Source organism: Devosia sp. ZW T5_3 (genome assembly GCF_044987315.1).
Taxonomy (GTDB): Bacteria; Pseudomonadota; Alphaproteobacteria; order Rhizobiales; family Devosiaceae; genus Devosia.
Window position 1 is genome coordinate 110309 of record NZ_JBJDRE010000003.1, and the last position, 57671, is coordinate 167979.

51 protein-coding genes and 1 tRNA gene (2 of these 52 running past the window's edge) are annotated in these 57671 nt (G+C 62.8%); 16 read left to right on the top strand and 36 right to left on the bottom strand.

Features of this window, described 5'->3' with window-relative positions; translation table 11 throughout:
• The 5 genes from ACI3KW_RS04725 to ACI3KW_RS04745 all read right to left on the bottom strand — a co-directional run.
• A protein-coding gene (locus ACI3KW_RS04725; protein ID WP_404847133.1) for a DUF2849 domain-containing protein crosses the window boundary here: on the bottom strand, positions 1–286 show its 5' portion. 38 nt of this gene lie to the left of the window's left edge; only the first 286 of its 324 coding nucleotides appear in the window; the start codon lies at positions 284–286; its stop codon lies beyond the left edge, outside the window.
• Positions 287–290: 4 nt separating this feature from the next.
• Positions 291–1685, bottom strand: a complete 1395-nt coding sequence (gene cysG, locus ACI3KW_RS04730) for a siroheme synthase CysG (RefSeq protein WP_404847134.1) — start codon at positions 1683–1685, stop codon at positions 291–293.
• 337 nt (positions 1686–2022) lie between these two features.
• Complete coding sequence (locus ACI3KW_RS04735) at positions 2023–2343, bottom strand: 2Fe-2S iron-sulfur cluster-binding protein (protein WP_113123788.1); 321 nt, start codon at positions 2341–2343, stop codon at positions 2023–2025.
• 88 nt (positions 2344–2431) lie between these two features.
• On the bottom strand, positions 2432–3604 hold the full coding sequence (locus ACI3KW_RS04740; RefSeq protein WP_404847135.1) for a class I SAM-dependent methyltransferase: 1173 nt from the start codon (positions 3602–3604) through the stop codon (positions 2432–2434).
• Entirely contained in the window at positions 3601–5202 is a 1602-nt protein-coding gene (locus ACI3KW_RS04745) for a peptide chain release factor 3 (protein WP_404847136.1), read from the bottom strand. Before ACI3KW_RS04745 ends, ACI3KW_RS04740 begins: the two co-directional genes overlap by 4 nt.
• Before the next feature lie 170 nt (positions 5203–5372).
• On the opposite strand from ACI3KW_RS04745, the gene ACI3KW_RS04750 reads away from it, so the two are divergent.
• Complete coding sequence (locus tag ACI3KW_RS04750) at positions 5373–6071, top strand: methyltransferase family protein (RefSeq protein WP_404847137.1); 699 nt, start codon at positions 5373–5375, stop codon at positions 6069–6071.
• Positions 6072–6074: 3 nt separating this feature from the next.
• Here ACI3KW_RS04750 and ACI3KW_RS04755 read toward each other — a convergent pair whose 3' ends face one another.
• Complete coding sequence (locus ACI3KW_RS04755; protein ID WP_404847138.1) at positions 6075–6470, bottom strand: Hpt domain-containing protein; 396 nt, start codon at positions 6468–6470, stop codon at positions 6075–6077.
• Positions 6471–6829: 359 nt separating this feature from the next.
• Here ACI3KW_RS04755 and ACI3KW_RS04760 point away from each other — a divergent pair, with 359 nt between their 5' ends.
• Entirely contained in the window at positions 6830–12214 is a 5385-nt protein-coding gene (locus tag ACI3KW_RS04760) for a hypothetical protein (RefSeq protein WP_404847139.1), read from the top strand.
• Between the two features lie 193 nt (positions 12215–12407).
• Here ACI3KW_RS04760 and ACI3KW_RS04765 read toward each other — a convergent pair whose 3' ends face one another.
• From ACI3KW_RS04765 to acs, 6 genes are all read right to left on the bottom strand, one after another.
• Positions 12408–13589, bottom strand: a complete 1182-nt coding sequence (locus tag ACI3KW_RS04765; protein ID WP_262166907.1) for an MFS transporter — start codon at positions 13587–13589, stop codon at positions 12408–12410.
• A 151-nt stretch (positions 13590–13740) separates the two neighbouring features.
• Positions 13741–14949: an MFS transporter gene (locus ACI3KW_RS04770; RefSeq protein ID WP_404847140.1), complete on the bottom strand. Its 1209-nt coding sequence runs from the start codon at positions 14947–14949 to the stop codon at positions 13741–13743.
• Positions 14950–15040: 91 nt separating this feature from the next.
• Positions 15041–16018, bottom strand: coding sequence for a glycosyltransferase family 4 protein (locus tag ACI3KW_RS04775; protein ID WP_404847141.1), 978 nt, complete (start codon positions 16016–16018; stop codon positions 15041–15043).
• 38 nt (positions 16019–16056) lie between these two features.
• The gene (locus ACI3KW_RS04780; protein ID WP_404847142.1) at positions 16057–16866 is read right to left on the bottom strand and encodes a UDP-2,3-diacylglucosamine diphosphatase; all 810 of its coding nucleotides are present in this window, start codon (positions 16864–16866) and stop codon (positions 16057–16059) included.
• A gap of 137 nt (positions 16867–17003) precedes the next feature.
• On the bottom strand, positions 17004–18089 hold the full coding sequence (locus ACI3KW_RS04785; protein WP_404847143.1) for a glycoside hydrolase family 3 N-terminal domain-containing protein: 1086 nt from the start codon (positions 18087–18089) through the stop codon (positions 17004–17006).
• Between the two features lie 249 nt (positions 18090–18338).
• Positions 18339–20282 (bottom strand): acetate--CoA ligase, encoded by a 1944-nt coding sequence (acs, locus tag ACI3KW_RS04790; RefSeq protein WP_404847144.1) that lies wholly within the window; start codon positions 20280–20282, stop codon positions 18339–18341.
• 178 nt (positions 20283–20460) lie between these two features.
• Here acs and ACI3KW_RS04795 point away from each other — a divergent pair, with 178 nt between their 5' ends.
• Positions 20461–21027: a hypothetical protein gene (locus ACI3KW_RS04795; protein WP_113123800.1), complete on the top strand. Its 567-nt coding sequence runs from the start codon at positions 20461–20463 to the stop codon at positions 21025–21027.
• Here ACI3KW_RS04795 and ACI3KW_RS04800 read toward each other — a convergent pair.
• The 5 genes from ACI3KW_RS04800 to ACI3KW_RS04820 all read right to left on the bottom strand — a co-directional run bounded on the left by ACI3KW_RS04800 (position 21024) and on the right by ACI3KW_RS04820 (position 25137).
• A complete protein-coding gene (locus ACI3KW_RS04800) occupies positions 21024–22352 on the bottom strand; it encodes a lipopolysaccharide biosynthesis protein (protein WP_404847145.1) in 1329 nt (442 codons plus the stop codon). The genes ACI3KW_RS04795 and ACI3KW_RS04800 overlap by 4 nt on opposite strands.
• Positions 22349–23533, bottom strand: coding sequence for a lipid II:glycine glycyltransferase FemX (locus tag ACI3KW_RS04805; protein WP_404847146.1), 1185 nt, complete (start codon positions 23531–23533; stop codon positions 22349–22351). The genes ACI3KW_RS04800 and ACI3KW_RS04805 overlap by 4 nt, the downstream gene beginning before the upstream one ends.
• A gap of 135 nt (positions 23534–23668) precedes the next feature.
• The gene (locus ACI3KW_RS04810) at positions 23669–24358 is read right to left on the bottom strand and encodes a TerC family protein (RefSeq protein WP_262166893.1); all 690 of its coding nucleotides are present in this window, start codon (positions 24356–24358) and stop codon (positions 23669–23671) included.
• 260 nt (positions 24359–24618) lie between these two features.
• Positions 24619–24834: a cold-shock protein gene (locus ACI3KW_RS04815; protein ID WP_404847147.1), complete on the bottom strand. Its 216-nt coding sequence runs from the start codon at positions 24832–24834 to the stop codon at positions 24619–24621.
• 227 nt (positions 24835–25061) lie between these two features.
• A tRNA-Lys gene (locus ACI3KW_RS04820) sits at positions 25062–25137 on the bottom strand.
• 138 nt (positions 25138–25275) lie between these two features.
• Between ACI3KW_RS04820 and ACI3KW_RS04825 the strand changes: the two genes are divergently transcribed.
• Entirely contained in the window at positions 25276–26127 is an 852-nt protein-coding gene (locus tag ACI3KW_RS04825; RefSeq protein ID WP_404847148.1) for a mechanosensitive ion channel family protein, read from the top strand.
• A gap of 43 nt (positions 26128–26170) precedes the next feature.
• Here the strand turns inward: ACI3KW_RS04825 and ACI3KW_RS04830 are convergent, their stop codons facing one another.
• Positions 26171–26377 (bottom strand): hypothetical protein, encoded by a 207-nt coding sequence (locus ACI3KW_RS04830; RefSeq protein ID WP_262166887.1) that lies wholly within the window; start codon positions 26375–26377, stop codon positions 26171–26173.
• Between the two features lie 279 nt (positions 26378–26656).
• Here ACI3KW_RS04830 and ACI3KW_RS04835 point away from each other — a divergent pair, with 279 nt between their 5' ends.
• Complete coding sequence (locus ACI3KW_RS04835) at positions 26657–27760, top strand: pyridoxal phosphate-dependent aminotransferase (RefSeq protein WP_404847149.1); 1104 nt, start codon at positions 26657–26659, stop codon at positions 27758–27760.
• 183 nt (positions 27761–27943) lie between these two features.
• Here the strand turns inward: ACI3KW_RS04835 and ACI3KW_RS04840 are convergent, their stop codons facing one another.
• The 16 genes from ACI3KW_RS04840 to ACI3KW_RS04915 form a co-directional block, all read right to left on the bottom strand.
• On the bottom strand, positions 27944–28393 hold the full coding sequence (locus ACI3KW_RS04840) for a GNAT family N-acetyltransferase (RefSeq protein WP_404847150.1): 450 nt from the start codon (positions 28391–28393) through the stop codon (positions 27944–27946).
• 51 nt (positions 28394–28444) lie between these two features.
• Positions 28445–30007, bottom strand: coding sequence for a 2-isopropylmalate synthase (locus ACI3KW_RS04845; protein ID WP_404847151.1), 1563 nt, complete (start codon positions 30005–30007; stop codon positions 28445–28447).
• 111 nt (positions 30008–30118) lie between these two features.
• The gene (locus ACI3KW_RS04850; RefSeq protein WP_404847152.1) at positions 30119–30244 is read right to left on the bottom strand and encodes a hypothetical protein; all 126 of its coding nucleotides are present in this window, start codon (positions 30242–30244) and stop codon (positions 30119–30121) included.
• Between the two features lie 107 nt (positions 30245–30351).
• On the bottom strand, positions 30352–31239 hold the full coding sequence (locus tag ACI3KW_RS04855) for a PhzF family phenazine biosynthesis protein (RefSeq protein ID WP_404847153.1): 888 nt from the start codon (positions 31237–31239) through the stop codon (positions 30352–30354).
• A 77-nt stretch (positions 31240–31316) separates the two neighbouring features.
• Entirely contained in the window at positions 31317–31808 is a 492-nt protein-coding gene (locus ACI3KW_RS04860; RefSeq protein ID WP_404847154.1) for a heme-degrading domain-containing protein, read from the bottom strand.
• 1 nt (position 31809) lies between these two features.
• Positions 31810–32283, bottom strand: coding sequence for a GFA family protein (locus ACI3KW_RS04865; RefSeq protein ID WP_404847155.1), 474 nt, complete (start codon positions 32281–32283; stop codon positions 31810–31812).
• 83 nt (positions 32284–32366) lie between these two features.
• A complete protein-coding gene (locus ACI3KW_RS04870) occupies positions 32367–33086 on the bottom strand; it encodes an NUDIX hydrolase (RefSeq protein ID WP_404847156.1) in 720 nt (239 codons plus the stop codon).
• A 44-nt stretch (positions 33087–33130) separates the two neighbouring features.
• Complete coding sequence (gene ilvC / locus ACI3KW_RS04875; protein WP_113123813.1) at positions 33131–34150, bottom strand: ketol-acid reductoisomerase; 1020 nt, start codon at positions 34148–34150, stop codon at positions 33131–33133.
• 4 nt (positions 34151–34154) lie between these two features.
• Complete coding sequence (locus ACI3KW_RS04880) at positions 34155–34811, bottom strand: TetR/AcrR family transcriptional regulator (protein ID WP_113123814.1); 657 nt, start codon at positions 34809–34811, stop codon at positions 34155–34157.
• A 31-nt stretch (positions 34812–34842) separates the two neighbouring features.
• On the bottom strand, positions 34843–36747 hold the full coding sequence (gene atzF / locus ACI3KW_RS04885) for an allophanate hydrolase (RefSeq protein WP_404847157.1): 1905 nt from the start codon (positions 36745–36747) through the stop codon (positions 34843–34845).
• Positions 36740–37303 carry a cysteine hydrolase family protein gene (locus ACI3KW_RS04890; protein ID WP_404847158.1) on the bottom strand — a complete coding sequence of 188 codons (564 nt, stop codon included), beginning with the start codon at positions 37301–37303 and terminating at the stop codon, positions 36740–36742. Before ACI3KW_RS04890 ends, atzF begins: the two co-directional genes overlap by 8 nt.
• Entirely contained in the window at positions 37296–37967 is a 672-nt protein-coding gene (locus tag ACI3KW_RS04895) for a cysteine hydrolase family protein (protein ID WP_404847159.1), read from the bottom strand. The genes ACI3KW_RS04890 and ACI3KW_RS04895 overlap by 8 nt, the downstream gene beginning before the upstream one ends.
• 1 nt (position 37968) lies before the next feature.
• Complete coding sequence (locus tag ACI3KW_RS04900) at positions 37969–39105, bottom strand: ABC transporter ATP-binding protein (RefSeq protein ID WP_404847160.1); 1137 nt, start codon at positions 39103–39105, stop codon at positions 37969–37971.
• A 24-nt stretch (positions 39106–39129) separates the two neighbouring features.
• A complete protein-coding gene (locus ACI3KW_RS04905; protein ID WP_113123857.1) occupies positions 39130–39951 on the bottom strand; it encodes a carbohydrate ABC transporter permease in 822 nt (273 codons plus the stop codon).
• Positions 39952–39955: 4 nt separating this feature from the next.
• Positions 39956–40930 carry a carbohydrate ABC transporter permease gene (locus ACI3KW_RS04910; protein WP_404847161.1) on the bottom strand — a complete coding sequence of 325 codons (975 nt, stop codon included), beginning with the start codon at positions 40928–40930 and terminating at the stop codon, positions 39956–39958.
• 89 nt (positions 40931–41019) lie between these two features.
• Positions 41020–42315, bottom strand: coding sequence for an ABC transporter substrate-binding protein (locus ACI3KW_RS04915; protein WP_404847162.1), 1296 nt, complete (start codon positions 42313–42315; stop codon positions 41020–41022).
• A gap of 440 nt (positions 42316–42755) precedes the next feature.
• Here ACI3KW_RS04915 and ACI3KW_RS04920 point away from each other — a divergent pair, with 440 nt between their 5' ends.
• The 5 genes from ACI3KW_RS04920 to ACI3KW_RS04940 are packed head-to-tail and all read left to right on the top strand — an operon-like array spanning position 42756 to position 49704.
• Positions 42756–44192: an NAD(P)-binding domain-containing protein gene (locus tag ACI3KW_RS04920; protein ID WP_404847163.1), complete on the top strand. Its 1437-nt coding sequence runs from the start codon at positions 42756–42758 to the stop codon at positions 44190–44192.
• On the top strand, positions 44189–45376 hold the full coding sequence (locus ACI3KW_RS04925; RefSeq protein WP_404847164.1) for an amidohydrolase family protein: 1188 nt from the start codon (positions 44189–44191) through the stop codon (positions 45374–45376). Before ACI3KW_RS04920 ends, ACI3KW_RS04925 begins: the two co-directional genes overlap by 4 nt.
• A gap of 26 nt (positions 45377–45402) precedes the next feature.
• Positions 45403–46950, top strand: coding sequence for a gamma-glutamyltransferase family protein (locus ACI3KW_RS04930; protein ID WP_404847300.1), 1548 nt, complete (start codon positions 45403–45405; stop codon positions 46948–46950).
• A gap of 37 nt (positions 46951–46987) precedes the next feature.
• Complete coding sequence (locus ACI3KW_RS04935) at positions 46988–48487, top strand: FGGY-family carbohydrate kinase (protein ID WP_404847165.1); 1500 nt, start codon at positions 46988–46990, stop codon at positions 48485–48487.
• Positions 48484–49704, top strand: coding sequence for an amidohydrolase family protein (locus ACI3KW_RS04940; RefSeq protein ID WP_404847166.1), 1221 nt, complete (start codon positions 48484–48486; stop codon positions 49702–49704). The genes ACI3KW_RS04935 and ACI3KW_RS04940 overlap by 4 nt, the downstream gene beginning before the upstream one ends.
• Here the strand turns inward: ACI3KW_RS04940 and ACI3KW_RS04945 are convergent.
• Together ACI3KW_RS04945 and ACI3KW_RS04950 are read right to left on the bottom strand one after the other, a co-directional pair.
• Positions 49701–50765 carry a questin oxidase family protein gene (locus ACI3KW_RS04945; RefSeq protein ID WP_404847167.1) on the bottom strand — a complete coding sequence of 355 codons (1065 nt, stop codon included), beginning with the start codon at positions 50763–50765 and terminating at the stop codon, positions 49701–49703. The genes ACI3KW_RS04940 and ACI3KW_RS04945 overlap by 4 nt on opposite strands.
• Positions 50766–50769: 4 nt before the next feature.
• Positions 50770–51543 (bottom strand): SDR family NAD(P)-dependent oxidoreductase, encoded by a 774-nt coding sequence (locus tag ACI3KW_RS04950; RefSeq protein WP_404847168.1) that lies wholly within the window; start codon positions 51541–51543, stop codon positions 50770–50772.
• 161 nt (positions 51544–51704) lie between these two features.
• Between ACI3KW_RS04950 and ACI3KW_RS04955 the strand changes: the two genes are divergently transcribed.
• The 6 genes from ACI3KW_RS04955 to ACI3KW_RS04980 form a co-directional block, all read left to right on the top strand.
• Complete coding sequence (locus tag ACI3KW_RS04955; protein ID WP_113123825.1) at positions 51705–52550, top strand: DeoR/GlpR family DNA-binding transcription regulator; 846 nt, start codon at positions 51705–51707, stop codon at positions 52548–52550.
• A 56-nt stretch (positions 52551–52606) separates the two neighbouring features.
• Entirely contained in the window at positions 52607–53410 is an 804-nt protein-coding gene (locus tag ACI3KW_RS04960; RefSeq protein WP_113123826.1) for a BtpA/SgcQ family protein, read from the top strand.
• A gap of 380 nt (positions 53411–53790) precedes the next feature.
• Positions 53791–54606, top strand: coding sequence for a creatininase family protein (locus ACI3KW_RS04965; protein ID WP_404847169.1), 816 nt, complete (start codon positions 53791–53793; stop codon positions 54604–54606).
• Between the two features lie 28 nt (positions 54607–54634).
• Positions 54635–55657 carry an ABC transporter ATP-binding protein gene (locus tag ACI3KW_RS04970; protein ID WP_404847170.1) on the top strand — a complete coding sequence of 341 codons (1023 nt, stop codon included), beginning with the start codon at positions 54635–54637 and terminating at the stop codon, positions 55655–55657.
• A 21-nt stretch (positions 55658–55678) separates the two neighbouring features.
• Positions 55679–56716 carry a PotD/PotF family extracellular solute-binding protein gene (locus ACI3KW_RS04975; protein ID WP_404847171.1) on the top strand — a complete coding sequence of 346 codons (1038 nt, stop codon included), beginning with the start codon at positions 55679–55681 and terminating at the stop codon, positions 56714–56716.
• Positions 56716–57671 carry the 5' portion of an ABC transporter permease gene (locus ACI3KW_RS04980; RefSeq protein WP_404847172.1) on the top strand. The gene runs 739 nt beyond the window's last position, so only the first 956 of its 1695 coding nucleotides appear in the window; the start codon lies at positions 56716–56718; its stop codon lies off the right edge, out of view. The genes ACI3KW_RS04975 and ACI3KW_RS04980 overlap by 1 nt, the downstream gene beginning before the upstream one ends.

Consider the following 57671-nt stretch of genomic DNA (forward strand, 5'->3'; position numbering starts at 1 on the left):
GGTCGTAGATCTCGCCGTTCAATGTCAGGGGCGCGGTAGGACCCGCTGCCCTTATGCGTTCACGCAAGCGCTTGGGGACGACAACGCCGTCCACCTGGCTCACTTCCTCGATCTCAAGACTGATGACGCGGCCGCCGGCCTTGGTCGCGACCAGGGCTGCATCGCGCTCGGCCGTCTCCTCCTTGCCGAAGAGCCGGGCGGCTTGCAGGTCCTCCACCCAATTGTTGTGGGCGTCGAGGTAAACCGTCGCCCCCGATATCAGCTCATTGCCGGTCAGAATTTCCATGCTGCTATGCTACCTTGAAGCTCATGCCGGCGAGCTGGGCCGCATCTGCCCAATCACCGGCCTCAACGGCTTCGCCTACGAAAATGATTGCCGGACCTTCGGCAAACGCCACGGCATTGGCCGCCAGCGTCCCCAAAGTTCCGGAATAGGTGGATTTGTCGGCCCGGCCCGCATTGACCACGATGCCGATGGGCAGCGCGGGGCTGGCGCCCTGCTCGATCAGGCGGGCGGCAACGTCTGGGGCGATGGACTTGCCCATATAGAGCGCCAGCGTCAGGCCGGATTGAGCCAGGGCCGCCCAATGGGTCAGGTCGCTATCGTCGGCGCCATGGGCGGTAGCCATGACGAAGCCGCTCGAGACTTTGCGCAGGGTGACCGGGGTGGCGGTGTCCGCGGCAGCGGCAAGCGCTGCACTGACGCCGGGCACGATCTGATAGGGCACGCCGGCCTTGCGCAGCGCGGCGATTTCTTCGCCCGCGCGGCCGAAAATCATCGGATCGCCGGATTTGAGGCGGGCGACCTTCTTGCCCTCCTTGGCGAGGCGAACGATCAGCGTGTTGATCTGGGCCTGCGAAAAGCTGTGGTGGCCCTTGGCCTTGCCGACGGAGATCTGCTCGGCGTCGCGGCGGCCCATCTGCACCACGGTATCGGGCACGAGCTGATCATGCACGATGACATCGGCTTCCTGCAGCAGCCGCTGGGCGCGCAGGGTGAGCAGGTCTTCCGAACCCGGACCGGCGCCGATCAGCCAGACGACGCCATTGACCTGGGCATTATCGGCGTGCTGAGCCAGCAGGGTTTCGGCGGCAGCAGCGCCCTGCCCTGCGGCTTCGGCGGCCTCAATGGCGGGCGAGGTCACCAGCGCCTCGTAAAAACGACGGCGGGCGGCGCCATCGTGAATCAGGCTCTCAACCTTGTGGCGCAATCCACCGGCAAGCCTGGCGATTTTGCCGATGCGAGGCGACAACATCGCCTCGATGCGGGCGCGAACCAGACGGGCCAGAACCGGCGCATCGCCTTCGGTTGAAATGGCGACGGTGAGGGGCGCACGGTCAACGATGGAGGGCGTGTAGAAATCGCATTCGGCGGGGACATCGACCACGTTGAGCGGGATGCCACGGGCGCGGGCTTCAACCTTGGCGCGGTCGGCCGCGGCGCTCTCTTCGGCGACGAAAACCAGAGCCGTATTGTCGAGATCGGCGGCGATGAAATCGCGCTCCATCAGGGTGACGGAGAGGCCGGAAAAGTCGGCTTCGATCTGAGGGGAGATAATCACGACCTGAGCGGTCGTCTTAGTCACCAGCCGGGCTTTGTTGAGGGCTTCTTCACCACCGCCGACGATGACGATGCGCAGACCCTGTACCTTGTAGCTCAACGGAAATGTGTTGAGATAACCCATTGGAACCCTGTTGTGAGTGGCGGGCAAAATAATCCACTCCGGCCCGAATACACAAGGCGTTGAAATTCAATAGCTTTTATATTTCCCTAGCGGGGCATGGCGTGGAACGCCGACAATGGGAATACCACAAACCCGCTAAATGAATCTTTCCGCCGGGGAAGCGGAGAAAATTTTACTCTCGGGATATGGCAGGGACGTTCTCACAAACACGGTGTCATTCCGGCGCAGGCCGGAATCCATGCTGTGTTCCCTCCCACTCATCCAATGCATGGATGGCCTTCAGCATGGATCCCGGCCTGCGCGGGGATGACATCGTGGGTGGGGCGAGTGTGGAGCCTTAGCCCTGACGGCTCGGCACATGCACGACGAGGCCATCCAGCTCGTCCTTGACCTTGATCTGGCACGACAAGCGGCTGCTGGCTTTCACGTCGAAGGCGAAATCGAGCATGTCTTCTTCCATGTTCGAGGGGCCGCCGACCGTTTCGGTCCAGGCGTCATCGACATAGACATGGCAGGTGGCGCAAGTGCAGGCACCGCCGCATTCGGCCACGATGCCCGGTATGCCGTTCATGATGGCGGTTTCCATCACGGTGGCGCCGTTCTGGCCTTCAGTCTCGATGCGTTCGCCGTCCTGCTGGACGAAAGTGATCTTGGTCATTGGTCTCTAAGGGCTTGCTGTTCACCAAGGATATAGAGGCTGGGAGACGGTTTAGGAACCCTGTGCACGGCATTGCGGGTTTGCGCCCTCAGAGCCCCAGCAGACCCTCAAGATAATGCCGATCGATGCCAAACATGGCCTTGGTGTCCGCAATCTGCTTGAGGATCGCGTCGCGGTCGCGGCCGACGCGGCCGTCTTTTTCGGCGACGATCAGATTGTTCTTGGGCGTGTGAGCGTCGGAGACGAACTCGAACACCTTGGTGCGGTAGCCGTTCAGCTCAAGATAGAGTGCGCGCAGGGCATCGGTGACCATTTCGGCCTGGCGTTCCATGAAGATGCCGTGGCGGAGCAGGTTCGATAGCGTGTCTTTGGGCTTGCCGGCTTCCATCTGGCGACGGATTTGCTTGTGGCAGCAGGGGGCGACGGCGATGAGCGAAGCGCCGGCAGCGATGCCCTTGAAAATGGCGTCGTCGGTGGCCGTGTCGCAGGCATGCAGCGCAATGACGGCATCGGCGCCTGTCGCGTCGTGATCGAGAATGGTGCCGGGCTGGAAGCTCAGGCCGTCGAAACCGGACTGGGCGGCGGTGGCATTACCATCCTCAACCAGCTTGTCGCGCATTTCGACGCCGACGATTTCAGCGGGGCGTTTGGCGACATTGGCGAGGTAATCGTAGAGCGCGAAATCGAGGTAGCCTTTGCCCGCGCCCATATCGACGATACGGGGTTTTTCGGCCTTGATCGCCTGAATCAAGGGGGCAAAGATTTCGACCATCTTGTTGATCTGGCGGAACTTATCCTGCGCGTCGTTGCGCACCACTCCATCCTTGCCGGTAATGCCAAGGGCATGCAGATACGGCTTATTGGTCTCGGTCAGGGGGCGGTTCTTGGCGCGGTTGTGGTCGGTCGAGGGGGCTTCGCGGCCAGCGACTTCACTGCGCTTGAGGCGGACTTTGTCGCCATTGCGCTCGAAGCTCATATCAAACTCGGTGGTCGCGAGCTGGGCGCTGCGGAACTCGTCCTTGAGCGCGACGCGCAGATTGCCCAGGGCCTCGGGCTGGATCTGGTTTTTGATGATGTCGCGCGTCTTGTAGTGGAAGGTGAAGCTGAACTTCTCCACCCCCTTGGCGACGATCTTCTTGACGTCGATGGATTTAAGATCGGCTTCGCCGCCGTGATAGCCAGCCAGCTTGAGCTTGACCAGCGTGTTGCCGGCAAAGGCCGATTTCACCGCGCTCAGGAACTCTTCGATACGGTCAGTCAATGCCGTTCCTTCGTGGTGAGGAAGCGGATTTTCGGGAAATCCTGCTTGGCGCGGTCGGCCCACCAGGCGTTTTGCGCGAGGAAGACCGGGGAGCCGGTGCGATCCTCGGCAATATTCATCTTCTGGGCGGCGATGAAGCGGTCCAATTCCTTGGGATCATCGCTCTCGATCCAGCGGGCCACCTCGTAATTGAGGCTCTCAAAGGTGATCGGCACGCCATATTCCTTGGCGACGCGCGAAGAGAGCACTTCGAGCTGCAACTGGCCGACGACGCCCACGATCCAATCCGCACCGACGACGCGACGGAACACCTGAGTGACGCCCTCTTCGGACAGGTCCGAGAGGGCCTTGGCCATCTGCTTGGTCTTCATATGGTCGGTGAGGCGCACGCGGCGGATGATTTCCGGGGCGAAGTTCGGAATGCCCGTCACATTGATCGTCGCGCCCTCGGTGAGGGTATCGCCCACCGACAGCGTGCCGTGATTGGGGATGCCGACAATGTCGCCGGCAACGGCCTGCTCGGCCAGTTCGCGGTCATTGCCGAAGAAGAACATCGGGTTGGAAACGGCCATGTCCTTGCCGGAACGGACATTCTTGAGACGCATGCCGCGTGTGAAGGTGCCCGAGCAAAGGCGGACAAAGGCGATACGGTCGCGGTGATTGGCGTCCATATTGGCCTGTACCTTGAACACGAACCCGGTGACCTTTTTGTCGGCGGGCTCGATGGGCGATGGGATAGCGGGCTGCGGGCGGGGCTCGGGGCCCCATTCGCCCAGCGTGCGCAGCAGTTCGGCCACGCCAATGCCCTTGAGGGCCGAACCGAACAGCACGGGGCTCAAATGTCCGGCATGGAAGGTTTCGAGATCGAACGGCGGCAGCATGGCCGTGGCTATTTCGAGGGTTTCGAGCGCTGTCATGAAGACCGGGTCTTCGATGAGCGTATCGTTATCGAGCAGGTCTTCGATGGCATTATATTCGGCTATCGGCTTGCCCTGGGGGCTCAGCACGCGCTTTTCCAGTAGGTCCAGATAACCGTGGAAATCGACGCCCTGCCCGATCGGCCACAGCACGGGGGTGAGGTCGAGCGCCAGCTTGCCCTGGATTTCGTCGATCAGCTCGAGCGGAGAAAGGCCCTCGCGGTCCACCTTATTGATGAAGGTGATGATCGGGATGTCGCGCAGGCGACAGACTTCGAACAGCTTCAGGGTCTGGGCTTCGATACCCTTGGCGGCGTCGATCACCATGATGGCCGCGTCGACGGCGGTCAGCGTGCGATAGGTATCCTCGGAAAAGTCCGAGTGGCCTGGCGTGTCGAGCAGGTTGAGCGTCAGCCCGTCATAGTCGAAGGTCATCACCGAGGAGGTGATGGAAATGCCGCGCTGCTGCTCCATTTCCATCCAGTCCGAACGGGTCGAGCGGGTGCCGGCCTTGCCGCGCACCGCGCCGGCAGACTGGATCGCGCCGGCAGCAGCCAGCAGCCGCTCGGTCAGCGTGGTCTTGCCCGCGTCCGGGTGCGAGATGATCGCGAAGGTCCGGCGGGTGCGATAGGGCTCAGTGATGGCGCGAGACGGCGTCTCGGCGGCGAGGGACATGCTCATGGAAACTTGCCTTTGGGCGCCCGGCATTGCGGGCTGCGAAGCGCAACAAATATTGGGCGCTCTATAGGGGAAGGCAAGGGTAGTGGTCAAATGCCGCAACCGGATGGCATGGTTGAAGCCAGTAAGGATCAGGCATAGCCTTGCCACTCACCCGTAAATGGGAGCGCAGTATGGTCGAGGCAAACGAGGCCCAGCAGCAGGCCCTGCAAAAATCCATGATTTCGCTGGTCGTCACCGTCGTCATCGTGGCGGCGCTGTTGTTCGGCACGGCCGGCACGTTCAACTGGTTACGTGGCTGGTGGTTCATGGCCGCCTTCATCGTGGCCATGCTGGTCTCGGTCGGCATCCTGTGGCGTACCAATCCGGAGATCTTCGTCGCCCGCTCGCGCGTGCAGGCCGGCACCAAGTGGTGGGACTATATCTTCCTGGTCCTCATCATCGGCGGGCTGGCCGCGCTACTGCCGGTGGCTGGGCTCGACTATCGCTTCGCCTGGCTGCAGGCCCCCGATTGGCTGGTCGTCGTCGGCTATCTGCTGTTTGTGCTGAGCTTTGCCGGGCAAATCTGGCCACAGGCCACGAACCGGCATTTCGAGCCGGGGGTCCGCATCCAGACTGACCGGCAGCATAGTGTGGTAGATACCGGCCCCTACTCACTGGTGCGGCACCCCGGCTATGTCAGTGGCGCACTCTTGGCGATCAGCGTGGCGCTGGTTCTCGGCTCGCTCGTGGCGCTGCTGCCCGCGGCCATTGTGATCGCGGCTTTGGCGACGCGGACAATTATTGAGGATCGCACGCTGCAACAGGAACTGCCCGGCTACGCCGATTATGCGCTACGGGTTCGGTATCGCTGGGTGCCGGGGGTTTGGTAAGCCCTACTCCCGCATATCCTTGCTCAGCACGCCCTCAACGAACACACTAACCTCTTCCACGGCGATCTTGAGGTCGTCGATCTGCTCCGGATTGATGCTCATCCCGGCCCTGACGTCCGCTTCCATGGCTTTAGCGAGATCGGCTATGGCAAATCCGCCTACGCCGGCGGCGGCGCCTTTGATCGTATGCAGGGTAAAAAGCACCTGATCGGGAGCCTCGGCGGCGAGGAGCCGCGTCAGGTAAGTTTGGATCGTGGTGTCGAACAGGCGCAGCATTTCGTGTTCCAGCGCAGCATCGCCCAGGCATTGCTTGGCCAAATACACCAGATCGATGGGGCGTGCCCGGCGCGGGGCAAGGACAGGACTGGCTCTGTCGAGCACGGGCAACCGCTGGGCCATCCGTCGAACTCCTTAACAAAAGCGGCGACGCAGCCCACAGGGACAAAACCGCTGAACAAGCTTAGAAGCCCCGGATGAACAGGCGATTAAGCCACATCTTCGCCGTTCTTTGCCGTTTTTGATGGCCCTCGTTCTCCCCAAAAAATTAACCTTTGGGTAAGAAAGCGTTCGGTTTGAGTAAAATTGAATGTATGTATGGATTTTGAACCAGCGCGCGGCGGCGGTGGTGCGGAAATAATGCGCGGCATTTGCATCGAATTGTTTCCATTTGACCATCGGCCCGGAAACGGGTTGGGGGTTAACACACCGCCAGTTTGCCGCCCGATCGCTGTGAAGTCGACGCGAGAGTAGTAAAGAGTATGGCGCAGAATTCGACACCCCCAAACGATCCCGCCGCCCTGGCTTTTTCTGCCGTTGAAGACGCCCTCAAGGACTCGGTCTTCAATCTCGACAGCACGCCGGAAAAGGCCCCGGAAAAGCGCGCGGCCAATCCTGCGCGGTCCGAGCGCCTGCGCGCCGCCGACAAGATCGCCCAGCAGGCCGGCGCCGTGGCCAATGACGATCGCTTCCCCACCTCCAAGCTGCTGTATACCCTGCAGAGCCGTTCATCCTCGGCTCCCACCTGGGTAGCGCTGGCACTCTCGATCATCTGGCTGGTGGCTACGGGCGCCGCCGGCTATCTGCGCTACGGCAGCCAGCTCAGCAATTTCGGGCAGTTTGCCAGCAGCATTGATTTCATTGCGCTCGCCGCCATCATGATCCTGCCCGTGCTGGGCTTTTTCGGCGTCGCCACCCTGTTCCGCCGTGCCCAGGACCTGCGCAACGCAGCGTCCTCGATCACCCAGGCCGCCATTCGCCTCGCCGAACCCGAAGTCACCGCCGCCGACAAGGTCGCTTCGGTGGGGCAGGCCGTGCGCCGCGAAGTCAATGCGCTGGGCGACGGGCTGGAACGCGCTTTGTCGCGCGCCGGCGAGCTCGAAGTGATGATCCACAACGAGGTCACCGCGCTCGAACGCACCTATTCGGACAATGAATCGCGCATGCGTGCGCTGATCGCCGAATTGGCCAGCCAGCGCGAAAGCGTGCTCACCAATACCGAGCGCGTGCGCGAAGCCATCACCGAGAGCCACACGGGCCTGGTGTTCGACCTCGACATGATCAGCCAGCGCATCTCCGGCACGATCGTGGAAAGCGGCGGCAACCTGACGCGCGCGCTCGAAACCGCCGGCAATACGCTAACCAACGCCTTTGGCGAGCGGACCGAGAATTTCGTCTCGCTGGTCGATAATCGCACCACCGATTTCATCTCGGCGCTCGACGATAGCGCGGGCCGTCTGTCGCTGACCTTTGACGACAAGACCGCCGCCATGACCGGCGCCCTCGACGAGCGTGCCGGCACGCTCAATGCGGGCGTTGAAGGCCGCATTGCCGCGCTGACCGATGCCCTTGATGGCCATGCCTCGACCATTGCCGCCGCCATGGACGAGCGCACCCGCCTGATCGAGGAACGCACTGGCGCCATCGCCGGCAGCTTCGAAGACCGCACGGCGAACCTGGCCGGCCTGCTCGAAGGCACCAGCGGCCGCATCGCCGAGGCGATGGACAGCCGCACCGGCAACCTGGCGTCGGCCTTCGACGCTCGCGCCGAAAAGCTCGCCAACCTGCTCGACGGCACGACCGGCCGCCTGTCCGAAACGCTGGACGAAACCACCGGTCGTCTCGCCACCGCGCTCGACGAACGCACCACCACCATTTCGGGCCTGCTCAGCGATGGCAGCACCTCCCTGCTCGGCCAATTGCGCGACCGCGGCCATGAAGTGACCGGCGCGCTGGACCTGATCGGCCAGAAGATCGCCGACGACATTACTGGCCGCTCGCGCGAAGCCGAGGTGCTGCTCAATGCCCTCACCCGCCAGCTCGACGAATCGGTCTCCATCCAGCTCAACGCCATGGATAGCCGCCTGCAATCGGCGCTGATCGAAATCAACGGCGCGCTGGACGATACCTCCGATCGCGCCCGCATCACCCTCTCCTCCGCCGGCCAGGATTCGCTCAGCCAGTTCGATGCCCGGCTGACCGAAATCGCCGCCATTCTCGATACCCGCCTGGGCACGCTCGATGGCGTTATCGGCGACAAGGGCGACAGCCTGATCGCGCGCCTTGAAGCGCAGGGCACCAGCTTTGCCGCCCGCGCCAATGTGCTGGAAATGGCGCTCAACGAAGAATCCGGCCGCTTTGACAGCGCCATCAGCGAAAAGACCCGCGAACTGGGCGAAGTGCTGGGCGCCAAGGCCCGCGCCATTTCCGAAGACATTGGCAGCCGCAGCCAGGCCCTCGCGGCTTCGCTCGAAGGCCATGTCAGCCAGCTCGCCGAAACCCTCGATGGCCGCACCCAGAAGCTCGACGGCATTCTGAGCAGCCGCGCCGGCGAAATCACCAGCGCCATCGAAACCCGTGTGCTCGAACTGGACGAAACGCTCAGCACCCGCGCCACCGATATGAGCGAAGCCATCCGCGTGCGCAGCCAGGAACTGGGCGACGCCCTTTCGGCCGGCACCTCCGAATTCGACCAGGCGATCTCTGGCCGCACGACGCGGCTGGCCGATACGCTGTCGGAACGCACCTCTGCGCTGGCGCTGGAAATCGAATCCCGCACCGGGAACCTTGCCAGCCAGCTCGATGAACGCACCGAATTGCTGGCCACTCAGCTGAGCGAGCGCACCGAAACGCTGACCAGCCAGTTGGCCGATCACACCACCACGCTGACTGGCGCGCTGGACGAACGCTCGGCACAACTGCGCACCACGCTCGACAGCGGCACCCAGCAGCTGGCGCAGGCCGTGGGCACCCGCACCCTGGCGCTCAGCGAAGCCCTCAATCAGCGCACCCAGGCGCTCAGCGACACGCTGGAAACGCACACTGCCTCGATGGGCGAAACCATCGGCCTGCGCACCAGCGAGCTGGCCGACGCCATCGCGTTGCAGGGCGAGGAAGCCCGCACCAAGATCGAAACCTCGCTGCACAATGTCACCGAGACGATGAACGAGCGCGTCACCACCATGTCGGACATGATCGCCGAGAAGGTGGCCGAGGTGAACACGCATCTGGGCACGGGCCTCGACAGCGCCATCTCGCGCATTTCGGACGCCGAGCATGGCGTTTCCGCCCGCATCGACGCAGCCAGCGCCACTGTGGGCGAAAGCGCCCGCAAGGCCGCCGACCTCATCGAGAGCGGCGTCAATTCGGCGCGCCGCGCCATTACCGACATGGTCGACCAGCGCCTGGGCACCCTGCCCGAGGCTATCACCGCCCGTGCCGACATCACGGCCGAACGGCTGGCCGCGCTCAACGCCTCCATCAATACCTCGATCACCCAGTCCATGGCGGATCTCGAAGCCGGCGCCGACCGGATCGAGGAAACCATCGCCACCCGCATCACGGCAGCGACGGAAAATATCGCCACCGACGTCACCGCCACCGCCGACCGCATGGACGGCGCGGTGCGCAACGTGCTCGACCTGATCCGCGCTGCTGCGGGCAATATCGACCAATTGCTAACGGTCAAGGCGCCCGACGCCGTGGGGTCCATCGAAACCCGCCTCACCGACATCAACCGCTCGGTCGAAGAGCATACCAATGCCTTCGCGGCTCTGGTCAGCGATCGCTCCGACCAGTTGCAGAACGCCCTGCTCAGCCATGGCAACCTGCTGCGCGACGCCCTGGGCGAGAATGCCAAGGAAGCCGAGGCCATCATGGCCGTCTCGACCTCACGCATCCTCACCGATGTCACCGCCGCGCTCGGCAAGCTCAATGACTCGAACCTGCTGCTGCAGCGGGTGCTCGATGCCTCGACGGCCAACCTGGCCAATCTCGAGACATCAGTCGCCCAGCAGACCTCGACCTATTCCAACACCATTCGCGATGCCATCGGGCAGACCGAACAGGCCGGCGTCATGGTCAGCCAGCATGTTGGCGCGCTGCAATCCACCATCCGCTCCATGGTCGACGAATTCTCGACCGTGCTCGGCCGGCTCGATGCGGAAGCAGCCAATATGCAGCAGGTGTCGCACGAGCTCAGCTCGACCAGCGAAACCGCGCTCATTACGCTCGAGGATCGCCGCGGCGCCATGGATGCCCTGGCGCAGAGCTTTGCCAGCCGCGCCGACGATATCGATGGCCGCATGCGCATGTTCGCGCAGTCGATCGCCGATACGGTCAATGACACGGAACGCCGCCTGATCGGCGCCCGCCGCGCCATGGACGAGGCCCTGCAGGCCACCACCGGCTCGGTTGCCGAAACGCTGGAAGCTACCACCGCAACCATTACCGAGGCCATCCAGTCTTCGACGGCCGATGTCAACGACGCGCTGTACCAGACCAACCAGCGGTTCACCTCGACCCTGTCGAGCAATGCCGCCCAGGTGGATGGCGCCGTGCAGCGCGCTGCCGAAGCGGCCGCCAATGCTCTCAACCAGACCGCCTCCTCGGTGCGCCTGGCGCTCAGCGATCAGACCAGCCAGGTCAACAACGCACTGGAAGAAAATGCCAACCGCGTCAGCGATGTGCTGGCCTCCACGGCCGGCAATGTCACCGACGTGCTGACCACGACGACCAGCACGCTGGCCGACACCATTGCGGATTCGACCGCTTCGGTTCGTGGGGCGATTGCCTCCAATACCGGCCAACTGCGCAACGCCATCGACCAGACCACCGGCACCTTCCGCCAGGCGCTGGACGAAACTTCGGGCGAAGTCAGCTCCCGTCTCGGCAATTTCCGCGACAGTGCCGACGCCGAAGGCCGCCGCGCCAATGCGGCCCTGCAGCAGGCCCAACAGCAGATGATCGCCGAAATGCAGAAGGCGATGGAAGAAGCCACCCAGCGCTTCAACGACACTGCCCGCGCCATGCGCCAGACGGCCAAGGAAGTCGGCAGCGAGCTTGAAGCCACCCGCGCCGAACTGGCCCGCGGCGTCAACGAGCTGCCCGAGGAAACGCGCGCCAGCGCCGCTGCCATGCGCCGTGTCGTGGCCGAGCAGATCGAGGCGCTGAGCGAACTCAATGCCATCGTGCGCAGCCAGCCGGCAACGCTCGATCTCAACGACCGCCGCCCGCCGCAGCGCCCTGCCCCGCGCACCGAACCGCGCCAGGAGACACCAGCCTACCAAGCCCCGCGCGAAACCTATCGCGAACCGCCACGCCAGACGCTGGTCGACCCGATCCGCACCACCGAGCCCGTGCGCCAGCCTGAACCCGTGCGTCAGCCCGAACCTGCCCGTGCCGCAGCGCCGCAGCGCGATGTGGACGCCCAGGCAGCGGTGGAAGCCGATGCCGCCCCGCAGGGCGAAGGCGGCTGGCTCCGCGACGTGTTGCGCAATGCCACGGCCAAGCAGGCCAGCACCCAGCCGCAGGCCGGTCTGTCCGGCCTGACCGACGAGATCGCCCGGGCCATCGACGACGCCGCGCTGGCCGAAGCCTGGGCCCGCTACCAGGCCGGGGAATCCAACGTGTTCTCGCGCCGCATCTATACGCTGACCGGCCAGGGCACCTATGACGACGTGCGCAAGAAGCTGCAGCGCGAACCCGACTTCGCCCGCACCGCGCAGGCCTATATGAGCGAGTTCGAGCAGCTGCTGAAACGCGCCGCCGCCGGCCCCCGCCCCGCCGCCGAAACGCGCGAATATCTGCTGAGCGATCGCGGCAAGGTCTACACGACCCTGGCCCATGCGAGCGGCCGCTTGAGCTAAGGCTTAGGTGGATAGAACTAAAAATGCCCCGGGAAACCGGGGCCTTTTTGTTTGTGCGGCTGTGAGGAAGAAGGAAACAGAGGTTCAATGCCACGACCTCGTCCTTCGACAAGCTCAGGATGAGGTCTACGGGTTAGCTGGCGATCTCAAAGTAGACCTCATGGTGAGCCTGTCGAACCACGAGGCCGTGCCCTCACGCATCCTTGGGTGGTTTGAGCTTCAGCGACCACAACACACACCCCATGCCCAGCAGCGCAAACAGCGCGGACGCAAAGAATGCGCCAGCGCCGAGATGGCTGACCAGAACACCGAACAGCATCAGCGACACGAAGGCGGCGCCCTGTTGCAGCATGGTGGCAAAGCCCTGCGCCTCGGCGGCAATGTCCTCGCTGGTCCAATTGGCGATGAAATGCACCACGCCGAAATAACCCATGCCAAAGCTGAAGGCATGCAGCGTCTGGGTGACGAACAGCACGGCGACGGGCGGATTGAACGCCATGATGAAGAAGCGCAGCAAGGAGGCCGCGCAGGCCACCAGGATCATGTTGCGCGCACTGACGCGCCCGCCAAAGCGCCGCCACATGACCATCAGAATGGCTTCGGCAGCGGCAGCAGTGGCAAGCAAGGGGCCGATGAAATAATCGGGAATGCCATTGTCGTGCCAGATCAGCGCGCCGAAGCCACCCACCACCGCATTATTGGAATTGACCAGCGCGAAGCCTAGAATGGGCAATACGAACCAGAGCTTGAGGGCGGAAGACAGACGCGGCTTTTCCGGATTGGCATCGGCCAGGGTCGCGACCGGCGCAGGCGCCCGGAAGCGCGGCAGGGTGAAGCCGATGATCGCCCGGCCCACCGAAACGGCGAAGAACAGCGGCACGAAAGCGGCCGTGCCATAGGCGGTGACGGCGAGACCCACCAAGGCCGTGCCGATCACATAGCCGATGGTGCCCCAGGCGCGCATGCTGCCGAAATCGGTGCCGGTGCGCTGCGCCAGGCGCAACGTCGCCGCGTCGGTCAGCGGCGGCACCAGCCCGCCAGGGATGGTGCAGAGCAGCCAGACCAGCACGATGCCCCAGAATTCATGGACGAAGAACAGCCCGATCGGTGCCGCGCCGCTGAGTAGGGAAACGATCAGGATGGTCGAACGCCAGTCGCTGGCCCGATCGGCTAGCCGCCCGACCAGCATGTTGATGCCCAGCAGCAGCAGGACCGGCAGGGCATTGATGACACCGATCTGCTCGGCGGGAATGCCATGCTCGGCCAGCCAGATCGCCAGATAAACACTGCTGACGGCACCAGGCAGATAGACGGTGAAATGAAAAATCGAAGCGCGCAGCTCGGGCGAGGCCCAGCGCGACAGAACGGATGCCATGAAAAGTGAACCCCGGGCAAATCAGCGCCCGGCACCTTTGTTCGCTTGGCTTTGTGGCGAAGGCAAGGGGATTTGTGACGTTGCAATCGTTACAATTGCCGGTGCGACATTCCGGTGACGGGATGCGTGGCGAAGGGATTGGAGTACCCCCTCAAATCACCACCTGCGCATTCTCGCGCTTCGGATTCATCAACACCAGCGACACCACCACCATGACCGCACCGATGGCACTCAGGACGGCTGCGACGTAAAACGCCCCCGCCCCCATCGTACCGGCGAGGATGCCGAAGCCCAGCAGGGCCACCACGGTCACCACCTGGCGGATCATCACGAAAAAGCTCTGCGCTTCGGCAGCGATATCCTCGCTGGTCCAATTGGCGATGAAATTGGTGATGCCGAGGAAGGTAAGGCCCACCGTGGCCAGATGCAGCGTCTGCAACAGCACCAGCACCCAGATATCGGGCTCGAGCGCAAAGCCCCACCAGCGTAACGCGCCGCAAATGCAGCCTAGCAGGATCAGATGGCGGGCGGCGAAGCGCTTGGTGATGCGCTCGAAATAGACCATGGCGAGGATTTCGGCGGTAGGTGCCACCGCCCACAATATGCCGATGACCCAGCCGGGTATCCCCTCCTCGGCCCAGATCAGTGCGCCAAAGCCCATCTGCATCATGTGGCTGCCATGCAGCAGCGCCGCGCCGATCAGCGTCATCAGGAACCATGGCCGCCAGAGCTGGCCCAGGCGAATGGCGATCAGCGGGTTGATCGGCGCATCGATGGGATGCATGGGGCGCGAATATTCGTCGGGCGAGCGGAACAGCGGCAGGCCGAGCGACACCAGCGCGCGGATGAGGCTGACCGCGATGAGCAGCGGCACGAAGGCTCCTGCGCCCATGCGGTCGAGCACCACGCCGGCCACCAGCGTCACCGCAACGAAGCCGATTGTGCCCCAGACGCGGATGGCGCCGAAATCCATGCCAGTGCGGCGCGTCATGCGATAGGCGGCGGCATCGACCACCGGGGCGATGGCCTGGAACGGCACGATCAGCAGCGTCCAGATGATCAGGATGGAGACATAATCATCCTTGAACAGCAGGAAGATCGGCGGGATGGCGGCGATGATGGAGCCGATGACGATGACAGTGCGCCAGTCGCTGGCCCGGTCGGCGAGGCGCCCCACAATCATGTTGATGACGATCATCGCAAAGATCGGCGCGGCATTGATGACGCCGATTTCGCCGGTGCCGATGCCGCGCTCGCTGAGCCAGATCGGCAGGAACGGATTGGACACCGCGCCCGAGGTAAACAGGGTCGCGTAGAAAATACTGGTACGGACAGCGGGCGAACGAAGGCGCGCTGCCAAAGGCGAACCCATCGCAGACTGGCTCCGGGGAAATCACATAAAATCAATCTGCCGAACAATGCGCCGCAAGTGTGTTCGACGCAAGCAACGATCAGCCCACGGCGGCCATCGGGACGGCCTGCCGGGCCAATTGCAGATGCGACAGGAATTGATCGACGCTGGCCGGAACAGTGAAACGGCAGCCATGGGCCCGCGCGTCGGCGCGGGTGAGCGTGAGGGCGCGGCGCACGGCAGCGCCCAGGTCTTCGTCGAGCGCCCCCGCCATGGGGTCGGTGAGGATGTCGCGCGGGCCGGTGACGGGATAGGCGGCCACCGGAACGCCGGAGGCGAGGGCTTCGATGACCACATTGCCAAACGTGTCGGTGCGGCTGGGGAAGACGAAAACATCGGCGCTGCGATAGATTTCGGCCAATTCGTCGCCAAAGCGATAGCCGAGGAATTGCACATCGGGATAACGGCGGGTCAGCGCCGGCAGGTCGGGGCCATCACCCACTACGATCTTGGTGCCGGGCACGTCGAGATCAAGAAACGCGGTGATGTTCTTTTCCGCCGCGACCCGCCCGACATAGAGCAGATGCGGGCCGGGCAGATCGGTGAACCAGGTCTTGGGGCCGGGACTGAAGCGGGAGAGATCGACCCCTCGCGACCAGAGCGCCAGATGCCCCAGGCCATGGCCGGCCAGTTCCACCATCAGCGATGGCGTCGGCACCATGGTGCGCGCTGCCGGCCAATGGAACCAGCGCAGATAGCCATAGCCGAGTTCAGGCGATACCGGCACGCGGGCGGCTAAATATTCGGGAAAGCGGGTGTGGAAGCTGGTGGTGAAGACCAGGCCTCGGTCAAGGCAATATTGCCGGGCCTGCCAGCCCAGCGGGCCTTCGGTGGCGATATGGATGCAGTCGGGCGCCACGCCATCGATGAAGGCGGCAACGGCGCCTTGGGTGGCGAGCGAAAGCCGGATTTCGGCATAGGTGGGGACCGGCACGGTCCAGAACCGCTCGGGGGTGAGGTAGCGGACCTCAATATTGCGGGCGGCGAGTTCGCGGCCCAGCGTATCTAATGTGCGCACCACGCCATTGATTTGCGGGTGCCAGGCGTCGGTAACGATCAGGAGGCGACGGAGCGATCCGCCTTGCGGAGGCGGAAGCGGCGGGGCTCGCCCGCCATCATCTCGGTCCACTTGATCAACTCGAAATTGCCGTCCGTTGTCTCGACTATCGCCGTGCAACTTTCCACCCAATCACCAGTGTTGATGTAGTGGATACCTAGCCTGTCATGCATGTCAGCAAAATGAATGTGCCCGCAGATGACCCCGTCAACCCCGGATTCCTTGGCTTCGTGGACCAGAGCTTCCTCGAATCGCCCGATCACCGAGACGGCATTTTTGACCTTTTGCTTGGCCCAGGCGCTCAAGGACCAATATTGCAGGCCGAGTCGCCGGCGCACCCAATTGATGGCGATATTGACGCGCAGGGCCGCGTTATAGGCCCAGTCGCCAACATGGGCGAGCCATTTGGCATTCATCACCACGACGTCAAACTGGTCGCCGTGGATGACGAGATATGTCTTGCCGGTGGCGGTGGTGTGGACGGTGCGATCGACGAATTCGACCTCGCCGAAATAGGTGCCCAGATATTCGCGCAGGAACTCGTCGTGATTGCCCGGCAGGTAGACGACGCGGGTGCCCGCATTGGCCTTTTCGAGCAGCAGGTTGACCAGGATGTTATATTCATTGGGCCAGTGCCAGGCCTTGGCGAGGCGCCAGCCATCCACGATATCGCCGACCAGGTAGATGGTCTCGGCGTCGTGCGCGCGCAGAAATTCGATGAGCTGGCCGACCCGGATCGGCTTCATGCCCAGATGCACGTCCGAAATGAACATGGCCCGGACTTGTCGGGTCTCGCGCTCGTCCGCCATCAAGCAAAGTCTCCTGCACACGCTATCCAGGGGAGGACAGCGACGCGCAGTTTATCTGGGGATGGCTCCCGAGGAAACACTTAGCCCGTTTTGGCTGGGGAAAGCCCCATGGCTGCGGGTTTTGGCCGCAGTTGCGGTTAGTGGATGCGGGCTTTGAGGGCGACGATTCGCTGATAGCTCTGCTCGATCCGCGCCGCAAAGGCCGGATCCGCCTCGGCCTCGGCCACAAGGATGGCGCGGATTTCGTCGGCCAGGCCCGGCCGGTATTTGGCGGTATTGGAAAACAGCAACACGTCCATGCCGGCGCGCACCGCCATGGTGACGGTCTGTTTGAGGTCAAAATGCTGGCGGATGGCGCCCATTTCGAGGTCGTCGCTGATCACCACGCCATCAAAGCCCAGTTCGTCGCGCAGCACGCCGGTGATCCATTGCGGGGAGAGCGAGGCGGGCACCTGCGCACCGGCATCGGAATAATCGGCGTGATAGAGATGTCCCACCATGACGAAATCGACGTCGCCCTTGGCCAGAAGTTCGCGATAGGGGTCGAGCTCCTCGGGTTTCCAGGTGCTGGTGATATCGACAAAGCCTTCATGGCTATCGGCGGTGGACGAGCCATGGCCGGGGAAATGCTTGAGCGAGGTCAGCAGGCCCGCCGCGTGATGGGCAGTGATGAAGGCCTCGTCATAGGCGACTACCTTTGCCGCATCAGCGCTATATGAGCGGCCGAATTTGGCGATGACCGGATTGTTAGGGTTCAAGTTGATATCGGCCACCGGGCCGAAATTGACGGTGAAACCAAGCCCTGCAAGGGAAGCGGCCATGCCGGCGTAAATCTTCTCGGCAGCCTCGGGGGAATTTCTGGCCGCAATGCTGGCGGCGCTGGGAATTTCCTTGAAGCCCACATCGCTATCCAGCCGCTCGACGGCGCCACCCTCCTGATCGACGGTGATGAAGGGCAGCAGCTCAGGCGAGGCTGCGCGAAACGCCTGGTTCATCGCGGTGACGGTGGCGAGGTCTTTGACATTGGTCTTGAGGAACATCACCCCGCCCAATTCGCTCGCGGCCAGTTCTTCGCGCAGCGCCGCAACACTGGCGTCATCGACGTCATTGCCCTGAAAACCGACGACGATCATCTGCCCGGCCATCTGCTCGAGGGTCGCGGCGTTAGCCGGCACGGCCGCGAACAAGGAGGCGGCGAGCAGCAGGTGGGGAAGAACGGTCACGGGGAAATCCAGCTTTCGGAGAATCGCGGCGACAGGGTCACCGGAAAAAACCGCCGAAACAATGACGGCCGCACTATTCGCACGCATACGTCATTTGAGGTATGCCAATTCATAAGCATCAATGGCATAGATGCTACAGGCGACTTGGAGCATAGGCCGTTTTTCAACCTTTCGGCCGATGAAGCTGACGCCTTTAGCGGGCGGAGATCTTGGGGTCTCCGTCCGCGTTCGTTTTTGGCGACAGCGCTACTATCGGTTCTGCCGGTTGGCGATCAGATCATCCACCACGGCCGGATCAGCCAGCGTCGAAGTGTCCCCCAGCGAACCGAAGTCGTTTTCGGCGACCTTGCGCAGGATACGGCGCATGATTTTGCCAGAACGGGTCTTGGGCAGGCCCGGCGCCCATTGGATCAGGTCAGGCGTGGCGATGGGGCCGATTTCCTTGCGGACCCAATTGCGCAGCTCGACCTTGAGGGCGTCGTCGCTAGCCTCGCCGGCCATTAGGGTGACATAGCAATAGATGCCCTGCCCCTTGACGTCGTGCGGATAACCAACCACCGCGGCTTCGCTGACCTTGGGATGCGCCACCAGCGCACTTTCGACCTCAGCCGTGCCCAGGCGATGGCCGGAGACGTTGAGCACGTCATCGACACGCCCGGTGATCCAATAATAGCCGTCCTCATCGCGGCGGCAGCCGTCGCCGGTGAAGTAATAGCCCTTGTACTGGGTGAAATAGGTGTCGATGAAGCGCTGGTGATCGCCATAGACACTGCGCATCTGGCCCGGCCAGCTATCGGCAATCGCCAGCACGCCTTCGGCCTTGGTCTGCTCCTGCAGCCGTCCCTCCGGCGACAGCACGACCGGCTGCACGCCGAAAAACGGCTTGGTGGCCGAACCCGGCTTGGTGGGAATGGCGCCGGGGAATGGCGCAATCATGTGGCCGCCGGTTTCGGTCTGCCACCAGCAATCGACAATGCCGCAGCGCTCCTTGCCGACGTGCTTGTGATACCAGAGCCAGGCTTCGGGATTGATCGGCTCACCCACCGTGCCCAGCAGGCGCAGCGAAGGCATGTCGTATTTGTCGGCGAATTCATGGCCCGCACCCATCAGCGCGCGGATGGCGGTGGGCGCGGTGTGGAAGATATTGACCTTGTGCTTTTCCACCACCTGCCAGAAGCGCGACGCATCGGGATAGCTCGGAATGCCCTCAAACATCAGCGTGGTGGCGCCATTGGCCAGCGGACCATAGACGATATAGGTGTGGCCAGTGATCCAGCCCACATCGGCCGTACACCAATAGACTTCGCCATCGCGATAATCGAAGCTGAGCTCGTGCGTCAGCGCGCCATAAACGAGATAGCCGCCCGTAGTGTGCAGCACTCCCTTTGGCTTGCCGGTGGAGCCGGAGGTGTAAAGGATGAACAGCGGATCTTCCGCATTCATCGGCTCGGGCGGGCACTCGGCGCCGACCTTGGAAGCCGCATCCTCGTACCAGACATCGCGACCTTCGCTCATGGCAACCGGATTGCCGGTGACCTTGACGACGATGACGGTCTCGACGCCCTGCACCTTGGTCAGGGCTTCATCGACATTCTTCTTCAGCGGGATGGTCTTGCCGCCGCGACGGCCTTCATCGGCGGTGAGGATGATCTTGGAGCCACAATCGGCCACGCGGCCGGCAATGGAATCGGGCGAGAAGCCGCCGAAAATCACCGAATGGACGGCGCCGATACGGGTGCAGGCCAGCATGGCCACGGCGGTGTCGATGACCATAGGCATGTAAATGGTAACGCGATCGCCCTTCTTGACGCCATGGGCTTTCAGCACATTGGCAAAGCGGCAGACGCGCTCGTACAGCTCACGATAGGTCGCCTTGCCATCGGTGCCGGGCGTGTCGCCTTCCCACACGATGGCCGTCTGGTCGCCCCGGGTCGCCAGGTGCCGGTCAAGGCAATTGGCCGACACATTGAGCACCCCGTCTTCGAACCATTTGATCGACACATCGGGATAGGCAAAGCTGGTATTCTTGATGATGGTCGGGGACTTGATCCAGTCGAGCCGCTGCGCCTGCTCGGCCCAGAACCCATTGGGGTCGCTGATCGAGCGGGCATACATCTCATCATATTGAGCGCTGGTTACGTGGGTGCGTGCGATCGCAGCCGCACTTGGCTGGAATACGAGCTGCTCGCTCATAGTCATCCTCCCTTATCTCTCCCGGCTCCGTTCTAAAGACCGCTCCTGCGTCGGGCAAGCCCATCACCGTGCAACTTCGTACATGGCGCTGCCACCGCCCATTAACTGCCTCAAGCTACGATGCTTTGTGCACACAGGGCTGTTTGTTAGTATCGCGACCGCAGAGGGAGGGCTCATCATGGCCGAGATGACTATCCGTGCCGCCACTATTGCCGATATCGACATGGTCTATCGCGAATTGATGGACGTGATTGCATCGTCCCAATATTACAGCGAACGCTTCAAGGCCCACGAAATGGGGCGGCTCAACAAGGCCTTCCTGCGCAATGTCATGGCGATCGACCCCTGGCATGTCATGATCATGGATACGGACGGAGTGGCTGGCGGCGCCATGATCTCGGGACCCGAATGCGGCTCGATCTTCCGCTATTGGAGCTGGGTATTCCCCAGCCACCGCAATTCCAAGCTGGGCATGTTCGGCATGCGCGCCTTTGACGAGCATTGGGACAATGGCCGCTTCCACAAGGCCTTTACCTTCGTGCGCCCGGAAAACGAAGTCGCCCGCATGCTGTTGCGGCGCTACGGCTACAAGGAAACCTGCCTGCTCGAAAAGCACATTTTCGGCCAGGATTACATGCTGATCGAAAAGCCCTACACCAAGGTGTCCGAGGACTATGACAGCGGCGTCAATGTCGGCCGCCTGGGTCGGCTGAAGCAGCGGCTCGGCGAGCTGGTGGGCGTCTAGCCTACCGGCAGCGCCGCCGCCCGCCGCGCACGGAACCATTGCAGGATCGACACATCCATCTTGGCGGTGCGCAGCGCGATGGCCCAGAGCGCAAGCGACCAGATGGTGATGGCGATGAGAGCGGAAATCGCCGCGCCCATTAGCCCGAATGGCGGCGCCAATAGCCAATTGCCGACAAAGAGCACGACAATCCCCAGCGCTACAGCCGGCAGGCTCGCATAGGGGCGGTCATGGATGGAGAGGACCAGCGAAGCGGGTCCCATTGCCGAGCGCACCACCAGCGCCAGGCACAGCACGGCCAGCGGCGCGGCGCCTGCACTGAAACCCGGACCGAAAAATTGCAGCGCAATCGGCGCGCCCAAAGCCGTGACGCAGAACAGCACCAGCGACAGTGCCGTCGCCACCATATTGGCGTCGCCCACCTTGCGGTGGAAGGCGCTGCGGTCGGCATTGGCTTCGCTCTCGAACATGTCGGGCATGGACACGGCATAGACCGCCGACACGCCGAACGACACCAGCGCAAAAATGCGGGTGCAGACGCCGAAAATCGCCAGTTCCTCGCGGCCCAAGATCTGGCTGAGCAGCAGCAGATTGATATCGAAGAAGAAATCGGTGGCGAGCGCGATCAGCATCCAGGGCAGCGCAAAACGCCACCAGCGGCGGCTTTCGCGCGGGCGCACCGCCGTATCCCGCCCCGGCACTGCACTCCAGGCAATCAGCGTGAAGCCGAACTGCACCAGCGCGATCACCACAAAACCGATAGCGGCGCCCCACACCATATGGTCGAAACCTTCGTCGCGATTGGCAATGCCCATCGCTCCCACGAGGGCCGCAACCAGAATGATCGGGCGGAAAATTCCATCGGCGAAAAAGCCGGAAAACGGCCGCTTGAGCCCGATCAGCAGCGAACCGCTGAGCATGACGGTAGCGCCGCTAAAGGCCAGCAGAATCACCGGCACATAATGCAGGGCAACGATGCTGCTGCCCTGCCCCACCAGCCCCAGCACGAATTGCCCGGCCACCAGCAGGAGCACCAGCGCCACCAGGATATGGCCATAGGCATGCAGCATGAACACGCCAAGCTGCCTGCGCTCGCTGCGGGCGCGGTATTCGGCGGCGAAATAGGCGCCGATCGTGTGAAAGCCCAGCGGCATGGCCACCGCAATCAGGTTGCAGCTGGCCGTGATGATGAGGAAATCACCGAGGTGCCCGGCGCCCCAGAGCCGGGCAATCATCGCCTGCACCAGAAACACGATGCCCGCGCCAAACAGGCGCCCACCGAAAATGATGGTCGATTGGGAGACCAGACGCCGGTGCAGACTCATCCCTGGCTTTCTTTGGAGGCGTGTGGCGGCTGATCGGGGCGGGCCTTGGGATTGCGCCAGGCATCAACCACCCGGCGCAGCTGATAATAGGCGTCGCGTGCGTTGAAGGCCCCGGTGCCCAACAGATAAGCCACCGGATTGGACGCATAATTGGCCACCGGCGGCACCGGGCGGATCAACCCGGCCTCGCCCACCATGCCCTTTTTGAATTGATGCAGCCCCTGATAGCCATCGGTGCCGCCCAAATCGTACCAGGCGGCCTCGGTATTGTCGCGCAGCCAGCGGATGATGTGCCAATGCATGAAATAACCCGCGCGCAGCGGCAACGCCCGGTCATTGGTCGCGCCATAGAGATAGACGGCCCGATCGCCCGCCTTGAAGATCAGTGCGCCTGCGACAAGCTCACCCTCATGGCGGATGAAGAACAATTCCGGCCGCAGCGCATCGATATCGGTCGCCATCAGCGATGGCACGGTTTCATAGGCGGAATGATCGGTGAACTGCTTGCGGTCGGTCATGGCGGTATAGAGCGCGTCGAATTCGCTCATCCGCTCAGGCCCGGCATGCTCGAAGCTGAGCCCTTCCTTCTCCGATTTATTGAGATGGTAGCGCCATTTCTGGTGCAGGCTCTTGCGCTGCTCGGCGTCGCCCAGCCGCAGATTGACGATATAGCGATTGGGAAATCCCAGCACCGAGCCGCGCTGGAAGCCGCGGGCGATCAGCCGCTCATAATCTTCATTGGTTTCGGTCAGCGAGGCGCGCGGCAGCACGGACAGCAACTGCCCGCGTTTGTCGGCGTATTCGGCGACCAGCGCATCGATCATTGCGGCGTGAATAATGTCGCGATCGGCGCGAGCGCCGTGCCTGACGATGGGAGCCCACTTGGAAATAGCGATGGCGCCAATGCCCAGCGGCAGGCGCTGGATCATCATCAGCGCGCCGCCGACGATCTCGCCCCGATCGAGAAACAGCATCGGCTCCTGCGTCACCGCGGGCCAGCGCGTTTGCGCGAACATGTGGAGCTGTTCCTGGCAGACCTCGTCGAACCCGGCGATGGTACGGTCCCATTCCTCGCCCGACACGATCTGCGTCTCGAGCTGAAGTGCGGTCGCACCGGCATGGCGCGGCTTGCGCGGCGCGTCGGCATCGTCATGAACCAGGCGGTCGGTGATAGCGGCCATCTCGGAGCTTCCTGCTCAGAACATTTCTGAGCGGCAAGATAGAGCCCCAAGGTGAGCAATTTCCTATTGCATCACTACAAATGCCGCAAAGTTCCGCCCGTGGTTACTAAAGACTACCACGGGCGGTAAGCAGTTTTAGTGGCCGCCGGCGCCGTTATAGATGAACGGGATATGCGGCAGGGTATAGCCAAGCCACTGATCGGCGCCCTCATAGATCATCTTGGCAGCGACATAGAGGATGATCAGCAGGCCGATCCAGGCAATCCAGCGGTATTGATGGAGCAGGCGCGCGATGAAAGTAGCGGCGACGCCCATCATGACAACCGACAGCGCCAAACCAAAGATCAGCGCTTCGAAATGGTGCTGCGCCGCGCCGGCTACGGCCAGCACGTTGTCGAGCGACATGGAAACGTCGGCAATGATGATCTGGATGACCGCATCGCGCAGCGACTTGCGCGGAGCCTTGCCGGACACGGTGCCATCGGCATTGAGGTCGGCATTCTCGAGCGCTTCGGTAGCTTCCTCTTCGTCCTCATGGGACACGGTGAGTTCGCGATACATCTTCCAGCAGACATAAAGCAGCAGCACGCCGCCGGCGATCAGCAGGGCGCCGCCCAGCGACAGCAACTGCGTGGTGATCAGCGCGAAACAGATGCGCAGCACGGTGGCGGCGATGATGCCGATCAGGATGGCTTTCTTGCGCACCTCTTTGGCAAGACCGGCCGCAGCAAGGCCGATCACCACGGCGTTGTCCCCGGCCAGCACGAGGTCGATCATGATGACCTGAAGCAAGGAAGAAAAGAAACTCGGGTCGATGCCGAACATACTGGGTCCCTGGGAGTGCTGAAATGTCGCGCCGCTATAGGCCTCTATCGCGGGGGAAGGAAGGGCATTTCCCACGAATTGAACGAAAGACGCAGGCGGGCTGGGGCTTTTATGCGTCAACTGACAGCTTGGTGACAGCTTGGGCCCTCAACTGATGCCATCCAAATTCTCTACCCCGCAAAAACAAAAAGGCCGCCCCGGTTTCCCGAGGCGGCCTTTTTGGGATCGCCGGCGAACGAGTCGCGGCGCTCCGTAGTTTCTTACTGAACCAGGGTCAGGTTGCAGGCCGAGATCTTGCCGTCACGGCCGCTCTCGAGCTCGTAGGTCACCTTGTCGCCTTCATACAGGCCCTGCAGGCCCGAACGCTCGACGGCGGAGATGTGAACGAACGCATCCTTTTCGCCATTGTCAGGCGAAATGAAGCCGAAGCCCTTGGTGGTGTTGAAGAATTTAACAGTGCCGTTGATCGAGGCCATGTGTGTAGTCCTAATATAGCCCGAAGCATCAGCAAGCGAGCGCCGCCCACAGGCAACATGCCGATGGGTTTAAAACGTTCGCAAGAAAGGAAGGAGCCAGAGCCGGATCAACCGGCAGGCAGCCAACAATGGCTGAAAACGCCTGCCCCTTGTGACAGCTCATCGTGTTTAAAGCAAGGCCCAGTGTGTGAACACTGTCATAATGGCGTTGCTTTTGAGGAGGACTTTGGTGGGCGAGCACGGATTCGAACCGTGGACCCGACGATTAAGAGTCGTCTGCTCTACCAGCTGAGCTACTCGCCCCCTGCCGGGGCTTCCAAAGTGGCTGCTCTCTAGCAAAGGGATTCCGGGCTGTCTAGCGCTCAGGCGCACTTTCCTGCCATCACTGGTTTGCTATTGTGGAAAGAACGGCGGACCAACCGCCCCAGAGACCGGCAAACCATGACGTTTTATGATGTTCTGCTCATTCCGATAAATTGGCTCGGCGCCAATGCGGCAACCCTGCTGGCCATCATCGCCATCCTGGTGGCCGGGTGGTACCTGTCGCGACTGGCCGCCAATGCAATAAGAACTTACCTGCCGCGCGCCTATGGCGTGGACAAGAACTTCGCGCCCCTGCTCTCGCAGGTCGCGCGCTACGGCATTCTGATCTTTGCGGTGGTCACCGCACTCAACCTGCTGGGCGTGGCCAATAGCTCGATCATCACCGTGCTGGGCGCGGCGGGCCTGGCTGTCGCGCTAGCCCTGCAGGGCACGCTGGCCAATATCGCCGCGGGCATCATGCTGATCGTGCTGCGCCCCATCGCCATCGGCGAATTCATCCAGGGCGATGGCGTGGCGGGCGTCGTGGTGGAAATCGGGCTGTTCGGCACTCGGCTCCGCTCCTCGAGCGGGCTCTATATCTTCACGCCCAATCAGAAACTGTGGTCCTCAGCCATCACCAATCACAGCCGCGAACCCAATAGGCGGCTCGACGTTAATGTGAGCGTTCCCGACAGTGTGGACATCGGCCATTCACGCCGCCTGCTGCTGCGTATTGCCGGCGCCGACAAGCGCGTGCTGGTGAACCCAGCCCCGCTGGTGCATGTGGAGAGTTTTTCCGGCACCTCGGTCAATCTGCAACTGCGCGCCTGGGTGGCGACACCGGATTATCTGCCCACGCTTTACGCGCTGACCGAGGAAGCAAAACTGGCGCTGAACCGGGAATTGATCAGGAAGGACGGCGATACGGGTGGCATTACGGTGGCCCCTGATCCGGCCAATCCAAGCCCCGAAACTCAATCGGGGAGCTGACGGGGCCGGCGGCTTCTGCCGCCAGCCTCCGTGATAGCGATAGTCAGTTCTGGGCGGCCTGACGGTGCCGGAAGCTCGCAAAGTCCAGCACGTTATCGGCACGCTCGGGCGTCTCGGGGCGGAATTCATCCATCAGCCCGATCGTCCGTTCGATGATGTGGCGGAGCTGTCGCGAGCGATGATCTGCCCCCTGCAGAATCGTCGCGGCACGCTGAAGATGGTCCTTTGCAAGAACGTAGGTTGGCGGCATGCGGTGCTCCTTGAAAAGAATCAGTTTTGTCGAAGCGTCAGAAAACTGACACAGGCCGGAAGGTGGACCTCTATGCCTTCCCATATATTGCCGGGAAAGCTCGCATTTGATGCAAATGCCATCCTTGGAAAAGCTGGAAAGAGAGCCTGATTTTCCGGGGACTTATCGGATGCAAGCAACTTAATCGCTGTGCACAACCGCCCGTTTTCCACCCCACCCTGTCGCGCCTGCTAACGCAAGTTATAGGATGAGGGGCCATTTCGAACCCGGATTCCGCCCGTGCCGCGTCCCAGCCTTGCCTCTATCGCCGCCGCCCTGCCCGAAACGGTGCCGTTTACCGGCCCCGAAACCATCGTGCGGCGCAGCGGCATCAGGCTTCGGGCGCGAATCGGCGCCAATGAAAACCCGTTCGGCCCTGCCCCATCAGTGATCGCTGCAATGAGCGCGGCGGCGCGGGAAAGCTGGCATTATGGCGACCCGGAAAACCACGGCCTGCGCGAAGCCATCGCCGCCCATCTGGGCATCGCCGCCGCCAATGTCATGCCGGGCGAAGGCGTGGACGCGATTCTGGGCATGGCGGTGCGCCTGTTCGCAGCGCCCGGCTCGACGGTGGTAACATCCTTGGGTGGCTATCCCACCTTCAACTATCACATCGCCGGCTATGGCGCGGTGATGCACACCGTGCCCTATATCGAGGACCGCGAAGACATCGACGCCCTGGCCCGAGCCGCCCGCGAAACCGGCGCCGCCATGGTGTATCTCGCCAATCCCGACAACCCGATGGGGACCTGGTGGGACGCCGCCGCCATCGAGCGCTTCATTGCGGCGGTGCCCGACACCACCATGATCGTGCTGGACGAGGCCTATGGCGAATTTGCCCCCGCGGGCACGCTCCCCGCCTTCGATCCCGACCGCGCCAACCTGCTGCGTATGCGCACCTTCTCCAAGGCCTATGGGCTAGCCGGCGCCCGCGTCGGCTATGTGCTGGGCGAGGCCGCCAATATCTCGGCCTTCAACCGCATCCGCAATCACTTCGGCATCAGCAATGTCGCGCAAGCAGCAGCCATCGCCGCATTGGCCGATAGCGCGCATCTGGAAGGCTCATTGGCGGCGGTGCGGGCTTCCCTGGAGGATATGGCCGCTATCGCCCGCCGCCACGGCCTGACGCCGCTGCCAACGGCCACCAACTTCCTCGCCGTCGATTGCGGGCGCGATGGCGCCTATGCGCAGGCGATTCTGGATGGCTTGGCGCAGCGTGGTGTGTTCGTCCGCAAGCCAGTAGTGGCAGGGCTGAACCGCTGTATTCGCATCAGCGCGGGGACAGAGGCGGATCGGGCGCTGCTGGATCAGGCACTGGGTGAGGTTTTGGCGGGGTTGGAGTGATCACGAGCTAATCGCGCTCATTGCATCCGACCGGACCACCCCGCACACACCATCATCGCACCCCCGCGGTGTCATTCCCGCGAAAGCGGGAACCTCCGTTTGCTTTGTTGCATCGTCAACAGAGGTTCCCGCTTTCGCGGGAATGACACCGTGGAACTAAGCGGCTAAGAGCGCACCGGACCGCTAAATCACCTTACGCATCTGCGTCGCATTGACAGCGATGCTGACCAGTTCCGCCGGGTCCCACACGTGATCAACCCACCCGGTGCGGTGATAGAAGCCCAGCGCGGTCTCAGCAGCGTTCACATAGAGCGTGGTGGCGCCAAATGCTCTGGCGCGGTCCTCAACCAATTGCCCCATGATTCGGCCATGGCCCCTGCCCTGTGCCGAGGCGGTGATGGCGACCATGCGGAAAATGGCGACGCTATCCTCCCGCACGTCGAGGCGTGTCGTGCCAATGGGCACGCCATCCAGCTTGAGCAGATAGGGGTGGGCCTGCGGCACATATTCATCGGGATGGTCGGGATTATAGATCCCGAACCGCCCCTTGGCCTCGAACAATTCCTGCCGGCGGATGGCGTGATACGCCTCCCAATCTGCAGGATCGCGGACTTCGATCAGCTCATATCCCATTGATTCCTCCCTGCCCCGGCCACGATGGGTCGGGCACGGCGAATCCTTATGTTACCCAGCCATTGCGCCTTGGGCGGACGCGCCGCGTTCGATCAGCAGGCGGTTATAGGCATTGAGATAGGCGCGGGCCGAAGCGACCAGTGTGTCGGGTTCGGCGGCATTGCCCGAGACGATACGGCCATTATGCTCGAGACGCACATGGGCCGATGCCTGCGCGTCGGTGCCGCCGGTCACGCCGTCGATGGCGTAGAGCACCAGATGCGGTTCCTGACCCACGGCCTGTTTGATGGCGTTGAAAATGGCATCGACCGAACCGGTGCCTTCATAGCTAACCGAAGATTCCTCGCCATCGATGGAGAGGGTCAGATCGCATTTGTGCACGCCGCCGGTCTTGGAAATGACCTGCATATCCACCAGCTTGATCCGATCGCCGACCGAGCCGACTTCGTCATCGACCAGCGCGACGATATCGGCGTCATAGACATGCTTCTTGCGGTCGGCCAGATCCTTGAAGCGCTGAAAGGCTTCCTGGAAGGCATTATCACCCAGCTCATAGCCCAGCTCACGCAGCTTGTCCTTGAAGGCGGCGCGGCCCGAATGCTTGCCCATCACCAAGGTGGTTTCCTTGATGCCGACGCTGGCGGGCGTCATGATTTCATAGGTCTCGGCATTCTTGAGCATGCCATCCTGATGGATGCCGCTCTCATGGGCGAAGGCATTCTTGCCCACGATGGCCTTGTTATACTGCACCGGGAAATTGGCGGCAGCCGAGACGATACGGCTGGCGCGGGCCAGATGGGTGGTCTCGATCTCGGTGTGATAGGGCATGACATCGGCGCGGGTGCGCAGCGCCATGACGATTTCTTCGAGCGCGGCGTTGCCGGCGCGTTCGCCCAAGCCGTTGATGGTGCATTCCACCTGGCGGGCGCCACCACGCACTGCAGCCAGCGAATTGGCGACGGCCAGCCCCAGATCATTGTGGCAATGGGCCGAAAAAATCGCCTTATCCGCGCCGGGCACCTGCGTGATGATGTCCCGGAACATCTTTTCATGCTCGTCGGGCACGGCGTAGCCAACCGTGTCAGGCAGGTTGATCGTGGTGGCGCCGGCCTTGATGGCCGTCTCGACGCAGCGCTTCAAAAATTCCAGCGGCGTGCGGGTGGCGTCCATGGCCGACCACTCGACATCGTCGATCAGATTGCGGGCCTGGGCGACGGTGCGCGCGATGATCTCGATCACCTCATCCTCGGTCTTTTTCATCTGGTGGGCCAGATGGATCGGCGAGGTGGAGACGAATGTGTGGATGCGGCCCTTCTGGGCGTGGCGCACCGCTTCACCGGCCCGATCGATATCGGCGGTGATGGCACGGGCGAGGCCCGCTACGGTGGCGCGCTTGACCTGCTTGGCGACGGCCACGACGGCCTCGAAATCGCCATTGGAGGCGATGGGGAAACCGGCTTCGATAATATCGACGCCCATCTCGTCGAGGGCTTCGGCGACCTGCAGCTTTTCCTCGAGCGTCATCGTGGCGCCGGGCGATTGTTCGCCGTCGCGCAAAGTGGTGTCGAAAATGAAGACGCGGTCTTTATTGCTGTCGGTCGTGGGGGCGGTCATTGCTCGTTTTCCTATCGTCGGCCCAGAGTCGTGGCTCTGCAGGCCGGACATTTACTGTTCGGCTGATGGCGTTATCCCCTGACGACCCGCTCGGTTTCGAGCTGCCGGTGATCAGGGGCTGATAAGAAGGAGGAGCAGAGCAGCGGGCAGAAGCAGCATGCTTGCAGCCAAGACAACGCGGGCCTGCTTGGCCTGGCTTTGTTCGATGGCGATTGCAATGGCGCGCTTGCGCTGCATTTACGAGAGTCCTGTTTGAATCAAGAATGCGCCAAACACGCTGTGGATGCAAGGACGACTTGCGCGATTTCCGTTCGCCGTTAACGCCAAGCTACTCTTCGGCCAGCTTATTCCCCCAGATCAAGCACGCCCTCGCCCACGATAATGGCATGCCCGCCAATGCCGCCATGCACCAGCACGCCATTGTCCTTGCGCAATTGCAGGGTGATGCGGCAGGGGCGACCCATTTCGTGACCCTGGCGCAGCGCATAATCGGCCTGCCCGGTGGCGAAATCGGCATGCTCCGACAACAGCCCGATCAACGCCGCGACGGCCGAGCCGGTGCCGGGATCCTCGGGTGAGCCGGAGGTGAATTTGCGGGCGGCAAAATCATTGTCCGCCTCATCCGGAGTGTGGGTGAAGATATAGGCGGAATGCCGGCCATGCGGAAATGCCTGCCGCCACTTGCCCTCATTGAGCTGGATGCGCGCGAGTACTTCGGCGTCACGCACTGGCACCAGATGAAACACATTGCCGGCCGAAAACACCGCGGGACGTAGGCTGCCGCAGCCGATTTCGTCAACCGCGATACCCAGCGCCTCAGCGATGTCACCGATATCACCCGCCGCCCCGGCCCGTTCCGGCAGACGCGGCAAGGCGAAACGCGCCTCCCCACTGCGTTTGTCGACACGTTCGAACAGCGCCGTGATCAGGCCCACCTGCTCCTCGATCCGCATCGCGCTGGCCTTGTTTTGCAGCCCTAGCGCCACGGCGGCGCCAATGGTGGGGTGGCCGGCAAAGGGCAATTCGATATCGGGCGTGAAAATGCGAACCGCAGCAGTATTGCGCTCGGCATGCGGCTTGAGGATAAACACGGTTTCGCTCAGATTGAACTCATTGGCGATGGCCTGCATCTCGCCATCGAGCAGGCCATCGGCTTTGAGCACCACGGCCAGCGGATTACCCTTGAGACGATCGCGCGTAAAGACATCGAGCAGCAGGTAATTGAGTTTCATCGCGGCACCCCAAAGCGATGCCCCGCTATTCGCGGCAAAGCCGCGCCACAGTCAAGTGTATCCGCGCCGAAATCGCCCTATTGCTTGGGCAGAGCGAAGCTTTTCTTGTCGAGCCGCAGATGATCGCACAGCGCATCGACCGCCACGCCATGATCGTCCCGCCCCGGCAGGCCCGAAATGGTGAGCGCCCCAACAATGCCCGCACCCGTCACGCGGATCGGAAAACCACCGCCGGCAATGACATAATCAGCCGGGTCGGCGCCGGATTGCGGCGGGAACGGTGCCTCGCCCCGCTCCAGCACCAGCCGGTAGCTGGCGCGCTGGAAACGGCGCACCGAATTGATCTTCCGCCGCACCCATTCGGCATTGTCAAAACTGGTGCCCGCCGTAGCCGTGAAGAACAATTGCCGGTCCCAGGTGCGGATGTCGACCACGAGGCTAAGATTTTGGGCCAGCGCACGGGCTCGAATAGCAGAGCCAATCTCGTAGGCCACGGCCTCGTCGAATACCGGCGGCACCAGTTCGGCTTCCTGCTTCTTGACCAGCGCGATATCGTCGGCAGTGCTCATGTCAGCGGCTCTTTGCAGTCAATGCGGACCAGGCCGCGTAAAGGGGTTCGCGGCTGGGGGCCTGGCCGGCGAAATTGACCAAGGCTGGGTCGATGGTGACCCAGGGCTGCTTGCGATCGGCCCAGACATTGCCGACCGGCACTGCCCAGGTCATGTCGTCCAGCGTGCCGGCGCGCACCATGATCAGCTCAATGGCCGCCTGCGGCTCATTCCAGATGCGCGTATGGCAGGTGGGGCAGGACATCTGCGCGATCTGGCGACCGCTGTCGGCGGTGACGACATAGGCCGCGAGCTTTCCGGCGATCAGTTCGATATCGCCGCGCCGCACCGGCATTGTCATCTGAAAAGCCCCGCCGGTACTGCGCTGGCAATCCTTGCAATGGCAATTGTAAACCGCCAACGGCGACGCCTTGAGCCGATAGCGCACCGCGCCGCACACGCAGCCACCCTCGACGGGAAATTCTGGCAAACTCATCGCGCCCTCCCGACTCGACATTTCGCCAAGCCAGGGCTGGTTTTAGCCGAGTTTGCGGAATCAAAGAAGTAGCGGACTCGCTACTAAACTATGTGGCCGGCGGCGAAGGCTCGCGCTACCGCAATCGCATAAGGCACTGCCCCTGCCCGTTCGGCCTCATCAGGCGAACGGATGGCAATGACATCGGCCAATTCGCGATGCTCCTGGACGCTCAGATTTGCACGTATCCTTGCCATCAGATCCGCTGCCGGTTCGGCGAAGCGAAACACCCGGCCGATCGACAACCTCGGCCCGTCGAGCACGGCAACGCTCATGCCGGCTGCAGCATCCTGTGCCGCCAGTCCGGTTTCCTCGGACAGCTCAAGTTCGATGGAGCGCAGCACGTTGACGCGTCCGTCAGGCAGCACATCGCGCGGCTCAAGCGCGCCGCCCGGCGGATAAATCCGGCCGGCATTGGCAGTTTGCCCGCCCATTACCCCATAAATGAGCGCATTATCGCTGCTCACGATCAATGCCCAGCCGAAGGTGTGGCAGAGCCCGATATCGGGAAAGCCCTGGCTGCGCCAAAGCATGAACGCCGAATAGGCATCCTCAAGCGCCTCTGCCTGCAATTTGCCATCGCGGATCGCGACCGGCCCGCCGCCTGGCGCCGTCAGCCCAAGAATGCGCCCATCCCATAGATGCGGATTGGCGTCGAGGGCCGATTGCCAAAAGGCCGGCACCTCGGCGCGCATAGCGGGTGGCAGCGGCCAGGCGCCGGGCACCAGATGAATATCGATTTGCGAAACGGGAACGATCTGCATGGCAGAAAGAAAAAACGGCCGGGTCGCCCCGGCCGCTTTGTCGCTTAGTTCTTGGCCTTGTCGACCAGGGCGCCGGCCTTGATCCAGGGCATCATGTCGCGCAGCTTGCTGCCGACTTCTTCGATCTGGTGTTCGTCGGCGAGGCGGCGGGTCGCCTTGAAGCGCGAACCGCCAGCCTTGATTTCCTGCATCCAGTCGGAGGTGAACTTGCCCGACTGAATGTCATTGAGCACGCGCTTCATCTCGGCCTTGGTTTCCGAGGTGATGATGCGTGGGCCAGTGACGTATTCGCCCCACTCGGCCGTATTCGAGATCGAGTAGTTCATGTTGGCGATGCCGCCCTGGTAGATCAGGTCGACGATCAGCTTCACTTCGTGCAGGCACTCGAAATAGGCCATTTCCGGTGCGTAACCGGCTTCGACCAGGGTTTCGAAACCAGCACGGATCAGCTCGACCAGACCGCCGCACAGCACAGCCTGCTCACCGAACAGATCGGTTTCGCATTCTTCGCGGAAATTGGTTTCGATGACGCCCGAACGGCCGCCGCCAACGCCCGATGCATAGGCCAGCGCGATATCATGGGCATTACCCGACGCGTCCTGATGCACGGCGATCAGGCAAGGCACGCCGCCACCCTTCTGGTATTCGCCACGCACGGTATGGCCCGGGCCCTTGGGCGCGATCATGATCACGTCGACGGTCGACTTGGGCTCGATCAGGTTGAAATGCACGTTCAGGCCATGCGCGAAAGCCAGCGCCGCGCCGTCACGGATATTGGGCTCGATATGCTGCTTGTAGATGTCAGCCTGCAGCTCATCGGGGGTCAGCATCATGATGACATCGGCCCACTTGGACGCGTCGGCAACGCTCATCACCTTGAGGCCTTCGCCCTCGGCCTTCTTGGCCGACGGGGAGCCTGGGCGCAGCGCGACAACGACGTCGGTGACGCCCGAGTCGCGCAGGTTCAGCACATGGGCATGGCCCTGCGAACCGTAACCGACAATCGCCACTTTCCGCGATTTGATGATGTTCAGATCGGCATCCCGATCGTAATAGACGCGCATTGGATCACTCCCTGTTATGCGTTGCCTCCACCCCATACAGGGTGAAGAATTGGTCAGTCGCGGCCTTAACATCGGCTTCGATATTGGCCTCGATATTAGATTGGGTCAGCGTGCTGTCGCCCAGCAGCAGACGGATCTGCACATCGCGGACGACAAGGCCGAAAAACGTGCGATACGCGTCTTCGCTATTGGCAAAGCGCAGCAGGCGGGCGTCCTTGCCGGCCTCGAGAATGGGCTTGAGCCGCCGGCGAATGCCCATCGGCCCGTTTTCGAGCACGATCAGCCCCAACCGGTCCTTTTCCTGGGCGGCATGGGTGATGGCGGTGCGGTTGAGCGTTACCGAGACATCGCCGATGATGACGGTAAGCAGATCGCGCGCGAACTGTTCCATGCTCAGCCGCAGCGCCTTGGCGCTGAGATGGGAGCGATCGACCTGCGGCATGCGCACCTTGGCCGCCTGCCACTGCACTGTGGCGGTCAGCAGGCCATCGCGATCGCCGAACCACTTATAGAGCGTTTCCTTGGAGCACGAGGCGCGCCGCGCCACCGCGGTCATGGTCAGCCCGTCCCCGTTTTCCACGAGCAAATCCAGCGCCGCCGTCAGCACAGCCTGCTGGCGGGGGGTGAATGTCTCTTCATTGACCTTGATGGTCAGCGGCACGGGTCAGTCCTCACGCGATGCGGCCGATGGTTCAGCCGATTTCGACGAGAGGCGTACCGTACGGTACGGTTCGTTGCAAGCAGTTTGTTGCAAGCGTTAGCCAGCAGCCTGGCCTGGTGGCGTGGCAATAGGCCGCCCACCCGCCAAAACCGCTGATGTCGGGCTGCCCAATGGTAGCGGCCGCTTCGCAGAGGAAGCCGGTGATCTGGCTGCCATCCTCCAGTTCCAGTTTGCCAACGCCCAGCGGCGCCGGAATACGGGATACAAAATCGCCAAAACCGGCAAGCGGCAAGGCCCACACCTCGACCGCGATCTTGCTGCCGCCGGATGCTGTTCGGACCAGACCCGGTTTTGGCGGCGTCGTGCCCAGCGCGAAGAGCTGGTATTTGTCGCTGGTCGTCGCGGCACGGCGAAAAATGGCGCCACGCTCCAGCAATTCATGATTGAGCGGCATGCCGGAAAGATGGGCGCCCACCACGGCGATTTCGCGATAATCCGCACCAAGCTCAGGTTCGCTCGGTGCCGGATAGGGATTAGCGAACATACCAAGCGGCAGGCCGGTGGCACGGTGGAACGCGGCAGCGACACCCGCAGCCTTTGCCTCGGCAAAGCCGGGCGCCAGGAAGGTCACACCCAGCGGCAGGCCATCGGCGCGAAAACCATTGGGCACGGCAATGCCGCACAACCCCATCAGGTTGACGAAATTGGTGTAAATGCCCAGCCTGGCATTCAGCGCGATCGGGTCGGCTTCAATCTCGGACTTGCGATAAATGGTGGGCGTGGTCGGCACCATCAGCACGGCAATATCATCCCAGATCGGGCGAGTAGCGCATTTCAGTTCTGCAATGCGATGTATCGCGCCAAACGTATCGAGCGCAGTGAACTTGCCGGAATTGGACAATATCTGCCGCGTGACCGAATGGATGGCGTCGCGATGGCGTTCCAGCACCGCGTCGAGGCTCAGCGCCCGCTCGGAAATCCAGGGACCTTCATAAAGGATACGCTGGGTTTCCTCAAACGGAGCGAAATCAATCTCCACCGCCTCGCCACCCAGCGTTTTCAGGCGTTTGACCGCCTCGGCAAAAAGCCGTTCGGCTTCGCTATCGCCAAAGAACCTCAAGGCTTCGCCCTTGGGAATACCAAAGCGGAAATGCGGCGCTGGGGCGGCCGGCACCAGCGGCACCAGATCGGCTTCGGGCTTGGAGAATGGATAGGATGGATCGTAGCCCGCGATGAGGCGCAGCACGTCCATGCCGTCTTCCACGGTCAGCGCGAACACCGCCAGGGTCTCGATGGTCTTGACGCACCCGCCGCCCGAGACACAGGCATTACTGACCAGGCCCGGGGTCGGCTTGATGCCCACGATATTATTAAAGCCTGCGGGCACCCTGCCCGACCCGGCGGCGTCATTGGCGATGGAAAAACTCGACAGCCCCGCCGCGACAGAAACGGCCGAGCCGGAGCTGGAACCGCCGGAAATGAAGTCCTCGTCGAATACCGAGGAACAGGCGCCATAGGGCGTACGCATGCCAACCAGACCAATGCCGAACTGATCCATATTGGTCTTGCCGATCAGGATGGCGCCGGCGTCGAACAGCCGCGTAATGGCCTGCCCGCTAGTCTGCGCAATATAGGCACCTTCCGGCAGGGCATTGGTGGTGGGCAGCCCCACTATGTCATTGCAATCCTTGACAGAAAACGGAATGCCCCAGAGCGGGCGACCGTCATAGCCCGCGCTCTCCAGCGCCGCTGCGGCGGCCAAGGCGTCGGCGCGGTCGACCAGATGGATCCACACATGATCCTCGCTACGCGCGGCGATACGGTCATAAATGACTGCTATAACCCGGGTCGGCGTCAGCGCCCCACTGGCATAGCCGGCGCTGAGCGTGGTGAGGTCTAGGCTACCCGTAGTGGCGGACCAATTGGTCTCAAGCATGGTGTAAATTCCCCTGAGGAGCCAGCGCGGCATGGATGGCGGCGCTGTCGGCTACCGCGCCGAACAGCCCGTTGCCGAAAGTAGTCATACGCAATTGCGCGGTGTGGCGGGCCGGGCTGGTGGCCTTGCTGGCATCGGCAACCAGCAGGCATTCAAAGCCCATATCATTGGCGTTGCGCTGGGTGGCGTGGACCAAGCCATCAGTCGGCAGACCCGCGATCAGCAGATTGCGGATGCCGCGCTGGCGCAGATCGGCTTCGAGCTGGGTGCCAAAAAACGCATTGTCCCCCCGATGCTGCACAGCTTTCGACCGATACAGAGCAAGGTCTGAAACCAGCGCCTCCGCACCCCGCTGCGACACCACCACGGCAATGCCGAGACTGTGGGCCAGATCGGCAAGCCCCATCGCGACGGCAAGCTCACTTTGGGCACCAACGTTACGGACAGTGCTCTCGTGAAAGCCCAGGAGGAGGAGTGCGGTGTCAGCGGCATTCCATTGGCCATCAAAGGGCCAGGCATAGGGATTAGCGGCAATAGTTGGAAACGTGTCAGGCATCAGCGTGCTCGAGCATGGCGGTGAAGCCGGCCGTATTGGAGACGCCGCCCCAGCGACCGCCGTAGGCTTTGAGAATATCCATGGCGGCGGCGTGGTTGGCGGTCTCGACAGCCGCGGTGCAATCTTCCAGCACCACGCATTCCAGCCCCCGCTCGAAGCCATCGCGGAACGTCGATTGCACGCAGCAATCGGAGGTGACGCCGACAATGACCAGCCGGTCTATGCCGCGTGCCTGCAACTGCTCTTCCAGGTCCGTGGCGTAAAACGAGGACTTGCCGGGCTTGTCGATGATCAACTCGCCCACGATCGGCGCCAGCTCCGGCACGATCTGCCAGCCCGGTTCCCCACGCACCAGAATACGGCCAGCGGCACCCATATCGCCAATGCCCAAGCCATGGACGCGGGTGCGCCATTGCTTGTTGGCAGGCAGATCGGACAAGTCCGGCTTATGCCCTTCGCGCGTATGGATGACCGTGATCCCAGCCGCGCGCGCGGCAGCAAGCACGCGCTGAATCGGCGCAATCATGGCGCGCGTATTGCTGACATCTTCGCCCAGCTGATCGACCCAGCCACCGGGGGCGCAGAAATCGACCTGCATATCGATGATCAGCAACGCCATGGCGCTGCGGCGCGCTGGCGCGATCTCGGGCCAGAAGTCGCTCATGTCAAAGCGCCATGCCGGATGCGGCGTCAAACACATGGATGGCAGCCGGATCAACCGCGAAGGACAGCGCTTCCCCGCTGATAATATTGAGCCCGCCATCCAGCACGACCCGCAGGCGGGGGCGGATGGCATGCAGGTCCTCTTCCTGCTCGATCACGCCGGGAGACACCACTTCGGCACCGGCAATATCGAGATGAGCCAGCAGCGTGGCGCCCAAGTCCTCGACGAAAGCAGCCCGCGCCATGAGCCCACCGGTAGGCGCCATCTGCGGCACCAGCCGCAACGCCTCGGGGCGAATGCCGATGACCACGGCCTGCCCCACGCTCATCCCTTCCCTGCCGGCGACCGGTAGGGTGAACGCACCGGTCTGCACCGCCAGCTCACCATCGAGGCTGCGCAATGTACCCTTGAGGAAGTTGATGGGCGGCGAGCCGATGAAGCTCGCGACAAACAGATTGACCGGCTTGTCATAGAGCCGGCGGGGCGTGTCGAGCTGTTGCAACCGACCCTTGTTCATCACCGCAACGCGGTGGCCCATGGTCATGGCCTCTACCTGATCATGGGTGACATAGACCGTGGTCACCGCCGTCATGCGTTGCAGCTTGGCAATTTCGGCCCGCATCTGCCCGCGTAGCCGGGCATCGAGATTGGACAGCGGCTCATCCATCAAAAAGGCATTGGGCGAGCGCACCAAAGCGCGGCCCATGGCGACGCGCTGGCGCTGACCGCCCGATAGCTTGGCCGGTTTGCGATTGAGAAAATCGGTGAGCTCGAGCAGCGCCGCTGTCTCGCGCACCTTTGCCTCGATCGCTTCCCTCGGGACACGCCGCACCTTGAGACCGAAGGCGATGTTTTCCGCGACCGTCAGATGCGGATAAAGCGCGTAGGACTGGAACACCATGGCGATGTTACGGTCGCGCGGGGCCAGCTCATTGGCCACTTCGCCATTGATGATCAACCGGCCCCCGGTAATGTCCTCCAGCCCCGCAATCATACGCAGCGCGGTGGATTTGCCGCAGCCCGAGGGGCCGACCAGCACCATGAACTCGCCATCGGCGATTTCCAGATCCAGCTCGTTCACGGCGGAATGGCCGCCTTCATAGGTCTTGGAAACCCGCTCGAATACTATCTGGGCCATGTCGGCAGTCCCCGCTTTGTCAGCTCATTGAACGCCATTGGTCGCCCCCTGAACGAAATATCGATTGAGAAACAGCGCCATGAGCACGATGGGCACGGTGGAAAAATGCGCCAGCGCGCCCAGCGTGCCCCAGGTGATGTCCTTGGTGCCGTAAGCGGTGAGCAGCGCCACCGACAGCGGCTTGGAATCGAGCTTGGTCAGGAACATTGGGTATAAAAAGTCGTTCCAGGAGAACATGACGCAGAACAGGATGCAGGCGATGATGCCCGAGCGCGCCGCCGGCACGGCAACCTTGAAAAAGGCGCCGAATTGGGTGCAGCCATCGGTCATGGCCGCCTCTTCCATGTCCTTGGGCAGGGCCCGGAAATAGGAGAACATCATCCAGGTGACGAAGGCGCAATTGAGCATGGTGTTGATGATGATCACGGCCCACCAGCTACCCAACAGGCCCACATCGCGCATCATCAGGTAAAACGGGATCAGCGCGGCAATGGCCGGCACCATGCGGATGGCGAGGAAGAAATAGGCCACGCCATTGGCCAGTCGCGAGCGCGAACGCGCCAGCGCATAACCGGCCGGCACGCCCAGCAGCAGCGAGAGAAAAGCCGCGCCGAGGCTGATGATCAGCGAGGAGCGGGTGAGCGAAGCCACATCGAAATAGGACATGACCGAGCGGAATTGATCCAGCGTCGGGGTGAAATCGAGCCGCGGCGGCACGCTGAAAATCTGGTTGGAGGGCTTATAGGCCGTGGCGATCAGCCAGGCGACCGGCAGCAGGAACAGCACGGTGATGACAATGAGGGCGCTGCGCTCGGCAATGATGTGGCGCTGGGAAATCTTGCTCATCGCTTCACCGCCCATTGATGCGCACATCGGCGCGCCGCACACAGAAAATCAGCACCCCCGCCATGATGGCAATGAACAGGATCGTCACATTGCCGATAGCTGAGGCGTAGCCGACATTGAAGAATTGCAGCCCCTGCTTGACTGCCAGCAGCATCAGCGTGTTGGTCGCGTCATTGGGTCCGCCGCCAGTCGTCACATAGACCGTGTCGAACACCCGGAAAGCGTCCATGGTGCGCAGCACCAGCGCGAGGAAGATCGAGGGCAGCATCAACGGCACGATCAGCATGGTGAACCGTTGCAGGCTCGTCGCGCCATCAGCCTGCCCCGCTTCAAGCACGTCGGATGGCAGCGATTTGAGGCCGGCCAGCAGGATCAGCGCCATCAGCGGCGTCCATTCCCAGCAATCGATCAGGATCAGCGTCCACAGCGCCGTGCTGCCATCGGTCATCAACCCGGTGCGCGGACCAATGCCCGCATTGGCCAGGAAATAGCCGATCAGCCCATAATCGGCGCCGAGCAAGGCCTTGTAGATCAGGCCCACCACGAGCGGCGTGATGGTGGCCGGGATCAACAGGAAAGCCAGGCATATCCGATTGAAACGACTGTCCCGCCACAGCAGCAGCGCCAGCCCGAACCCCAGCACCAGCTGAATGGCGACGCTGAAAATGGTGAACTGGAAGGTGTTGAGAATGGCCTGGCGCGCCGAGCGATCGGCAAAGATATCGAAATAATTGTCGAGCCCGACGAACTTTGTGCGGTTGGGCTTGAGCAGATTGTAGTCAAAAAAGCTGTACCAAACGCCCTGCGCCAGCGGCCATACCCCAACCACCAGCACATAGAGCACAGCGGGCGCACCGAGGCAGAACAGGAACAGGCGGCGATTGTCGGTATAGGAGCCAGAAAACGGCAATCGGCGGCGAGCAGGCTTGCTCTGCGGCAAGGCACTATCCTCTTGGTCGATCACACCGGACTGGCTCATAAGAAATTCCGCCTTGCTGGCACATTTGGTGCGGCCACGAGCCGTCGCGAGAACTCCCCGCGATCAACGCGGGGAGCCGAGGATCGGGACTAAAACAGCTCTTCAGCCTTGGCCTGAGCTTCGTCCAGCGCCGCCTGCGGCTCTGCCGCCCCAGCCAGCACCGAGTTCACCGCAGTCCCCAGCAGGTCCTGCAATTCAGGATATTGCGGGATACGCGGCCGGTATTCGCCATTGCCGTTTTCATAGGTCTTGGCGATGACGGGCAGGAAATCGAACTTGGCCAGCAGGTCCGGGTCGGTCATTTCGCTTTTGCGCATGAACGAGCCGGCGCCTTCCATATTGAATTCCTTATGGATGGTCTTGCTGGTCAGCCACTTGATGAAGGTCCAGGCCGCTTCCTGCTGGGAGGGCGTGATATCGGCATTGATCGCCATGCCCCAGCCGCCCACGCCATAGCGGGGCTCAAGCCCTTCCGCGACGGGCGCTGTGGCAATGCCCACCTTGCCCACGACATTGGAAACGGCAGGGTCGCTATAGCCAGGCGCGCCGACCGACCAGGTCTGCATCATGGCCACCAGGCCCTGGCGGAAGCTCTCCTCGCGCCCGCCCCAATCATATTCGATGGCGCCAGGAGGGGCAGTATCGGCGAACAGCTCCTTATAGACCTCAAGGCTATGCACGTTTGCCGCCGAATTGAGTGCCGGCTTGCCATCGGCGCCCATGATGGAGCCGCCAAGCTGGCTGTTATACTGCATCCAGTCCTGCGCGACGGCTGGCCCCATCTGCCCATTGGCGACAAAACCATACTGGTTCTTGGCCGGATCGGTCAGCGCCTTGGCGTCGGCCACAAAATCTTCGGTCGTGGTGGGCACGGCTAGGCCCGCGGCCTCGAACAGGTCCTTGCGATAGGCCAGCACGTTGGCATAGCCCGCAAAGGGGAAGGCGACATAGCGCCCTTCATATTGGCCCAAAGCTTCGAGCAGCACCGGGTAGATATCGTCCAGGTCCATCTCGGCGGCGTCGCGCTTGACCCAATCGGTCAGATCGACCGAATAGCCATTTTCGGCATATTGCCCGGCCCACACGATATCCATGGTGACCAGATCATAGCCCTTCGTGTCGCCGATGAAATCGGCGGTCGTCTTGGTCAGCAGCTCGCCATAGCTGAGGATTTCGACCCGCAGATCGGCGCCGGTGTCTTCCTTGAACTTGGGCGCCAGCTTGGCCAGCACCGCGCCGAACTGGTCATTCTGGGAGGCGAGCGTCAGCGTCACCCCCGCCAGGGACTTATCCTGCGCCAGCGTGGTCGAAGCCATGAGCGCCGCAAACCCAACACCGAGAATGCTGGCACGGCATAGAAGCGAAGTGGGAAAAACCTTGGTCATCGGAACCCTGCCTTCAAGGAGGTTGATTACGGGAGGCGAGCCTATCCAAACCCTTTAACCTGTCAAACAGAATTTCACATAACTTCCAAAAATCTAACTTATTACAACATGTATGCCCAAGGCAGTGTCAGAGTGACTAAAAAATAGACGATCCAAGACTTGGATAAGCGTGTTGCCCGCTGGAGATAACGCCATTTTATCCGGTTATACGGGAAGTTTTGTTTAGTGCCCACCGATTGGTCGGATGAATTTTGACCGGCATGAAGGCCAGCAAAAGCGCGCGAAACCCTCGTATTTTGCCGCGAAAAGTCGGCCAAAAATCCAACATTCCCTATCACAATCGCCCGCCAGATTTCAAAAATTACACATTCAAACACTTTACAGCTGCGCCCTCCGGTATAAGCTCGCACCACTCACCCAAGTCCAGGAGGCCCTTAGCCATGACCGGTCTCACCCCAGCCTTGACGGCGCTGGAAGCCCGCGCGCTCAGCGACCTGGCGCTGGTGGAAAAGCCGCTGCGCCAGTGGGTGCCGCCGCGCAAACTGCCCTCGGGCGAGTTGGTGCGGGATGTGGTCATCATCGGCGCCGGCCTGTCGGGGCTGGCGATCGGCTTTGGGCTCAAGCAGCAGGGCGTCGGCAATGTGCTGGTGCTCGATGCGGCCGCGCAAGGGCAGGAAGGCCCGTGGATCACCACGGCGCGCATGCGCACGCTACGCTCGCCCAAAACGCTGACCGGCCCCGATCTGGGCCTGCCCTCGCTCACCTATCGCGCCTGGCACGAGGCCGTGCATGGCCCGCAGAGTTGGACCAGCCTAGAGATGATCGCCCGGCAGGACTGGATGGCCTATCTCATCTGGTTCCGCCGCGTCATCGGGCTCGATGTCAGCAATAACACAAGGCTGCTGGCCATCGAAGAGGGCCCCGATGGGCTGATCACCCTGCGGCTTGACCACAATGGCGCAGCCGAAACCCTGACCTGCCGCAAGGTCGTGCTGGCAACCGGCATGGAGGGATCGGGCGGCCTGCACATCCCCGATGCCATTGTCGGCGCCTTGCCGCGCGAGCGCTGGACTCATAGCGGCGAGGCCTTCGATGCAGCGGCGCTGGCGGGCAAGGATGTCGGCGTAATCGGTGCCGCCGCCTCAGGCTTTGACTGGGCCGTGACGGCGCTGGAAGCCGGCGCGCGCAGCGTTACCGTGCTGGCGCGAAGCCAGGCGCTGCCGCAGACCGAAGTGCTGGACTGGTCCAATTTCCCCGGCTTCCTCAACCACTTTTCCGACCTCGATGATATGCAACGCTACCGCTTCGCGCGGCGGCTGCTGTCGTTCAAAACGCCGCCAACCATCGCCATGTATGAGCTGGCCATGGGCTTCCCCAATTGCCGCCTCGTGCTGGGCACAAGCACCGGCGCGGCGCAGTTGGATGGCGACGCCATCACACTCACCGCCGATAGTGGCGAGCGCTACCGCTTCGATCATTTGCTGCTCGGCACCGGCTATTCCATCGATCTGGCACGGCGGCCCGAGCTGGCAGGGCTAGTGACCAAAATCGCACTGTGGAAGGATCGCTTCGCCGCCCCACCCGGCGAAGAAGACCCCGCCCTTCTGGCCTATCCCTTCCTCGGCCCAGCCTTCGAATTCACCGAAAAAGTGCCGGGCGCCGCGCCCATCCTGGGCAATATCCACGTGTTCAACCACGGCGCCGTCCCCAGCCTCGGCCCGGTCTGCAATGGCATAACCGGCCTCAAATCCGGCGTGCCCAAGATCGTCGCAGGAATTTCCCGCGGCCTGTTCCTGGCCGACGCCCAGGAGCACTACCGCGCCCTCGATCGCTACGACAAAGTCCATTTCGCCCCAGCCAGCGCGGCCGCCTCATGAGCACAACGCTATTTTCCGATGTGATGCTACCCAGCGGCGATCGCGCCGACGTGTTGGTCAGCGGCGGTCGCATCGCCAGAATTGCCGGGCCGAACACGCTAACCGCGGACACAGCGGAATTGGTGCCGGGCGCCGGGCTATTGCTGGCGCCCTCCTTTGTCGAGGGACATATCCATCTCGACAAGACGCTGCTGGGCCTGCCCTTCATCTCGCATCTGCCCGGCGATAGCGTCGGCGAGCGGATCGAGCGCGAAAAGCAGCTGCGCCGCTCGGTCACGCTGCCTGTGCTCGAACGCGGCGCAAAACTGATCGAACAGATCGTGCCCTTCGGCACGGGTCTGGTGCGCAGCCATGTCGACATCGACACCGAAATCGGCCTCGCCCATCTCGAGCAATTGCTCGCCCTGCGCGAGCGCTATGCCAGACTGATCGATCTGCAGATCGTGGCCTTTCCGCAAAGCGGCATCGTGCGCGACCCCGGCACGGCCGACCTGCTCGACGCAGCGCTGAGCAATGGCGCGAACCTGATTGGCGGCCTCGATCCAGCCGGGATTGATGGCGATATCAGCGGCCATCTCGACGTGGTGTTTAGCCTGGCCGAAAAACACGACGCCGGCATCGATATCCACCTGCACGATGGCGGCCTGCTGGGCCTGTTCGAGCTGACCGATATCGCCGCACGAACCAAAGCCGCCGGATTGGGCGGCCGCGTCGCGGTCAGCCACGCCTTCTGCCTGGGCGAACCGCTCGACATCGGCCCAACGCTCGAGGCTCTGGCCGAGGCGGGCGTGGCGATCATGACCAATGGCCCGGGCCCGGTGCCCATGCCGCCGGTCAAGCGCCTGCATGCAGCCGGCGTCACCATATTTGCCGGATCGGACAATATCCGCGACGCCTGGGCGCCCTATGGCAATGGCGACATGCTGGAACGCGCCATGCTGATCGGCTACCGGCAGGGCCTCTTGGCCGATGCCGATATTGCCCTGACCTTCGACATGGCGACCCATCACGCCGCCCACGCCCTTGGCGTCACAAAATATGGCATTGCCGAAGGGCAGCCCGCCGATCTCGTCTTGATTTCAGCCGGATCAACCGCCGAGGCAGTCGCCACGCGGCCAGCACGCCGCATGGTGATGAAGGCGGGCCTGGTGGTCGCCGCCCATGGCGTACTGGTGGGCCGGTGAGAGGCCTGGCCCGCTCCAAAACGGGCATGGTGACCAGCCCGCATGTCCTCGCCAGTCAAGCCGGCGCCAGGGTCCTCGCAGCCGGTGGCACAGCCATCGACGCAGCGATCGCCATGGCCGCTGTTCTCAGCGTGGTCTACCCACACTTCTGCGGGTTAGGCGGCGACGCGGTCTGGATCATCGCTGATCGTTCCGGCCGCCGCACCTGCCTGATGGGGATCGGCGCGGCCGCAACAAACTATCCCGGTTTCGCCGGCCAACCCATCCCCACCCGTGGCCCATTGGCCGCGCTGACCAGCGCCTGCGCTGTGCACTCTTGGGGCACCGCCCTGGACTATTCGGCCGAACATTGGGGCGGCTCAGGGCAACTTCCCGACCTATTGGCCGACGCCATCAGCCTTGCCGAAAACGGCTTCGCCCTCAGCCCATCACAAGCCTTCTGGCTCAATTTCCGCGCCGGCGACTATGCCAATTGGCCCGGCTTCGCCGCAATCTTCGCGCCGGCCGGCCGGATGCCCCGCGCGGGAGAACGCTTCGCCCAGCCGCAACTGGCCACAACCCTGCGCGAACTGGCCCGCGACGGCATTGCCGGCTTTTACGAGGGGCCATTGGCCACCCGAATTGCCGCGGGACTGGCCGAGGCCGGTTCCCCCCTGACATCAGCCGATCTGGCAGCAACACGCACCCAAATCGCCGCACCGATCAGCCTCAACTACCGCGGCTTTGAGCTGCTAGCCCCGCCCCCGCCCACGCAAGGCGTGACCACGCTGGCGATCATGGGCGTGCTCGAGCGTTTCAATCTGTCCGAAATGCAGCTGAGCAGCGCGGCCCACTACCATCTGCTGGTCGAGGCCGTGAAACAGGCCTTCCTCGACCGCAAGGGCATTGCCGACCCAGACTTTGTCGCCCAACCGGTAGACCATTGGCTTTCAGGCGGCACTCTCGCTGACAAAGCAGCCGCAATCGATCCCGACTGCGCCCTGGACTGGCCCGAGCCCTACCAAAGCGCCGACACGGTCTATTTCGGCGCGACCGACGCGCAAGGCGGCAGTGTCAGCGTGCTCCAGAGCACCTATTTCGACTGGGGCAGCGGCGTAGTTGCCGGCGACACCGGCATCATCTGGCAGAACCGCGGGGCGGCATTCTCTACCACAGCCGGGCATCCCAACGTGATCGCGCCCGGCAAGCGGCCCTTCTATACGCTCAATCCCGGCATGGCGCTGAAAGACAACCAACCCGCCCTGCTCTATGGCACGCAAGGCGCCGACGGCCAGCCGCAGACACTGTCCGTGGTCCTAAGCGGGCTGATCGATTTCGGCCTCGACCCCGCCCAGGCGCTGGCCCTGCCGCGCTTCCTGCTGGGCAAGACCTTTTCCGACACCAGCGACAATCTCAAACTCGAAGAAGCCGTAGGCGCCCCCGTAATGGCCGACCTCGCACGCCGCGCCCATCGCCTGAGCCCCCTCCCCGCGCTGAGCCCCCTGGCCGGACAGGCCGGCGTGATCGCCATCAACGAACATGGCCTCCTCGGCGCGCATGATCCGCGCGGCGACGGCACGGCTATTGGCCTCTGACCGCCATGCAATCCCCTCCCTTCAGGATATCCCGCCGATGACCACACCCAGCATTGTTATCGGCCTCGATATCGGCACGACCTCCACCATGGCCATCGCCGCACGCCTGCCCGGCGAAGTGCTCGCCGTCGCCAGCCGGCCGGTGACCCTGTCGTCGCCCCATGCCGGCTGGGCCGAGGAAGACCCCGAACAATGGTGGACCAATACCATTGAAGTACTGCGCGAAGTCACCAGCACGGTGCCGGCCAATGAGATCGCCGGCATCTGCGTCACCGGCATGTTGCCCGCAGTGATCCTGCTCGATGCCGATGGCAATCTGCTGCGCCCCTCGATCCAGCAAAGCGACGGCCGCTGTTCAACCGAGGTTGAAGAGCTCCGCCAACAGGTCGGCGAAACAGCGTTCCTGCAGCGCACCGGCAATGGCATCAACCAGCAATTGGTCGCCGCCAAACTGCGCTGGATCGCCCGGCATGAGCCCGCAGTCTTTACCCGGATCGCCACCGTGTTCGGCTCCTACGACTATATCAACTGGCGGCTGAGCGGCGTGCGCGCGGTAGAACAAAACTGGGCGCTAGAGGCAGGTTTCACCGATCTGGCAAGCGGCCTGATCGCCGACGATCTGGTGGCTCTGGCGAGCATCGAGCGCTCCGCCGTGCCGCCACGAACAGTGTCGAATGAGCAGATGGGGACGGTCTCGGCCGCGGCCGCCAAGGCGACGGGATTGCCAATGGGCCTGCCCGTATTCGGCGGCGCGGCGGACCACATCGTTTCCGCCCTTGGCGCCGGGATCACGCAGGCGGGCGATGTGCTGCTCAAATTCGGCGGTGCTGGCGATATCGTCGTGGCCACCGACCGCGCCCTGCCCGATGCCCGACTCTATCTCGACTATCACCTCGTGCCCGGCCTTCTGGCCCCCAATGGCTGCATGGCCTCGTCCGGCTCGGCGCTGAACTGGCTGGGCGGATTGATCGGCCAAAACGCCGAAGGCGAACGCCCGCACAAAGACCTCGACACCCTCGCCGCCGCCGTCCCGGCCGGCTCCGATGGACTGATCTGCCTGCCCTATTTCCTGGGCGAGAAGACCCCGATCCACGATCCGCTGGCGCGCGGCAGTTTTGTCGGCCTCAGCCTGTCGCATGGGCGCGGCCATATCTGGCGGGCGCTGCTCGAGGCGGTGGCCTTCGGCTTCCGCCATCATGTCGATGTACTGGCCGATATCGGCCATGCGCCGCGCCGCTTCATGGCCTCGGATGGTGGCACCAATAGCCGCGTCTGGATGCAGATCATGGCCGATGTGCTGGGCGAGCCCGTACAATTGCTGGACAATCACTATGGCTCGGCACTCGGCGCGGCTTTCGTCGCGGCCATAGGCTGCGGGCTGGCAAAAGACTGGTCGGAAGTGTCGGCACTGTCCCGCATGGGCGACCTGATCATGCCCAACCCAGCCAATCACGCCGTCTACGATCATTCCTATGCCCGCTATCGCGACCTCTATGAGCGGCTGAAGCCATATTTTCAGGCGGAAGCGGCGGCATGAATTTCGATTTCGTTCTACGCGATTGCCATATCGCGCCGGGCCAGCCGCTGCTCGATATCGGCGTCGCAGCCGGCAAGATCGCCGCCATGGCGCCGGGCCTGCCGCATGAGGGGCCAAGCGAGTCGGCCGGCAGGCGCTATGTGTCGGCGGGACTAGTCGAAACCCATATCCATCTCGACAAAGCCGGCATTCTCGGCCGCTGCCCGATCTGCGAGGGCACGCTAACCGAGGCCGTGGCGCTGACCGCTGCTGCCAAAGCCGGGTTCACCGAAGACGATGTCTACGCCCGGGCGCGTGTCGTGCTCGAACAGGCGATCGGCCACGGCACGACACGGCTGCGAACCTTCGTCGAGGTCGATCCGCGCGCCGGCACCCGATCCTTCCGCGCCCTGCGTCGCCTCAAGGCCGACTATGCCCACCTGATCGATATCGAAATCTGCGCTTTCGCCCAGGAGGGCCTGACGCAGGAGATGGAAACGCTGGCCATGCTCGACATGGCCTGCCGCGAGGGTGCGGATCTGGTCGGGGGTTGCCCCTACACCGATCCCGATCCGGCGCGGCATATCGAGCTGATTTTCGATCTGGCCGAACAGCACGGCATGCGGGTCGATTTTCACATCGATTTCGACCTCTCGCCCGAGCGCAGCAACCTGTCGGCGGTGATAGCCGAAACGCGCAAGCGTGGCTTTGCGGGCAAGGTATCCCTGGGCCACGTCACGCAATTATCCGCAATTCCGGCCGAACAACGCGACGCAATCGCCGATGCGCTGGCAGCGGCCGGTATCGCCGTAACGGTACTCCCCGCGACCGATTTGTTCCTCCTGGGCCGGGATCGCGATCATCTGGTGCCACGGGGCCTGACACCGGCGCATCTGCTCGCCCGGCGCGGCGTCGTCACATCGCTGGCGACCAATAATGTGCTTAATCCCTTCACCCCCTTTGGCGATGCCTCGCTGATCCGCATGGCCAATTTCTACGCCAATGTCGCGCAGGTGACCCGGGGCGATGACATGGATCAGGTCGTGCGGATGATCACCAGCGACGCGGCCAGAATGCTTGGCGGCACCTATGGACTGACCATCGGCGCACCAGCCGACATGGTGATATTCGATGCGCCCGATGCGGTCTCGGCAGTGCGCCAAATTGCCCCCGCCCTGGCAGGATGGAAGCGCGGCCGGCCAAGCTTCCGGCGAGCGGCGGTGGAAGTTTACCGCTAGTCGATCAACCCCATGCGCCGCGCCGCCAGAACGCGATAGAGCGGGTCGCCGGTAAAGCGGAATTCCTCGAGAGCCGAGAAGACCAGGCTATGGTCGTGCTCGTCATTGGACGCCACGGCCGCTGCACCAATGACGCTATCCGGCGGCGTGGGCAACTGGCGTTGCTCGGCCAGCCATTGCGCATCAGGCAGCGGCGGCATGCCAATCTTGGGATAGAGCGAAAGCACCACCTCCCAAAAATGCACGACGAGCGCGGGCGCATCCACCACATGCGGGCTGACCAGCCGCAGCCAATGGCTGCCGGTGACCGCATGCAGCGCCTCAAAACTCATCGTCCCGGCATAAAGCACCAGCGAGGCCGACCGCACCTTGGTCAGCACATCCGCAGCCGGAACCAGCCGCCCCAACCGCTGCTGAAACGCCGGAATCTCGCCCATCGCTTCGATCCATTTCCACAACAGCGTGGAGGTGACCGTGACATTGGCAAAGCTCGGCTGGCCCACCATGCCCAGCACCAATTCAGCTGGCTCGGTGACGTCAGGCACGCGTTTGGGCACGGCGGGAAAGGCCAGATAAGTGGCGGCCCAATAGCCCAGCGCAATGCCGATTTCGGCCTCGTCGCGGCGCAGCACGGCATAGGCCAGCCGCATCAGCCCGTGCGTGGCGCTGGCGGCGACGCCAGCGGCGAGTTCGGGCATATAGCGCGCAATGGTCTCGCTGCCCCCCAGCTCGCTCACCCGCTGGGTAAAGAAATCCCTTAGATCAGTTTCGCGCTCACGATGGCCGAGATACCCCCGCCAATTCGCCTCGCTCAACGGCGCAATCGCGGGCGGCGGAAACGGCACGGCATGAGCGGCAATATAATGCGCGGCATATTCGGAAAGCCGCTCCGGACTAGCGCCAAGCCGCGTTATCGCCTCAAGCACCATGGGCAGGTGATTGGCGAGCGCGACGGGAAATTCGCCACTGCGCTGGCCGACCTCGGCAATCAGCCGCCGCACATGTGTGCTAGCTCTAGGATGCCAGACTATCCCCGCCTCATTGTCCATCGTCGCCATCATTTCCCTAGTCCATCCGCACGCCGCCGGTGACATTAATGCCCTGCCCGGTCATGAAACGCGCCCCGTCGGAGGCAAGAAACCGGACCACCACCGCCACGTCTTCGGGCTCTTCGATCCGCCCCATCGGGGTCTGGGCAACATAGTCCGCCCGCACCGCTTCGGGCGTCATGCCGCGCAATTCGCCTTCCCAGACGATTTCGCGCTCCTGCATGCCGGTGCGCACGAAGCCCGGGCACACCGCATTGATGCGGATATTCTGCGGCGCCAGCTCGCGCGCCAAAGCCTGCGTCCAGCCAAGCACGGCAAATTTGCTGGCCGAATAATGCGCCAAAAGCGGCGCGCCGACCTTGCCGGCCAGCGAGGCGGTATTGACGATAATGCCCGCTTTCCCCTCGGCCACGAAATAGCGGCAGGCAATCTGGTTGGTCAGGAAGATGCCCTTGGCGTTGACATCCATGTTGAAATCCCAATCGGCATCGGTCAGGTCAACCGAGCGCTGCATGCTCGAAACACCCGCATTCGCGCAGACAATATCGACCCCACCAGCCTGGGCCAACACAGCATCAAAGGCGGCCTGCACGGACTCGCGGCTGCGTACGTCGATCACGCCGGAAAAGGCATTGTCGCCCAATTGCTGCGCCAGCGCCGCGGCCCTGCCGGCATCGAGATCCAATATGCTCACCTTGGCGCCCGCCTCGTGAAAAGTCCGCACGATTGCGGCCCCGATACCCGATGCGCCACCCGTCACGAGGACGGACTTTCCTGCAAACTCCGACATGAATCTCACTATTGCCTACGCTGCGCCATCCGCGTCATTGCGAACACTCTTGCATTTTCTAACATTATATAACAAAAAACAACCTTCAATAACGCAATTCTCTGTGCTACGCCAAACATGCGAATGGGAAACCGCCTGAACAGGCATAGCGGGATAGAGGAATGACAAGAGACACATCGGAACAGGCAGAAGGCCAGCGCCCGGAGGACAATCCCAACCGGTCCGAACGCATACCGGCCGCCCTGCGGCAGGCGCGCATCATGGCCTCGTTCGAGCGCAACGGCTTTGTATCAATTGCCGGGCTGTCCGAGGAATTGGGCGTGTCCGGCATGACGGTGCGCCGCGATCTGGACCTGCTCGACAAGCGCGGCGTGCTGGCGCGCACCCATGGCGGCGCCGTGGCGCCCGGCCCGCATGCGCCGACCAGCTTTGACGAGGACGAGCCGGCATTCGATCAGCGCATGCGCCGGCAGACCCAGCAGAAATCCTCGATTGCTGCGGCCGCTGCCAAACTGGTGGGCCCCAACGAATCACTGGGGCTCGATGTGGGCACCTCCATTCTGGCACTGGCCAGCGAATTGGCGCCGCGCCGTGACCTGCGCGTCTTCACCAATAATCTGCGCGTCGGCATGCAAATGGCCAACGGCAATGGCTCGGTCTACATCCTGGGCGGACAGATCCGCGTGCCCGAATTTTCGGTCATCGGCCCCCAGGCCATCGAAAATCTCAAGAGCCATTTCCTCGACCGCGTCTTCATCGGCGTGTCGGGGCTCGATGCCAACGGGCTCTACGATTATTCGCCCGAGGATACCGAGGTGAAGCGCGCCTTCATCGGCAATGCGGGCAGCGTGGTGGTGCTGTGTGATTCATCCAAATTCGGCCGCCGGGCGCTGTCGCGCATCGTGCCGCTGGACAAGGTGCATATCCTGGTCACCGACGCGCCGCCGCCGCCCGATATCGCCGAGGCCCTGGCCAATACCAATACCCAAGTCATCGTCGCGTCGTGAGGCCCAAGGTTTTCTGGCGCGATCCCTGCAATCAAAACTAGCCGGAGCTGCTAAATATGAGTTTGTTTGATCGTCGCCAGAAAACCGTTATCGCCATGGCGCATATCGGCGCCCTGCCCGGCAGCCCGCTTTACGATGCCGATGGCGGCGTCGACAAACTGATCGAGGGCGTCATTGCCGATATCGACAAGCTGCAGGCGGGCGGTGTCGATGCCATCATGTTCGGCAATGAAAATGACCGCCCTTATGAGCTGACCGGCTCCATCGAAGCCATCGCGGCAATGACCGCGGTGGTTCAGGCGGTCAAGCCTATGCTGAGCGTGCCCTTCGGCGTCAATTTCCTTTGGGACCCCTATGCCACCGTGGCCATTGCCGCGGCGACCGGAGCCACCTTCGCCCGCGAAATCTTCACCGGGCTTTTTGCCTCCGATATGGGCCTGTGGGAGCCAAACGCCGCCAAATCCCTGCGCCTGCGCCGCCAGCTGGGCCGCAACGATCTCAAGCTGATGTTCAACATCAATGCCGAATTTGCCGACTCGCTTGACCGGCGGCCGATCGAGCTGCGCGCCAAGAGCGCGGTGTTTTCCTCGCTGGCCGATGTGCTGCTGGTTTCCGGCCCGATCACTGGCCAGCCGGCCGAAACCTCCAACCTGCGCAGCGTGCGCGACGCCATGCCCGACACCCCGCTCTTTGCCAATACCGGGGTCAATATCGACAATGTCACCGAGATCATGTCCATCGCCGATGGCTGCGTGATCGGCACCCATTTCAAGGTCGATGGCGACACCTGGAAAGCCGTCGACGCCGCCCGCGTCTCCCGCTTCATGGACAAACTCCGCACCCTCCCCAGCGCCGCTTGATCGCTTCATAGCCCAGTCAAACCGACCACCTCCGGCTGGCCGCAAGGGCGGCCGGATGCTTGCTTATGGCTGCTTGCTCACACCACCCACAGCGTCATTCCGGCGCAGGCCGGAATCCATGCTGTGAAACATCCGGCAACGCCAATGACTGCGGGATCATACGGACATGGATTCCGGCCTGCGCCGGAATAACACCGCATTCTTGAACGCGCCCAGAGCAAATACCGCACCATCCTGCCCATAATTTAGCCAAAATCCAAATCTGCTGCGTAAACATACGAAAGCGTTTGACGCGCAATTGCGTTTGTATATGTTTTCTTTTGTCGCTTTCACCACGTTTGGCGACACAACCTCTCGTAAGAACACATCCAGGCTAGTGAATGACCTTGCCCTCGCATTGGTGGTGGGACCTGACCACGCGCGACTTTGCCCAGCGCGACATGTCCAATGTCGTCGCCATCCAACCCATCGCCGCCGTCGAGCAGCATGGCCCCCACCTACCCGTCCGGGTCGACGCGGCGATTAATGCAGGCATCGTCGAGCGCGCCGTTGAACTAATGCCCGCCGACATGCCGGCGCTGGTCCTGCCCATGCTGCCCGTGGGCAAATCCAACGAGCATCACGCCTATCCCGGCACGCTGAGCCTGTCCTACGAGACACTGGCGCGGGCCTGGTATGAAATCGGGGAATCCGTGCATAGGGCCGGCGTCCGCAAGATCATTTTCTTCAATTCCCATGGCGGGCAACCGCAGGTGATGGAAATCGTCTGCCGCGAATTGCGGGTGAAGCTGGGCATGTTCGCCGTGGCGACCTCCTGGTTCAACATCACCGAACAGGCGGACCTCTTTTCCGACCGCGAGCGGCTGCATGGCATTCACGGCGGGGAGGTCGAAACGTCAGTCATGCTGCATCTGCATCCCGAGCTCGTGGCAATGCAGCACGCCGAGGATTTCGTCCCGCTTTCCATGCAGATGGAACAGGAATTCGCCTATCTGCGGCCCGATGGCGCGGTGGGTTTCGGCTGGCAATCCCAGGACCTGCACCCATCCGGCGTCAGCGGCAATGCGGCCATTTCCGATGCCGAGCGCGGCGCCATGGCGGTGGAGCGGGCGGCCCAGGCGCTGGTGCAAGTGGTCAGCGAAGTCCTCGCCTTCCCCCTCGCGCGGCTCACACAAGCCACTGCCTTCAGCGGCTAGACACCAGAGCTTTCGGAGACTTGCCTTCATGTCCAAGCCGTTCCTCGTGCTCGACAATCTCATGGCGACCTACAATGGCACGGTCGCGGCCAAGGACATTACGCTCGAGATCGCGCAGGGCGAGTTGGTGGCGCTGCTCGGCCCTTCCGGCTGCGGCAAGAGCACGACCCTGCGCATGATTGCCGGCTTCGTCCCGCCCACCAGCGGCCGCGTCTTCATCGGCGATGTGGACGCCACCAACCTGCCTGCGCATCGGCGCAATATCGGCATGGTGTTCCAGTCCTACGCCCTCTTCCCCCATCTCAATGTGCTCGAAAATGTCGCCTTCGGCCTGCGCATGCGCAGTGTGTCCCGCCCCCTGCGACAGGAGAAGGCGGCGGCAGCTTTAGCGCTGGTCGGCCTCGAAAAGCTCGCCGACCGCTATCCCAGCCAGCTTTCGGGCGGCCAGCAACAGCGCGTCGCCCTGGCGCGGGCGCTGGTGATCGAGCCCTCGGTGCTACTGCTCGATGAGCCGCTCTCCAATCTCGACGCCCATCTGCGGGCCGAAATGCGCCTCGAAATCCGGGCGCTGCAACAGCGCCTTTCCATCACCACGGTCTTTGTCACCCACGATCAGTCCGAAGCCCTCGCCATGGCCGACCGCGTCGTGGTGATGAATGCCGGCAGCATTGTCGAAGTGGGCACACCGCGCGAAGTCTGCGATGCACCGCGCCATGAATTCACCGCCGCCTTTCTCGGCGAACGGGCCGTAGTCAGCGGCCAGGTCATGCATGGCGTTTTCCACGGCCAGGGCCTGACCTGCTCAGGCGCCCCCGATGGCGCCACCAAAGCCGTGCTTCGCGCCTCCCGGCTGCGCTTCGAGGCAAGCGCCGGCCCCGCTTTGGCCGATGGCCGCGTCTCGGCCTCGGCCTTTCTGGGCGACGCCATCGAGACCGATGTGGACACCCCAGCCGGACGCATCCGCGTCATCACCCCTTCCGACACGCCGGTGCCGCCCGTTGGCAGCCAATGCCGGATTCATGCGCTGCCGGGCAGCGTAACCTTCATCTGAGCCAAGGAGACCATTATGAGCATGAACCGCCGTACATTCGGCAAGCTGGTGCTGGGCGCCGGCGTGCTGGCACCCTTCCATTTCGTCAGGCCCGCCCTTGCCCAGCCTGCCCCCGGCGATGAGCTCGTCGTGGGCATCTGGGGCGGCGTGCAGGAGCGCATCGTGCGCGAATATGTCGAAAAGCCGCTGGTCGAAAAATATGGTTGCACCGTCAGCTATGTGCTGGGCGGCACCGGCGAGCGCCGGGCCCGCGCCTATGCCGAGCGCGGCCGCCCCAGCTTTGACGTGCTCTATCTCAACATTTTCGAAAGCCGCCAGGCCGTGGCCGATGGCGTGACGCAGGCCCCCACCGACGCGGTGCCGCAATTTGAAAACCTCTATGACATGGCCAAATTGGGCGGTTATGGTGTGGCGCTCAATCCGGTCACCATTGCCTATAAGGGCTCCAAGGCTTCCGCCCCCATCACCTCGTGGAAGGATATCTGGAAGGACGAATGGAAAGGCCGCATCGCCTGGCCGACCTATCCCGGCGCCGAAGGCACGGCGGGCCTGCTGATGACCTCGCTGGCCTGGGGTGGCGACGAGAAAAACCTCGACCTCGCCTTCCAGAAAATCCAGGAACTCAAGCCCTTCGCCGCCTTGCAGACCAGCGCCGACCAGGCCTTCCAGATGTTCGATCAGGACATTGCCGATCTCACCATCGAGTTCGGCTCGCTCTCGCGCAAGCAGTCGGACACGGTCAATTCCGACATCGTCATCGCCGACCCCACCGAAGGCCTCTGCCCGGCCATGAACGTCGCCTGCATCACCGAAGGCGCCCGCAATCAGGTGCTGGCCGAGGAATGGATCAATCTCCATCTCAGCGAAGCCTGCATGCAGGCCTATATGCGCGAGGCCTATTACTCGCCCACCGTCAAGAATGTCGCCATTCCCGACGACTTCAAGGACAAGCTGCTGACGCCCGAACAGATCGGCCGCATGCCCGCTTTCGATTGGGAATATGTCGCCCAGCAGCAAACCGCCTGGTCCAGCCGCTTCAATCGCGAGATCGCCGGCTGATGCTCGCACGCTGGAAAGGACAGATCCTCGCGACCCCGGTTACCTTGTGGCTGCTGCTGGCCTTTGCCGCCCCCTTGGCGGTGGTGGTGCTGCTCTCGCTGCATGAATATGCCGATCCGTTCGGTCCGCTGTTCCTTCCACCCAGCCTTGCCCAGTTCCAATTGGTGCTGGGCGATGGCTTTTATGTCCGCGTACTGGTGGAAACCCTGTTGTTGGGGGCAGGCGTTACGCTGCTCTCGGCCATTCTGGGGTTTCCGCTGGCGCTCTGGCTGGTCCGGGTGCCCTCCAAATGGCGGGCTCTGGCCTTCATGGTCATTCTCATTCCGCTGCTGACCAATGTCGTCGTGCGCTCGCTGGGCGTCGTGCTGCTATTGGCCCCCGATGGGCTGATCAATGGCGTGCTGGGCCTCGTCGGCATCGGCCCGTTCAATGGCATGCTCTACAACCACGTCGCGGTCGCCATCGCGCTGGCGCAAGTGTTCATGCCCTTTATCGTGCTGGCGCTCTACGATGTGCTGCAAGGCACTTCCCCCCGCGTCTACGAAGCCGCAACCAGCCTTGGCGCCTCGCCCACCATGGCCTTCTGGACCGTACGGTTCCCTCTCGCCTTTCCCGGCTTGCGGGCCGGCATCATCGTGGTGTTCCTCATGGCCACCACGGCCTATGTCTCTGCCAAATTGCTGGGCGGCGGGCGCGTCTGGACCACCGGCATGCTGGTGTGGCAGGAAGCCATTTCCAATCTCAACTCCCCCACCGCTTCGGCGCTGGCCCTGCTGATGACCTTTGCCAGCCTCGCCTTCGCAGCCCTGGTGGGCTGGGGCTTTGCCAAGCTGATGCCCTGGCAATCGCTCAAGCCGCGCGGCCCGACGCTGACCCTGCCCGTCTGGGCCATGCGCCTGCTCGATCTGATCGCGCCGATCGTGTCGCGCCTGCTCGTGGCCTGCGCGCTGGGTCT

Excerpts from the sequence above, each read along its gene's own strand:
- ACI3KW_RS04870 (WP_404847156.1), bottom strand. The coding sequence starts at position 33,086 with ATGCAGATCGTTCCCGTTTCGCAAATCGATATTCATCTGGTGCCCGGC.
- ACI3KW_RS04815 (WP_404847147.1), bottom strand. The coding sequence starts at position 24,834 with ATGGCCTCGATCAACGGCACTGTTAAATTCTTCAACACCACCAAGGGC.
- ACI3KW_RS04795 (WP_113123800.1), top strand. The coding sequence starts at position 20,461 with ATGGCCGAGATGACTATCCGTGCCGCCACTATTGCCGATATCGACATG.
- ACI3KW_RS04935 (WP_404847165.1), top strand. The coding sequence starts at position 46,988 with ATGACCACACCCAGCATTGTTATCGGCCTCGATATCGGCACGACCTCC.
- atzF (WP_404847157.1), bottom strand. The coding sequence starts at position 36,747 with ATGCTTGAGACCAATTGGTCCGCCACTACGGGTAGCCTAGACCTCACC.
- ACI3KW_RS04855 (WP_404847153.1), bottom strand. The coding sequence starts at position 31,239 with ATGAAACTCAATTACCTGCTGCTCGATGTCTTTACGCGCGATCGTCTC.
- ACI3KW_RS04860 (WP_404847154.1), bottom strand. The coding sequence starts at position 31,808 with ATGAGCACTGCCGACGATATCGCGCTGGTCAAGAAGCAGGAAGCCGAA.
- ACI3KW_RS04950 (WP_404847168.1), bottom strand. The coding sequence starts at position 51,543 with ATGTCGGAGTTTGCAGGAAAGTCCGTCCTCGTGACGGGTGGCGCATCG.
- ACI3KW_RS04915 (WP_404847162.1), bottom strand. The coding sequence starts at position 42,315 with ATGACCAAGGTTTTTCCCACTTCGCTTCTATGCCGTGCCAGCATTCTC.
- ACI3KW_RS04865 (WP_404847155.1), bottom strand. The coding sequence starts at position 32,283 with ATGAGTTTGCCAGAATTTCCCGTCGAGGGTGGCTGCGTGTGCGGCGCG.
- ACI3KW_RS04910 (WP_404847161.1), bottom strand. The coding sequence starts at position 40,930 with ATGAGCCAGTCCGGTGTGATCGACCAAGAGGATAGTGCCTTGCCGCAG.
- ACI3KW_RS04780 (WP_404847142.1), bottom strand. The coding sequence starts at position 16,866 with ATGGCGGACGAGCGCGAGACCCGACAAGTCCGGGCCATGTTCATTTCG.
- ACI3KW_RS04960 (WP_113123826.1), top strand. The coding sequence starts at position 52,607 with ATGAGTTTGTTTGATCGTCGCCAGAAAACCGTTATCGCCATGGCGCAT.
- ACI3KW_RS04840 (WP_404847150.1), bottom strand. The coding sequence starts at position 28,393 with ATGGGATATGAGCTGATCGAAGTCCGCGATCCTGCAGATTGGGAGGCG.
- ACI3KW_RS04845 (WP_404847151.1), bottom strand. The coding sequence starts at position 30,007 with ATGACCGCCCCCACGACCGACAGCAATAAAGACCGCGTCTTCATTTTC.
- ACI3KW_RS04975 (WP_404847171.1), top strand. The coding sequence starts at position 55,679 with ATGAACCGCCGTACATTCGGCAAGCTGGTGCTGGGCGCCGGCGTGCTG.
- ACI3KW_RS04895 (WP_404847159.1), bottom strand. The coding sequence starts at position 37,967 with ATGAGCGACTTCTGGCCCGAGATCGCGCCAGCGCGCCGCAGCGCCATG.
- ACI3KW_RS04830 (WP_262166887.1), bottom strand. The coding sequence starts at position 26,377 with ATGCCGCCAACCTACGTTCTTGCAAAGGACCATCTTCAGCGTGCCGCG.
- ACI3KW_RS04900 (WP_404847160.1), bottom strand. The coding sequence starts at position 39,105 with ATGGCCCAGATAGTATTCGAGCGGGTTTCCAAGACCTATGAAGGCGGC.
- ACI3KW_RS04965 (WP_404847169.1), top strand. The coding sequence starts at position 53,791 with ATGACCTTGCCCTCGCATTGGTGGTGGGACCTGACCACGCGCGACTTT.
- ACI3KW_RS04800 (WP_404847145.1), bottom strand. The coding sequence starts at position 22,352 with ATGAGTCTGCACCGGCGTCTGGTCTCCCAATCGACCATCATTTTCGGT.
- ACI3KW_RS04905 (WP_113123857.1), bottom strand. The coding sequence starts at position 39,951 with ATGAGCAAGATTTCCCAGCGCCACATCATTGCCGAGCGCAGCGCCCTC.
- ACI3KW_RS04940 (WP_404847166.1), top strand. The coding sequence starts at position 48,484 with ATGAATTTCGATTTCGTTCTACGCGATTGCCATATCGCGCCGGGCCAG.
- ACI3KW_RS04810 (WP_262166893.1), bottom strand. The coding sequence starts at position 24,358 with ATGTTCGGCATCGACCCGAGTTTCTTTTCTTCCTTGCTTCAGGTCATC.
- ACI3KW_RS04955 (WP_113123825.1), top strand. The coding sequence starts at position 51,705 with ATGACAAGAGACACATCGGAACAGGCAGAAGGCCAGCGCCCGGAGGAC.
- ilvC (WP_113123813.1), bottom strand. The coding sequence starts at position 34,150 with ATGCGCGTCTATTACGATCGGGATGCCGATCTGAACATCATCAAATCG.
- ACI3KW_RS04920 (WP_404847163.1), top strand. The coding sequence starts at position 42,756 with ATGACCGGTCTCACCCCAGCCTTGACGGCGCTGGAAGCCCGCGCGCTC.
- cysG (WP_404847134.1), bottom strand. The coding sequence starts at position 1,685 with ATGGGTTATCTCAACACATTTCCGTTGAGCTACAAGGTACAGGGTCTG.
- ACI3KW_RS04805 (WP_404847146.1), bottom strand. The coding sequence starts at position 23,533 with ATGGCCGCTATCACCGACCGCCTGGTTCATGACGATGCCGACGCGCCG.
- ACI3KW_RS04850 (WP_404847152.1), bottom strand. The coding sequence starts at position 30,244 with ATGCAGCGCAAGCGCGCCATTGCAATCGCCATCGAACAAAGCCAGGCC.
- ACI3KW_RS04755 (WP_404847138.1), bottom strand. The coding sequence starts at position 6,470 with ATGGCCCAGCGGTTGCCCGTGCTCGACAGAGCCAGTCCTGTCCTTGCC.
- ACI3KW_RS04930 (WP_404847300.1), top strand. The coding sequence starts at position 45,403 with ATGGTGACCAGCCCGCATGTCCTCGCCAGTCAAGCCGGCGCCAGGGTC.
- acs (WP_404847144.1), bottom strand. The coding sequence starts at position 20,282 with ATGAGCGAGCAGCTCGTATTCCAGCCAAGTGCGGCTGCGATCGCACGC.
- ACI3KW_RS04945 (WP_404847167.1), bottom strand. The coding sequence starts at position 50,765 with ATGATGGCGACGATGGACAATGAGGCGGGGATAGTCTGGCATCCTAGA.
- ACI3KW_RS04825 (WP_404847148.1), top strand. The coding sequence starts at position 25,276 with ATGACGTTTTATGATGTTCTGCTCATTCCGATAAATTGGCTCGGCGCC.
- ACI3KW_RS04760 (WP_404847139.1), top strand. The coding sequence starts at position 6,830 with ATGGCGCAGAATTCGACACCCCCAAACGATCCCGCCGCCCTGGCTTTT.
- ACI3KW_RS04750 (WP_404847137.1), top strand. The coding sequence starts at position 5,373 with ATGGTCGAGGCAAACGAGGCCCAGCAGCAGGCCCTGCAAAAATCCATG.
- ACI3KW_RS04745 (WP_404847136.1), bottom strand. The coding sequence starts at position 5,202 with ATGAGCATGTCCCTCGCCGCCGAGACGCCGTCTCGCGCCATCACTGAG.
- ACI3KW_RS04735 (WP_113123788.1), bottom strand. The coding sequence starts at position 2,343 with ATGACCAAGATCACTTTCGTCCAGCAGGACGGCGAACGCATCGAGACT.
- ACI3KW_RS04970 (WP_404847170.1), top strand. The coding sequence starts at position 54,635 with ATGTCCAAGCCGTTCCTCGTGCTCGACAATCTCATGGCGACCTACAAT.
- ACI3KW_RS04925 (WP_404847164.1), top strand. The coding sequence starts at position 44,189 with ATGAGCACAACGCTATTTTCCGATGTGATGCTACCCAGCGGCGATCGC.
- ACI3KW_RS04765 (WP_262166907.1), bottom strand. The coding sequence starts at position 13,589 with ATGGCATCCGTTCTGTCGCGCTGGGCCTCGCCCGAGCTGCGCGCTTCG.
- ACI3KW_RS04890 (WP_404847158.1), bottom strand. The coding sequence starts at position 37,303 with ATGCCTGACACGTTTCCAACTATTGCCGCTAATCCCTATGCCTGGCCC.